This window comes from Enterococcus sp. DIV1304_2 (genome assembly GCF_050555445.1).
GTDB lineage: Bacteria > Bacillota > Bacilli > Lactobacillales > Enterococcaceae > Enterococcus_B > Enterococcus_B pernyi.
The window spans coordinates 1,524,043-1,581,713 of sequence record NZ_CP187851.1 but is presented as its reverse complement, the minus strand read 5'-3'; the positions used below and the strand labels follow the sequence as shown (position 1 = coordinate 1,581,713).

Annotated in this window: 56 protein-coding genes (2 of these 56 only partly in view); 41 read left to right on the top strand and 15 right to left on the bottom strand. The window is 36.9% G+C overall.

Annotated features, from left to right (window positions below; genetic code table 11):
• The 11 genes from IGJ14_RS07360 to IGJ14_RS07310 all read left to right on the top strand — a co-directional run.
• Nucleotides 1-756, top strand: partial view of a N(4)-(beta-N-acetylglucosaminyl)-L-asparaginase gene (locus tag IGJ14_RS07360; RefSeq protein ID WP_019722663.1) — the 3' portion only. Its footprint begins 192 nt before the window's first position; only the last 756 of its 948 coding nucleotides appear in the window; the start codon falls outside the window, past its left edge; it ends in the stop codon at nucleotides 754-756.
• Nucleotides 757-804: 48 nt separating this feature from the next.
• Nucleotides 805-1,140 carry a PTS sugar transporter subunit IIB gene (locus IGJ14_RS07355; protein ID WP_019724643.1) on the top strand — a complete coding sequence of 112 codons (336 nt, stop codon included), beginning with the start codon at nucleotides 805-807 and terminating at the stop codon, nucleotides 1,138-1,140.
• A gap of 76 nt (nucleotides 1,141-1,216) precedes the next feature.
• Entirely contained in the window at nucleotides 1,217-2,569 is a 1,353-nt protein-coding gene (gene celB, locus IGJ14_RS07350; protein ID WP_430607352.1) for a PTS cellobiose transporter subunit IIC, read from the top strand.
• A 17-nt stretch (nucleotides 2,570-2,586) separates the two neighbouring features.
• Nucleotides 2,587-3,081, top strand: coding sequence for a GrdB-related putative oxidoreductase (locus IGJ14_RS07345; RefSeq protein ID WP_019724506.1), 495 nt, complete (start codon nucleotides 2,587-2,589; stop codon nucleotides 3,079-3,081).
• 381 nt (nucleotides 3,082-3,462) lie between these two features.
• On the top strand, nucleotides 3,463-6,072 hold the full coding sequence (gene clpB, locus IGJ14_RS07340) for an ATP-dependent chaperone ClpB (RefSeq protein WP_195339439.1): 2,610 nt from the start codon (nucleotides 3,463-3,465) through the stop codon (nucleotides 6,070-6,072).
• A gap of 283 nt (nucleotides 6,073-6,355) precedes the next feature.
• Nucleotides 6,356-8,263, top strand: coding sequence for a BglG family transcription antiterminator (locus IGJ14_RS07335; RefSeq protein ID WP_430607349.1), 1,908 nt, complete (start codon nucleotides 6,356-6,358; stop codon nucleotides 8,261-8,263).
• Nucleotide 8,264: 1 nt separating this feature from the next.
• Nucleotides 8,265-8,714 carry a PTS sugar transporter subunit IIA gene (locus IGJ14_RS07330; RefSeq protein WP_019723577.1) on the top strand — a complete coding sequence of 150 codons (450 nt, stop codon included), beginning with the start codon at nucleotides 8,265-8,267 and terminating at the stop codon, nucleotides 8,712-8,714.
• A gap of 23 nt (nucleotides 8,715-8,737) precedes the next feature.
• Nucleotides 8,738-9,052, top strand: a complete 315-nt coding sequence (locus IGJ14_RS07325) for a PTS fructose transporter subunit IIB (protein WP_019723576.1) — start codon at nucleotides 8,738-8,740, stop codon at nucleotides 9,050-9,052.
• A gap of 27 nt (nucleotides 9,053-9,079) precedes the next feature.
• Nucleotides 9,080-10,189 (top strand): PTS fructose transporter subunit IIC, encoded by a 1,110-nt coding sequence (locus tag IGJ14_RS07320; protein WP_065095936.1) that lies wholly within the window; start codon nucleotides 9,080-9,082, stop codon nucleotides 10,187-10,189.
• A gap of 2 nt (nucleotides 10,190-10,191) precedes the next feature.
• Complete coding sequence (locus IGJ14_RS07315; protein ID WP_065095935.1) at nucleotides 10,192-12,774, top strand: glycosyl hydrolase; 2,583 nt, start codon at nucleotides 10,192-10,194, stop codon at nucleotides 12,772-12,774.
• A gap of 125 nt (nucleotides 12,775-12,899) precedes the next feature.
• On the top strand, nucleotides 12,900-13,754 hold the full coding sequence (locus IGJ14_RS07310; protein WP_065095934.1) for a GRP family sugar transporter: 855 nt from the start codon (nucleotides 12,900-12,902) through the stop codon (nucleotides 13,752-13,754).
• An 81-nt stretch (nucleotides 13,755-13,835) separates the two neighbouring features.
• Here IGJ14_RS07310 and IGJ14_RS07305 read toward each other — a convergent pair whose 3' ends face one another.
• Genes IGJ14_RS07305 through IGJ14_RS07295 form a run of 3 tightly spaced genes read right to left on the bottom strand, consistent with a single transcriptional unit; the run spans nucleotide 13,836 to nucleotide 16,229 of the window.
• Nucleotides 13,836-14,504, bottom strand: a complete 669-nt coding sequence (locus tag IGJ14_RS07305) for a hypothetical protein (RefSeq protein ID WP_019723399.1) — start codon at nucleotides 14,502-14,504, stop codon at nucleotides 13,836-13,838.
• Nucleotides 14,497-14,991: a nucleoside 2-deoxyribosyltransferase gene (locus tag IGJ14_RS07300; RefSeq protein WP_029594057.1), complete on the bottom strand. Its 495-nt coding sequence runs from the start codon at nucleotides 14,989-14,991 to the stop codon at nucleotides 14,497-14,499. The genes IGJ14_RS07305 and IGJ14_RS07300 overlap by 8 nt, the downstream gene beginning before the upstream one ends.
• Before the next feature lie 20 nt (nucleotides 14,992-15,011).
• On the bottom strand, nucleotides 15,012-16,229 hold the full coding sequence (locus IGJ14_RS07295) for a GNAT family N-acetyltransferase (RefSeq protein WP_019723397.1): 1,218 nt from the start codon (nucleotides 16,227-16,229) through the stop codon (nucleotides 15,012-15,014).
• Between the two features lie 148 nt (nucleotides 16,230-16,377).
• Between IGJ14_RS07295 and lepA the strand changes: the two genes are divergently transcribed.
• Entirely contained in the window at nucleotides 16,378-18,213 is a 1,836-nt protein-coding gene (lepA, locus tag IGJ14_RS07290) for a translation elongation factor 4 (RefSeq protein WP_065095933.1), read from the top strand.
• A 781-nt stretch (nucleotides 18,214-18,994) separates the two neighbouring features.
• Complete coding sequence (locus IGJ14_RS07285; RefSeq protein ID WP_002305693.1) at nucleotides 18,995-19,426, top strand: DUF4231 domain-containing protein; 432 nt, start codon at nucleotides 18,995-18,997, stop codon at nucleotides 19,424-19,426.
• A 231-nt stretch (nucleotides 19,427-19,657) separates the two neighbouring features.
• Here IGJ14_RS07285 and IGJ14_RS07280 read toward each other — a convergent pair whose 3' ends face one another.
• Entirely contained in the window at nucleotides 19,658-19,915 is a 258-nt protein-coding gene (locus IGJ14_RS07280) for a hypothetical protein (protein ID WP_019723395.1), read from the bottom strand.
• 162 nt (nucleotides 19,916-20,077) lie between these two features.
• Here IGJ14_RS07280 and bsh point away from each other — a divergent pair, with 162 nt between their 5' ends.
• Entirely contained in the window at nucleotides 20,078-21,052 is a 975-nt protein-coding gene (gene bsh, locus IGJ14_RS07275) for a choloylglycine hydrolase (protein ID WP_019723394.1), read from the top strand.
• Nucleotides 21,053-21,589: 537 nt separating this feature from the next.
• On the opposite strand, the gene IGJ14_RS07270 is transcribed toward bsh, so the two are convergent.
• Nucleotides 21,590-21,892, bottom strand: coding sequence for a DUF5960 family protein (locus IGJ14_RS07270; RefSeq protein ID WP_019723393.1), 303 nt, complete (start codon nucleotides 21,890-21,892; stop codon nucleotides 21,590-21,592).
• Nucleotides 21,893-22,480: 588 nt separating this feature from the next.
• Here IGJ14_RS07270 and IGJ14_RS07265 point away from each other — a divergent pair.
• The 10 genes from IGJ14_RS07265 (at nucleotide 22,481) to IGJ14_RS07220 (ending at nucleotide 29,452) form a co-directional block, all read left to right on the top strand.
• On the top strand, nucleotides 22,481-23,857 hold the full coding sequence (locus tag IGJ14_RS07265; protein WP_065095747.1) for an FtsX-like permease family protein: 1,377 nt from the start codon (nucleotides 22,481-22,483) through the stop codon (nucleotides 23,855-23,857).
• Nucleotides 23,858-24,050: 193 nt separating this feature from the next.
• Nucleotides 24,051-24,758: an ABC transporter ATP-binding protein gene (locus IGJ14_RS07260; protein WP_065095746.1), complete on the top strand. Its 708-nt coding sequence runs from the start codon at nucleotides 24,051-24,053 to the stop codon at nucleotides 24,756-24,758.
• Between the two features lie 225 nt (nucleotides 24,759-24,983).
• Nucleotides 24,984-26,372 (top strand): C39 family peptidase, encoded by a 1,389-nt coding sequence (locus tag IGJ14_RS07255; RefSeq protein WP_104776749.1) that lies wholly within the window; start codon nucleotides 24,984-24,986, stop codon nucleotides 26,370-26,372.
• 244 nt (nucleotides 26,373-26,616) lie between these two features.
• The gene (locus IGJ14_RS07250) at nucleotides 26,617-26,976 is read left to right on the top strand and encodes a YxeA family protein (protein ID WP_195339395.1); all 360 of its coding nucleotides are present in this window, start codon (nucleotides 26,617-26,619) and stop codon (nucleotides 26,974-26,976) included.
• Between the two features lie 250 nt (nucleotides 26,977-27,226).
• A complete protein-coding gene (gene rpsN / locus IGJ14_RS07245; RefSeq protein WP_019724116.1) occupies nucleotides 27,227-27,496 on the top strand; it encodes a 30S ribosomal protein S14 in 270 nt (89 codons plus the stop codon).
• 17 nt (nucleotides 27,497-27,513) lie between these two features.
• A complete protein-coding gene (rpmF, locus tag IGJ14_RS07240) occupies nucleotides 27,514-27,681 on the top strand; it encodes a 50S ribosomal protein L32 (RefSeq protein WP_019724115.1) in 168 nt (55 codons plus the stop codon).
• A gap of 31 nt (nucleotides 27,682-27,712) precedes the next feature.
• Entirely contained in the window at nucleotides 27,713-28,090 is a 378-nt protein-coding gene (locus IGJ14_RS07235; protein ID WP_065095742.1) for a hypothetical protein, read from the top strand.
• 36 nt (nucleotides 28,091-28,126) lie between these two features.
• Nucleotides 28,127-28,534: a NusG domain II-containing protein gene (locus tag IGJ14_RS07230; RefSeq protein ID WP_019724113.1), complete on the top strand. Its 408-nt coding sequence runs from the start codon at nucleotides 28,127-28,129 to the stop codon at nucleotides 28,532-28,534.
• 263 nt (nucleotides 28,535-28,797) lie between these two features.
• A complete protein-coding gene (locus tag IGJ14_RS07225; protein WP_029594205.1) occupies nucleotides 28,798-28,983 on the top strand; it encodes a type II toxin-antitoxin system HicA family toxin in 186 nt (61 codons plus the stop codon).
• A 34-nt stretch (nucleotides 28,984-29,017) separates the two neighbouring features.
• Nucleotides 29,018-29,452, top strand: coding sequence for a type II toxin-antitoxin system HicB family antitoxin (locus IGJ14_RS07220; protein WP_019724111.1), 435 nt, complete (start codon nucleotides 29,018-29,020; stop codon nucleotides 29,450-29,452).
• Nucleotides 29,453-29,846: 394 nt separating this feature from the next.
• Here the strand turns inward: IGJ14_RS07220 and IGJ14_RS07215 are convergent, their stop codons facing one another.
• The gene (locus IGJ14_RS07215) at nucleotides 29,847-30,863 is read right to left on the bottom strand and encodes a hypothetical protein (RefSeq protein ID WP_019724110.1); all 1,017 of its coding nucleotides are present in this window, start codon (nucleotides 30,861-30,863) and stop codon (nucleotides 29,847-29,849) included.
• 442 nt (nucleotides 30,864-31,305) lie between these two features.
• Between IGJ14_RS07215 and IGJ14_RS07210 the strand changes: the two genes are divergently transcribed.
• Nucleotides 31,306-32,085 carry a MerR family transcriptional regulator gene (locus IGJ14_RS07210; RefSeq protein WP_195273233.1) on the top strand — a complete coding sequence of 260 codons (780 nt, stop codon included), beginning with the start codon at nucleotides 31,306-31,308 and terminating at the stop codon, nucleotides 32,083-32,085.
• 337 nt (nucleotides 32,086-32,422) lie between these two features.
• Nucleotides 32,423-35,278, top strand: a complete 2,856-nt coding sequence (locus tag IGJ14_RS07205) for an endo-beta-N-acetylglucosaminidase (protein WP_430607337.1) — start codon at nucleotides 32,423-32,425, stop codon at nucleotides 35,276-35,278.
• Nucleotides 35,279-36,013: 735 nt separating this feature from the next.
• Here IGJ14_RS07205 and IGJ14_RS07200 read toward each other — a convergent pair.
• Both IGJ14_RS07200 and IGJ14_RS07195 read right to left on the bottom strand, forming a co-directional pair.
• Nucleotides 36,014-36,163 carry a hypothetical protein gene (locus tag IGJ14_RS07200; RefSeq protein WP_010735353.1) on the bottom strand — a complete coding sequence of 50 codons (150 nt, stop codon included), beginning with the start codon at nucleotides 36,161-36,163 and terminating at the stop codon, nucleotides 36,014-36,016.
• A gap of 271 nt (nucleotides 36,164-36,434) precedes the next feature.
• On the bottom strand, nucleotides 36,435-37,193 hold the full coding sequence (locus tag IGJ14_RS07195; protein ID WP_430607334.1) for a hypothetical protein: 759 nt from the start codon (nucleotides 37,191-37,193) through the stop codon (nucleotides 36,435-36,437).
• 419 nt (nucleotides 37,194-37,612) lie between these two features.
• Between IGJ14_RS07195 and IGJ14_RS07190 the strand changes: the two genes are divergently transcribed.
• A complete protein-coding gene (locus IGJ14_RS07190) occupies nucleotides 37,613-38,089 on the top strand; it encodes a flavodoxin family protein (RefSeq protein WP_066025064.1) in 477 nt (158 codons plus the stop codon).
• A gap of 184 nt (nucleotides 38,090-38,273) precedes the next feature.
• Nucleotides 38,274-38,474 (top strand): cold-shock protein, encoded by a 201-nt coding sequence (locus IGJ14_RS07185; protein ID WP_010735357.1) that lies wholly within the window; start codon nucleotides 38,274-38,276, stop codon nucleotides 38,472-38,474.
• Between the two features lie 122 nt (nucleotides 38,475-38,596).
• Here the strand turns inward: IGJ14_RS07185 and IGJ14_RS07180 are convergent, their stop codons facing one another.
• From IGJ14_RS07180 to IGJ14_RS07160, 5 genes are all read right to left on the bottom strand, one after another.
• On the bottom strand, nucleotides 38,597-38,959 hold the full coding sequence (locus IGJ14_RS07180) for a TIGR02328 family protein (protein ID WP_195339392.1): 363 nt from the start codon (nucleotides 38,957-38,959) through the stop codon (nucleotides 38,597-38,599).
• A gap of 38 nt (nucleotides 38,960-38,997) precedes the next feature.
• Entirely contained in the window at nucleotides 38,998-39,231 is a 234-nt protein-coding gene (locus tag IGJ14_RS07175) for a helix-turn-helix domain-containing protein (RefSeq protein ID WP_010735359.1), read from the bottom strand.
• A gap of 37 nt (nucleotides 39,232-39,268) precedes the next feature.
• On the bottom strand, nucleotides 39,269-39,529 hold the full coding sequence (locus tag IGJ14_RS07170; protein ID WP_195339391.1) for a hypothetical protein: 261 nt from the start codon (nucleotides 39,527-39,529) through the stop codon (nucleotides 39,269-39,271).
• 238 nt (nucleotides 39,530-39,767) lie between these two features.
• Nucleotides 39,768-40,259 carry an isochorismatase family cysteine hydrolase gene (locus tag IGJ14_RS07165; protein WP_065096357.1) on the bottom strand — a complete coding sequence of 164 codons (492 nt, stop codon included), beginning with the start codon at nucleotides 40,257-40,259 and terminating at the stop codon, nucleotides 39,768-39,770.
• A gap of 13 nt (nucleotides 40,260-40,272) precedes the next feature.
• A complete protein-coding gene (locus IGJ14_RS07160; protein WP_195273091.1) occupies nucleotides 40,273-41,085 on the bottom strand; it encodes a Cof-type HAD-IIB family hydrolase in 813 nt (270 codons plus the stop codon).
• A 325-nt stretch (nucleotides 41,086-41,410) separates the two neighbouring features.
• Here IGJ14_RS07160 and IGJ14_RS07155 point away from each other — a divergent pair, with 325 nt between their 5' ends.
• From IGJ14_RS07155 to IGJ14_RS07105, 11 genes are all read left to right on the top strand, one after another.
• On the top strand, nucleotides 41,411-42,268 hold the full coding sequence (locus tag IGJ14_RS07155) for a glycosyltransferase family 8 protein (RefSeq protein WP_195339389.1): 858 nt from the start codon (nucleotides 41,411-41,413) through the stop codon (nucleotides 42,266-42,268).
• On the top strand, nucleotides 42,261-43,163 hold the full coding sequence (locus tag IGJ14_RS07150; RefSeq protein ID WP_010735364.1) for a glycosyltransferase family 8 protein: 903 nt from the start codon (nucleotides 42,261-42,263) through the stop codon (nucleotides 43,161-43,163). The genes IGJ14_RS07155 and IGJ14_RS07150 overlap by 8 nt, the downstream gene beginning before the upstream one ends.
• A 45-nt stretch (nucleotides 43,164-43,208) precedes the next feature.
• Entirely contained in the window at nucleotides 43,209-43,559 is a 351-nt protein-coding gene (locus IGJ14_RS07145; protein WP_195339388.1) for an iron-sulfur cluster biosynthesis family protein, read from the top strand.
• A gap of 26 nt (nucleotides 43,560-43,585) precedes the next feature.
• On the top strand, nucleotides 43,586-44,527 hold the full coding sequence (locus IGJ14_RS07140; protein WP_023519735.1) for a magnesium transporter CorA family protein: 942 nt from the start codon (nucleotides 43,586-43,588) through the stop codon (nucleotides 44,525-44,527).
• A 64-nt stretch (nucleotides 44,528-44,591) separates the two neighbouring features.
• Entirely contained in the window at nucleotides 44,592-45,485 is an 894-nt protein-coding gene (locus IGJ14_RS07135) for an SDR family oxidoreductase (RefSeq protein ID WP_023519734.1), read from the top strand.
• A 30-nt stretch (nucleotides 45,486-45,515) separates the two neighbouring features.
• Nucleotides 45,516-46,079 (top strand): alkaline shock response membrane anchor protein AmaP, encoded by a 564-nt coding sequence (amaP, locus tag IGJ14_RS07130; RefSeq protein ID WP_010735368.1) that lies wholly within the window; start codon nucleotides 45,516-45,518, stop codon nucleotides 46,077-46,079.
• A gap of 12 nt (nucleotides 46,080-46,091) precedes the next feature.
• A complete protein-coding gene (locus tag IGJ14_RS07125; RefSeq protein WP_010735369.1) occupies nucleotides 46,092-46,280 on the top strand; it encodes a DUF2273 domain-containing protein in 189 nt (62 codons plus the stop codon).
• A gap of 11 nt (nucleotides 46,281-46,291) precedes the next feature.
• The gene (locus IGJ14_RS07120) at nucleotides 46,292-47,062 is read left to right on the top strand and encodes an Asp23/Gls24 family envelope stress response protein (protein WP_430607325.1); all 771 of its coding nucleotides are present in this window, start codon (nucleotides 46,292-46,294) and stop codon (nucleotides 47,060-47,062) included.
• Nucleotides 47,063-47,149: 87 nt separating this feature from the next.
• Nucleotides 47,150-47,392 (top strand): GlsB/YeaQ/YmgE family stress response membrane protein, encoded by a 243-nt coding sequence (locus IGJ14_RS07115; RefSeq protein WP_010735371.1) that lies wholly within the window; start codon nucleotides 47,150-47,152, stop codon nucleotides 47,390-47,392.
• A gap of 478 nt (nucleotides 47,393-47,870) precedes the next feature.
• Nucleotides 47,871-53,054, top strand: coding sequence for a putative mucin/carbohydrate-binding domain-containing protein (locus tag IGJ14_RS07110; RefSeq protein ID WP_430608464.1), 5,184 nt, complete (start codon nucleotides 47,871-47,873; stop codon nucleotides 53,052-53,054).
• Nucleotides 53,055-53,206: 152 nt separating this feature from the next.
• Nucleotides 53,207-54,643: a helix-turn-helix domain-containing protein gene (locus tag IGJ14_RS07105; protein WP_066025055.1), complete on the top strand. Its 1,437-nt coding sequence runs from the start codon at nucleotides 53,207-53,209 to the stop codon at nucleotides 54,641-54,643.
• A 73-nt stretch (nucleotides 54,644-54,716) separates the two neighbouring features.
• Here the strand turns inward: IGJ14_RS07105 and IGJ14_RS07100 are convergent, their stop codons facing one another.
• Nucleotides 54,717-54,932: a helix-turn-helix domain-containing protein gene (locus IGJ14_RS07100; RefSeq protein ID WP_010735376.1), complete on the bottom strand. Its 216-nt coding sequence runs from the start codon at nucleotides 54,930-54,932 to the stop codon at nucleotides 54,717-54,719.
• An 8-nt stretch (nucleotides 54,933-54,940) separates the two neighbouring features.
• Nucleotides 54,941-55,414, bottom strand: a complete 474-nt coding sequence (locus IGJ14_RS07095) for a DUF2975 domain-containing protein (RefSeq protein ID WP_066025054.1) — start codon at nucleotides 55,412-55,414, stop codon at nucleotides 54,941-54,943.
• A gap of 587 nt (nucleotides 55,415-56,001) precedes the next feature.
• Between IGJ14_RS07095 and IGJ14_RS07090 the strand changes: the two genes are divergently transcribed.
• The gene (locus IGJ14_RS07090; RefSeq protein ID WP_066025053.1) at nucleotides 56,002-57,285 is read left to right on the top strand and encodes a sensor histidine kinase; all 1,284 of its coding nucleotides are present in this window, start codon (nucleotides 56,002-56,004) and stop codon (nucleotides 57,283-57,285) included.
• 2 nt (nucleotides 57,286-57,287) lie between these two features.
• Nucleotides 57,288-57,671, top strand: the 5' portion of a protein-coding gene (locus tag IGJ14_RS07085) for a LytR/AlgR family response regulator transcription factor (RefSeq protein WP_066025052.1). 369 nt of this gene lie beyond the right edge of the window; only the first 384 of its 753 coding nucleotides appear in the window; the start codon lies at nucleotides 57,288-57,290; the stop codon falls past the right edge of the window.

Here is a 57,671-nt window from a genome sequence, read left to right as displayed (position 1 = left end):
GCTTTTATGGATGGGGAAACATTTAAGATTGGTGCAGTAGCCGGAATTACTGATGTAGCCAATCCGATTTCTGTTGCTCGGCAGTTGAGTGATGAAAAATTCAATAGTTTTCGGGTAGGACAAGGAGCAACAGAGTATGCGATGCTCTCTGGTTTTGAACGAAAGAATATGTTGACCCCACGTGCAAAAAAAATCTGGGAACAACGAGTAAAAGAAATCGCCACGTTGAATTTAGATCCTTACGATGGCCATGATACGGTCGGAGTTGTCGCGCTCGATACGCAACAACAGATGGCAGTAGGAACATCCAGTTCCGGTTTGTTTATGAAAAAACATGGACGTGTAGGAGATTCGCCATTATCTGGTTCGGGATTTTATGTGGATAGTACGATTGGCGGTGCAGCAGCCACAGGCTTAGGGGAAGATCTTATGAAGGGCTGTCTCTCTTATGAAATCGTTCGATTGATGGGGAATGGATGTACGCCACAAGTGGCTTGTGATCGAGCCGTTTATGGATTTGATGAGCGATTGCGCAAACGTTATGGCAAAGCGGGGGCGTTCTCTTTAATAGCATTAGATAAATATGGCGAATGGGGGGTAGCGACGAACGTTGAATTTACATTTAGTGTGGCAACGATGACCCAAGAACCAGCAATTTTCATGGCAAATCCTGGTCCGGATCAGTCGACAGTGATCACACCAATCACGCAAGAATGGCTTGATGCCTATGAAGCACGTATCAAAGCACCCATCTAAAGGTGCAATCGAACAAACGGTTAACAAGAATAAAATGGAGGAATAGATATGGCAACTAAAAAAATTTATTTGTTTTGTGAAGCAGGAATGTCAACCAGTATTATGGTCAATAAAATGATGGACGTCGTCAGAAAACACAAAATGCCATTAGAAATTGCCGCTTTTCCTGCAATTCATGCGGAAGAAAAAGTCGCACAAGAAAAACCTGTGGCTATTTTATTAGGGCCTCAAGTCCGTCATTTAGCGAGTAAAATGAAAGAAACGTTTGACCCAATGGGGATTCCTGTTGGCACGATTGCTCCAGAAACATATGGCATGATGGACGGGGAAAAAGCGTTGAAAGATGTCTTGGGTTTGATCAAAAAATCAAAAGCGACAAAGTAGAGTGACAAAATGAGATTTTCGATCGAAGAATTATGTCCTCAAACAAAAATAAAGCAGCTGGATGGGAGGAAGAAACATGCAAAAATTTTTGGATTGGTTAGAACGTGTGTTAACACCAATGGCGAAAACAATCGGTGAAAATAAGTATTTGATTGCGATTCGTGATGGTTTTTTGCTATCAACACCCTTATTGATCGTAGGATCGCTCTTTTTAGTTTTGACTAATTTTCCAATTCCTAATTGGAATGAAACGATGAGCCGTATTCTCGGAGATAACTGGGCAACGATGTTGAATATGCCTGCCACGGCAAGTTTTGATATTATGACGATTTTAGCGGTTGGGGGTATTGGCTATAGTCTGGCAAAACAATTTAAAGTAGATGCCATGCAAGCGGCAATTATTTCATTGGTCGCTTTTTTTATCGTGACCCCTTTTACAACCCTGTTTACACCAGAAGGCTCCACTGAAGTCTATGAAGTAGGAAGCTTGCCCTTACGTTGGATGGGCTCTAGTGGCCTGTTCTTAGGGATGGTCGTGGCTTTGGTTGCTACCCGATTGTTTGTCGCTTTATTACGTAAAGGTTGGACGATCAAAATGCCAGAAGGTGTGCCACCAACCGTCGTACAATCCTTTGAAGCGTTGATCCCAAGTTTTGTGATTGTTACTCTTTTTATGATTGTCAATTGGTTAGCCAATCTAACCTCATATGGTAATTTACAAGAAATACTATTTAAGTTCCTACAAACTCCTTTACTTAGCTTAGGAAATACTCTAGGCGCGATGATCATAGCCTACTTATTCTTGCACTTTTTTTGGTTTTTCGGTATCAACGGTTCGAGTGTGGTTGGAGCAGTATTCAATCCGATTTTACGAGCACTATCCGTTGAAAATTTAGATGCCTTCAAAAATGGCGTAGATATACCAAATATCATCACAGGTCAATTCCAAGATATGTTTGCTACTTTTGGTGGTGGGGGATCTACGCTTTCATTGATTCTAGTCATGATTCTAGTATGCAAAAGCCAACGAGTGAAAAAACTGTCGCAATTGTCACTAGTACCAGGGATTTTTGGAATCAATGAACCGATTATTTTTGGTTTACCAATTGTTTTAAATCCAGTCTTACTGATTCCATTTGCACTTGTACCCACGATCAATATCATCATTTCCTATTTTTGTATGGATTTAGGATTAGTAAATTATACGAATGGTATTCAACTACCATGGACAACGCCACCGATCATTTCTGGTTTCTTAGTTAGTGGTTGGCAGGCATCTATTTTGCAAGCCCTCTTGATCCTACTAGGGATGGCTATTTATTATCCTTTTATCAAAGTGCTAGATAATCAGTACTTAAAAGAAGAAGCAGAGGCGGTACAGGAAGAAGAAGAAATCGATTTTGACGAATTCGACTTTGATGATTTATAAGAAAAGAGGTCGTAGCAATGAAAAAAATAGTCTTGATTCTCAATCATTTGACTGCAGGCTTGGGCAGTGATGAAAATGCCCAGCTATCTCCTGGTGGCAAAAAAACAGCTCTTGGACCTGGGCGTACCTTAAATCCACTTTTTCAAGAACACGATACAGAAATCGTTGCTACATTATATTGTGGTGATCAGTATTATCTTGATCACCAAGAAGAGGTGAATAAAAAATTTGTAGGATTTGCCAAAAAATTTGGTGCAGATGCTGTTCTCTGTGGACCCGCGATGCATTATGCTAATTTTGGCATGATGGTAGCCCAATTAGCCTTGGCCTTCAGCGAACAAGGAATTCCCAGTGTTGCAGCGATGTCTGAAGAAAATCCTGCCTTTGCCATTTACACTGAAAAGATCAACATAATCAAAATGCCTAAAAAAGGCGGAATTGGTTTAAATGATTCATATAAAAATATCAGTCACTTTATTTCAGCCCTCGCTCATCAAAAGCAATCATCATGACCAGATTTCGATGAATCAACTAGTTTGTGCTAAGCAATCATCAGAAATAAATACCTCTAGGTCGGAATAGAATCAACCTCTAGAATTAAGGGTAACAACCACGGAATCGTTCTATAAATGTTTGTGGTTGTTGCCCTTATTTTATAGAGGTTTCTTTTTTTTTGCCGTTTATTTGGTAAAGTGTGACAGATAAAATTGAGTGTAACTTCTGTCTCAAATTTTTTTAATAATTGTGAGTATAATCTTTGACCAAAACTGACCAAATGAGTATAATATTCATGTAAAGGTTAAAGAAAACGAGACTTTAGACGGATGTTATAGACGTTAGAGAAAGTTATAGTTGACTTTGACCAAACAACTTCTACTACAGGAGGGAAATATATGAATAGTGAAAAAATGACAACTACGCTCCAAGAAGCGATTGCAGAAGCACAACAAGTAGCGATGACAAGAAAACATCAAGAAATCGACATCGTTCATTTATGGAAGATCTTTTTACAGCCAAATCATTTTGGCCGTAATCTATATACAGATGCAGGTATCGATGCAGATGCGTTTGAACAAGAGATCGATCGTGTGTTAGATGATTACCCAACAGTCTCAGGCAGCAATGTCCAATACGGACAAAATCTTAGTCAAAATCTTTTCCATTTATTGAATGAAGCGGATCAATTGAGAGAAAGTTTTGGTGATGAATTCTTATCCACTGAGATCGTGCTATTAGCTTTAATGAAATTAAAAAATTATCCACTGACTGTTTATTTGACAAAACAGGGACTGAATGAAAAAGAATTGCGTAAAAATATCGAAGACATGCGGGGAGGAGAGCGTGTGACCTCAAAAAATCAAGAAGAACAATATAAAGCGTTAGAAAAATATGGTGTCGATCTCGTCCAACAAGTTCGTAGTGGCAAAATGGACCCGATCATTGGCCGAGATGAAGAGATTCGTGATGTGATCCGGATCTTGTCGCGTAAAACTAAAAACAACCCTGTGTTGATCGGGGAACCTGGTGTTGGTAAAACAGCGATCGTTGAAGGATTAGCGCAACGTATCGTTCGCAAAGATGTACCAGAAAACTTAAAAGATAAAACCATTTTTTCTTTAGATATGGGTGCCTTGATTGCTGGAGCAAAATTCCGTGGAGAGTTTGAAGAACGCTTAAAAGCAGTCTTGAAAGAAGTGAAGAAAAGCGATGGACGGATCATCTTGTTCATCGATGAGATCCACAACATCGTCGGTGCAGGAAAAACGGAAGGTAGTATGGATGCCGGTAACTTGCTTAAACCGATGTTAGCTCGTGGGGAACTTCATTTGATCGGTGCGACTACTTTAGATGAATACCGACAATACATGGAAAAGGACAAAGCGTTAGAGCGCCGTTTCCAAAAAGTATTAGTGAAGGAACCAACTGTTGAAGATACGATCAGTATTCTTCGAGGATTGAAAGAGCGTTTTGAGATCCACCATAGCGTCAATATCCATGACAATGCTTTGGTTGCGGCAGCTACATTATCCGATCGCTATATCACAGACCGCTTTTTACCTGATAAAGCCATTGATTTGATCGATGAAGCAAGTGCTACGATCCGAGTGGAAATGAACTCCATGCCAACGGAATTAGATCAAGTGACTCGTCGCTTGATGCAGTTGGAGATCGAAGAAGCAGCATTAAAGAAAGAATCTGATGATGCAAGTAAAAAACGTTTGAAGAACTTACAAGAAGAACTAGCCGATCTTCGAGAAGAAGCCAATGCGATGAAGATGCAGTGGGAAACTGAAAAAGAAGAAGTAAATACCGTTTCTTCTAAACGTGCAGAAATCGATAAGGCAAAACATGAATTAGAAGACGCAGAAAACAATTATGATCTTGAGCGTGCCGCTGTTTTGCGTCATGGAACGATTCCACAATTAGAGAAAGAATTAGCAGAACTTGAAGCAAAAACAAAAGACAGTGACATCAAGATGGTACAAGAATCTGTCACTGAAAATGAAATTGCTCAAGTTGTTGGCCGTTTAACAGGGATTCCAGTAACGAAACTCGTGGAAGGTGAACGCGAAAAACTAATCAAGTTGAATGAAACGCTTCATAAACGTGTCATTGGGCAAGATGAAGCGGTAGACGCAGTAAGTGATGCGGTCATTCGTTCTCGTGCGGGATTACAAGATCCAAACCGACCATTGGGTTCATTCTTATTCTTAGGACCAACGGGTGTCGGTAAAACCGAACTAGCAAAAGCTTTAGCAGAAAACTTGTTTGATTCTGAAGAGCATATGGTGCGGATCGATATGAGTGAATACATGGAAAAACATGCCGTTTCTCGTTTAGTTGGTGCGCCTCCAGGTTACATTGGCTACGAAGAAGGTGGACAGCTAACAGAGGCTGTGCGACGAAACCCATATACGATCGTTTTGCTCGATGAAATTGAAAAGGCACATCCAGATGTCTTCAATATTTTATTACAAGTATTAGACGATGGCCGTTTGACGGATTCAAAAGGTCGTCTCGTTGACTTTAAAAACACGGTGATGATCATGACAAGCAATATCGGTTCTCAATTATTGTTGGAAGGTGTCACCCCAGAAGGAACGATTCCAGAAGAAGTCGAAGAACAAGTGCGAACGATCCTTCGTGGTCATTTTAAACCAGAATTCTTGAATCGTATTGATGACACGATCCTCTTTACGCCATTAAGTCTAAACAATGTCAAAGGGATCGTTGACAAGATGATTTCTCATTTGGCACATCGTTTAGAAAGTCAAGAAATCATTTTGGAAATCAGTGACGAAGCAAAAACATGGATTGCAGAAAATGCGTACGAGCCTGCATATGGCGCACGCCCATTGAAACGATTCATTACAAAAGAAGTAGAAACGCCATTGGCTAAAGAAATCGTAGCAGGGAAGATCATGCCGAAATCGAAAGTAACAATTACTTTATTCGATCACCACTTAGCATTCGCCACAGAAAGCCTACCCGAAGATGAATAATAGGAAATGCGACTCCAAATCTGATGCATGATTGAGGAAGAAAGCATTACCTGTCAAAGTAAAAGACTATTACTAATAGTCTCTAGCTTTGACAGGTATTTTTTTCGTCTATACTTAATAAACAATTACATGGTTCATCGAAGGACCAGAACTAGAAAATGAATGGTGGTCGTCAAGTTAGCGACTAAACCTATGATTTACTGTATTCAAAACGGTAAAAGTAAGTGTTTTCATAAATCGGTAGACAAGCTAAGATAGGAAATGTAGATGAGGTGATAGTGTGATGATCAAGGAACGAGAAAAAGCAATCATTCAATATATTTTGATGAACGAACATACGACGGTCACAAAAATAGCGAAACACATGAATTTATCGAATAAAACAGTTTCACAATCACTAAAATTGATCGATGAATTCTTTCGTGATACAACGATCGAACTAATCAGAAAACCACGAGTTGGTGTCTCGATCATCGGTGATCCAACAGAGATTTTACGTGAGCTTGATACAACGACTGTGGCAACAGTTCCAGCTTCTAAAAAAGAACGTATCCAATTCCTCTGTTTTGAACTCTTGAAAAAAAAGACCTATTTCACTCGCCAAGAACTACAAGATACACTATTTATTAGCAAATCGACATTAGAAGGTGATATGAACCAAGTCCATGAGATTTTCCGCCATTTCAACGTTAGCATCGATCGCCTGCCTGGTAAAGGTTCATTTCTAAACTTATCAGAGCAAGAAAAAAGAGGCTTAGCATTTGATCTGATCTACTATTTTTGGGGTAGTAATTGGAAAATCACCAAAAAGAACCAGCTATATCTACACTCGATCCAAGGCATTCCTCCTTTTGTCAATGAGTTCATCGACATGAAGAACATCACATTAGTTGATACATTATTGCAGGAATACCTAAAAGAGGCACAAATAAGGTTGAATGATACGACCTACCATTCATTATTGCTCCATCTGTTGATCATGATTGATCGCGTAAGAGAAGATAACTATTTAGAAAGCGAAGAAGTCTACGGAAAAGTCAGAGAAAATAAACCATTTGATTTATTCATTCTAAAATTAGAAAAAACTTTCTCATTGACATTACCTTCTTCTGAAGTCCGTTATATTCTCTTACACTTAGAAGGTGATACATTGCTTGAACAAATGAAGCAAATGCATGAAGTGACAGATGAACACATACGACAATTGATTCACGAAAATGTAACCCTTTACAACGAAAGTATCATTTTAGGGTTAGTTACGCACATCAAAGAAGCAGTCTTGCGTATCAAAAAAGGGTTGTTGATCCATAATCCTTTTTTACAAGATGTGAAGAAAAGCTTTCCTGTGGCTTTTACAGAAGCCATCCAATTAGCAAATGCCTTAAGCCAAGATTTTGTGACCAACGTCCCAGAAGATGAAGTCGCTTTTCTTGCTGTCCATATCCAAGCAATGAAAGAGCAAAAAGAAGAAAAACATCAAAAGAAAGTCAGTGTCTTACTTGTTTGTAGTAGTGGCAAAGGCACCTCACAACTCTTGGCTGCCCGACTTCGTAGAAATTATGAAAAGATCGAGATTTCTAGGATACTTTCAATCCAAGAGTTGATGCAGACATCGATCGATGAAGATCTGGTGATATCGACTGTCAACTTGAACCTAGAGACGATACCAACGATCAATGTTTCACCGGTTCTCAACAAATTAGAACGTCAGAAAATCGAGCAATTTTTAAAAAATGTCCAAAATAAACCAATCAAATCAACGAATCACTTTGGAAAGTTGATCAAAGATGACTTGATCTTTTTGGATCATTCATTCACAGACTATCAAGAAGTGATCCAATTCGTTGGGCAACAATTGATTGATAATGGATATGCGGAAGAAGAAATCATTCCTTCTTCTTTAGAAAGAGAACAGCTTTCTTTTACCTCTTTTGGAAAATTTGCGACACCACACGGGGCCCCTAAATACGTTAAAAAATCGGCGATCGTCTTTTTACGATTAGCTAATGAATTGATGTGGGGAGAAACGAAAGTCAAATATTTATTTTTCATCTGTATCAAAGATGAAACAGCGCAAGAGCTGGAAGAAATCTATGATACTATGCTAGAGATCATCGAATCTGGTGAAAAAAACTATTTGTTAAAGGGAACAAAAAATGAGATCAAAAACTATTTGAAAGAGGAATTTTAATATGAGCATTGCAACTTTACTACCTTCTGATCATATTTTTTTAGATATGGAAAGTACAACGAAAGAAGAAACGATCCGTCAATTAGCAGAAGTTTTAACGAATAACGGAATAGTCAACGACAAAGAAGCATATATCCAGTCTGTATTAGAAAGAGAAGAACATTCGACGACAGGCATTGGGAACAATATTGCGATTCCCCATGGGAAAAGTGAAGCAGTTAGTGAGCCAGCAATTGTTTTTGCAAGATTGAAACAACCAATCGATTGGCAATCATTAGATGAAGAGCCAGTTTTTGTAGTCATATTATTAGCAATCCCAGAGTCACAAAAAGGGGATACTCATCTAAGGATCTTATCTGAAATTGCGATGAAATTAATGGATGATGACATTACGGCACAACTAAAAACTGAGACAGATAAACAACAAATCGCGAAACTATTAAGCGAATAAACAAACGAAAAGAGGAAAAAGAGATGAAAAGAAAAATTATCGCAGTTACAGCCTGTGCTACAGGGGTCGCTCATACGTATATGGCAGCCCAAGCACTTAAGAAAGCAGCAGCAAAACGTGGTGATTTGATCAAAGTGGAAACACAAGGAGCGACAGGTATCGAAAATGAACTAACTGAAAAAGATTGTAACATTGGCGAAGTCGTTATTTTTGCAGTAGATACAAAAGTTAGAAATGAAAACCGTTTCAAAGGAAAACAGATTTTAAAAGTACCAGTTGCAGCACCAATCAAGAATGCAGAAAAAGTCATCGAAGATGCACTAAAAATGGTCGACTAATCAATTATTCGTGGGGGAGAGAAAGTAATGAAAAAAATTGCAAGTGAAATCAAAAATCATGTTTTAACAGGAATTTCTTATATGATACCGTTAGTGATCGCTGGAGCGGTCATCATGGCCATCTCTCGTGTGGGTGGTTCTTTTTACGGGATTGTTGATATTTGGGACGGTTCACATGGTGAGAGTGCCAACGCAATCATTCGTTTATTGCATAGTTTAGATGGCTTCGGTGGCACAGCCCTTGGTTTGATGTTCCCAGTGATTTCCGCATTTATTGCCTATTCGATCTCAGACAAATTAGGGATTGCTCCTGGTTTAGTTGGTGGGATGTTAGTGAAAGATATCAATGCAGGCTTTTTAGGCGCCATCGTTTCTGGTCTGATTGCGGGTTATGCGTGCTTGTTGATCAAAAACAAAATCAAATTACCAAAATCAATGGCATCCGTTGTACCAGTATTTTTAGTACCAGTATTAGGTACATTGATCACCGTTCTATTGGTCAATTATGTGATTGGGACGCCATTTGCAGCATTGAACGTTGGTTTAGAATCATGGTTGAACGGTTTAAGTGGTGGAAATGCCATCGTTATGGCAGCAGTCGTTGGCGCAATGGTTGGTTTTGACTTAGGTGGACCAGTCAATAAAGCGGCAGTGACCACAGCAATGGCACTATTGACTAGTAATGTTTATGCACCGAATACTGCGGCACAAGTGGCGATCATCATTCCACCAATCGGGTTAGGATTAGCCACGATCTTTGCGAAAAACAAATACAACAATGAATTAAAAGAAGCTGGGAAATCAGCAGTGATCATGGGACTTGTTGGTATTTCTGAAGGAGCGATCCCGTTTGCCGTTGAAAATCCATTGAAAGTTATCCCGATCAATATGATTGGTTCTGCCTTAGGTTCAGCGATGGCAGTTGGTTTAGGGGCAGTGAACACTGCACCGATTTCAGGATTCTATGGCTGGTTCACCGTAGAAAAATGGCCGATCTATGTACTTTCGATCGCTACAGGTGCATTGTTCATCGCGATCTTAACTAGCGTGCTACGTTCAAAAGATGCTGGACAAGAAGTAGAATCAGCAGTTGAAGAATTTGATGAAGCTGCTTGGGAAGAACAATGGGAAGCGTAACTATGACAAATATACACATTGTAAATCACACACATTGGGATAGAGAATGGTACTTTACTTCAATGGATTGCATCGTTTTAAGTGATCAGTTGTTTACAGATGTTTTGGAAGAGTTGAAAAGACAACCTAATGCTACTTTTGTTTTAGATGGACAGCTTTCGATCTTAGATGATTACTTGGAACTATATCCAGAAAAATTATCAGAGATCAAAGAATTAGTTGCGAAGGGTCAATTATTTATTGGCCCTTGGTTTACACAAACTGATGCGTTTTTTGCCTCGGGTGAGTCTATTTTAAGAAATGCAATGGTGGGCGTCTTTGAAAGTAAAAAATATGGGGAGTATCTACCTATTGGTTATCTTCCAGATACATTTGGATTCAACGCACAAATGCCGACGATTTTAAACGAAGCTGGGTTTGACAATATCATTTTTTGGCGTGGGATCGACTTAGGTGAACATGTCCACTCGCCATATTTCAAATGGAAAAGTTTGAGTGGAGAGAATGAATTGTATGCGGTGAACTTTCCTCAGGGCTATGGTGCGCAACAACAACTAGAACCAACGAAGAGTTATGTGGAAGGACGATTAGACAAAGGCATTGATTTCATCAAGAGCTACGCAGATGAAACAGAAATTTTGATCCCAACAGGAAACGATCAATTAGGGATCATCTCGTCTTTAGAAGAAAAAATCGCTAAAATCAATCAAATCGGTAAATATAACTATCAAACAAGCACGTATCAAGCGTTCATGGATTTGATCCGTCAAAAGGATCTGGAAGAGTATCAAGGAGAGTTTCGCGCACCTGTTTTTGCCCGTGTGCATAAGACGATTGGTTCTGTCCGTATGGATCTAAAACGTGAGATTTTCAGATTAGAGAATAAACTGACACTTGAAATCGAACCAATGGTCGTGATTGCGAAGGAGCTAGGCATCGTTTTGAGCAATCGCTTAGTCATGAAGGCATGGAAAAAATTATTTGAGTGCCAAGCACATGACAGTTTAGCCGGCTGTGTGTCAGATAGTGTCGCGCAAGACATCGCCCATCGTTTGAAAGAAGTATCAGAAATCTGTGACAGTATCGAAAACTTGGTATTGAAAAGAGTTTCTGAAGGACTACAGCTGACAGATCAACAATTCTTGATTTTGAATACTTCAGTTACACCTTTCAAAGGAAAAAAAGTGGTAAAACTTATCTCAAAAGTCAATCAAATCGAAGTATTGGGCCATGATTCTGCCGTCATCTCGATGGATTATGTGCCTAGCCGCCAAAATATCATGGAAGAAACACCTGCTGGCAATCGTTTTATCGAAGAACCAGGGTACTATATTTTACAAGTAGCAGTTGATTGTTCCTTTGATGGACTAGGTTATCAAGTCTTCGATTTCGTTGAACACACTACAGCTGAGCTACCTGATATGACGCCACGAACGATGATCTCAAAAGGGAACTATTCATTGACTTTTGAAGAGGGACAACTTGTCTTTTCAGATGGTGACCAAACGATCAGAGACTTCTTGACGATCGTGGATGATAGCAATGCCGGCGATACTTACGATTATTCGCCGATACCAAATGATCACCCAGTCTCTTTGACATTTGATTCATGTAAAGGCAACGAAGAAACCTTGATCTTGGAAGGAAAACTAGAGCTTCCTTATACATTGGCAGAACGTATCGCCGGTCAAACAACGAAAGTCTTTGCTTACCAGCTGACATTGAAGTTAACGGAACGAGGAGAGGTCCAAGGTTGTCTTTCTTTTAGAAATTCTGTGTTAAATCACCGTATCCGTATCAAAACAAAGTTGAATCAATCAATTGAAAAAGTTGTTTCTGCGATCCAATTTGGTTACTTGGAAAAAACAAACCAGTCAATGAACGATTGGGAACAAAAATACTCTGAGATGCCAGTAAATATCGAGCCCTTTGAAAAACAAGTGATCGCGTATAGCGCCGAAGAGGCATTAGTGTTTTATACCGAACAAAGTAAGGAATACGAATATATCAATGACTCCTTATATGTCACAGTATTAGCCACGACAGATTCGTTAGGGAAACCAGATTTGCTGTATCGTCCAGGACGTGCTTCAGGAGATACGACGAAAAAAGGGCATATCATGATGGAGACACCGCTTGCTCAAATGGAAAATCAACGGATCGATTTTGACTTTTCAGTGCGCGTGGCGCCAACTGATATTTCAGAACACACATTAGTGACATGGAAATCAGACAAAGAACAACCGTCGATTTCGTATCAATTGCAAGATTTGAATTATTTTGTTTATCGAATCGACAATAAGATCCAAAGTAGAATCCAACCACTTTCTTTGAGTGAAACGACATATACGCAGATCTCGTTAGATTTGGAAGAAGGATTGGCTGTCAGTGCGATCCATAATGCTTATTATTCAGAAGGTGTAGTGATTCGATTAGTCAATGGAACCTCAGAAAAGCGTAACCTTGAGCCAGAGAAGCTTTTTTCAGGGTTCAAATACACACGTATCAATGCCTTGGAAGAAGAAGTGACAGAGACAAAAACGATCAGCGGCTATGGCTTAGCCACCTATTTATTAACAAAATAAAAAAACGTTGAGGCACAAGTTGATTCTCAAGGAGTTGCTTCTGGAACACCGTTTAGCGGGTTTTAGGAACAGCAAGTTGACTACTTGTGTCTCCCTTTAGTTGTGAAATTGAAAGAGGAGAAATTATGGCGATACACCTTTTATTTTTAGCTTTGATCCCAGCATTAGGGTGGGGCATGATGCCAATATTATCTAAGATCATGGGGGGCAAGTCAGAAGAACAATTGATTGGCACCACCATTGCAGCCTTACTATTTGGCTTGATATTTAGTTTGTCTCAGCAAGTAACATACCAAACGGTTTCATTCATTGTTTGTTTTTTGTCCGGAGTATTCTGGGCGGTGGGGCAATATTTTCAGTTCCGCGCATTAGAAAAGGCTGAAGTGTCAAAAGCGATGCCCATATCTGTCGGGACACAATTAGCCTTTGTCACGCTTATTTCAGGAATTTTTTTATTGGAATGGACGAGTTTCTTTGTCGCTATGATGTCGATCGTGGCGTTGGCGGTCATTTTAGTCGGTGTGCTATTGGTGACTAAGACAAGCAATGGAAACAGCGCAGTGGCGAAACAAGTGATTGTCTTTTTGTGCATTTCATCTGCGTTTTTGATGCTATATGTAACGATCACTAGTTATTTTGATATTCATGGACCGCAAGTGTTTCTACCTCAATCCATCGGCATGTTTGTTGGAGGGATGATCCTCTCAATGAACAAGATCAGACAATTGAAAGTCAACGCTATCGCTCGAAATATCCTCACTGGTAGTTCCTGGGTGATCGCTAACACGACGTTATTTGCTGTGTCTGCGTCTTTAGGTGTGGGTATTACTTATGCCTTTTCGCAAATGAGTTTACTTGTCGCAACTTACGGAAGCATCATTCTTTTGAGAGAGAAGAAGACATCATTAGAAAAACACTCAATCTATTTGGGTACATTGGTGTATGTAGTGGGTGTGGTTGGAATGAGTCTTTTAAAATAAAGAATTGAAAAAAATTGACAAAGGATCAAACAAAATCCCTTGCCAATTTTTTTATTTATCTATCATACTTGCTACGATTGATCAGTGATCTAATTTTTGTAGTCGGTAACTCTCAAAATGTGCTGGGTCTTTTTTCACTTGGACCCACGCATAAACACCCATGATAAAGGCGCCGACTGTATTTGTTAGTAAATCTCCCATTGTATCCATCAATGCTTCGCGTCCGACGAAGAGCGTACCATCAGATGCAGCAAACCGTTGCAAGTTCATTCCTAAGAATTGGTCGCATAAAAACTCCCAGAATTCCCAGAAAACACCGCATAACCCAGCAAAAGCAAATCCGAATAAGAGAAATAGCCAAGGACTTGTTTTCTCGATTGGTGCGTCTTTCAGCAAGAAGCCGATCAAACCGTAACCTAAGGCAGTCAGAACCATCGGGCTAACGGCATGTAAGATTTTATCCCAAAATGAAATAATACTGATCAAGTGCATACCTGTTCCTAAAAAGACAGAAATGAACAAGAAAAACCAATAAAATAAAACAATGGCATCAGGAACATGGATCTTGAATAATCGGCGAACGATCTGTGGCAAATAAATCAATAGGATACCTGCCAGTGATTCGACGATAAAGGTGATTCCTTGTGTGGTCGAATATTTGTTTGTTACAAATTCGAAAATGTTATAACCAACAACAAATAGACCGAAAATCGTTAATGCAATCTGAACTTTTTTTACTGTCTTACTCACTAATTTTTCCCCCAGCTAGATATGATTTCAATGCTTCGAACAATGCTTCTTCAGAAGACACGATCGTTCCGTTCAACTTGATCAAGCCGACCGTATAAAGATTTAAATAATGGAACTGATTTTCACCAGCCTGTTGCAAGGCAGCGACTTTTTTTGGATGAGTCGCTCCTTGTTGGCGGCTGTCTGTGTATAAACCAATGATCGGGATGCCTTTAGCATAGGCGACTCCGATCTCAGAAGCAACTCCGGCATCGATCGTTAATCCGTCTAAAAGAGCGATCATCAAGTCACTTTCTAGTACTTTTTCTGTATCAGCCAAGGCAATCATTTTGCTGTCTGCATATGCAGTCTTATCATTGATGGCTTCGTTTTCTTGTGGCAGATAGATCGACAAATCAGAAGAAATCTCTCTGATTTTTTTGACAAGAGATTCGTTATAAAGCAAATCTCCCTTTGCAAAAAGTGGTGCTGCAAAATAAATATTCATTCGTTTCAACATCCTTTGTATTAGAAATAGTCACTAAAATAAGCTTCCATGTTGGGGATGATCCGCTCTAATGTCTTGACCATCTCCTCATCTGTGGTTATGCGCTCGATTCGAGCAAGGTAAGAAGCACGACGATAATTCATCATTAGACACGTCAATGTTTGGATATCTAAACGAACCATTTTACCAATCGGTTCGTTAACGATCGACAAGTGGCCATCTCGCCACGTCAAGCCAAATACGCCATTATTCCAAGGTGCCACGGAATCTTCCACGATGAAATGGAAGTCTTCTGCTGTACCAGAAAAAGGGAAGCGCTGGATAAATTCTTTGACGTCAACGATCCTTGCCATAAAGTAAGGTTCGATCTGTTCTTTGATTTGACTATCTTCTAATAAAAAAGCAAGGGGTTCATTTTTGTAGATATCGCCATGTACCCAGTAAACCATTGAAAAATGTGCAGAGATGAAGTTCCACAATCCGTTACGCGCCTCTTGGTTCAAATAAAACATCTCTTTGACATGGAAGACTTCTTCGGCGACCCAATAAAAAAGCACTCCGGTTGGCTCATTGTCACTATTGTAATAAATCGCCGCAGTCCGTTCTTCTTCATTTTCAAAACGCCAATATTCTTCCCAGTGAAAGGCACTACGAAACAGCGCACCATGATTCTTTCCCGCAAACTGTTGATAGACACGGAAAACATCTTCGTGATCGACAGGCAGTCGTTCCACGATACCAGAAACAGGTACTTGTTTAGGTAGTTGCGTATCACGTATTTTAAAGGATAACTTATCTGACATGATTTCCCAACCTTTACGCCTGTAATAAGGGATATTGTAAGGATAAAGATAAGAGATCCACTGTTTATTTTTGCGCATGTTGTCTAATGCGACGATGATCAAGTCTTGCATCAATCCATGGTTGGCATATTCAGGATAGGTTCCAACACCAGTCACTCCGCCCATTTGGTACCGTGTACCGTGGATATTGACCTCGCAAGGATAGATCGCGATTTGAGAAATCAATTTTTCTTTATGAAACCAGCCGAATACATTTGATAATTCTAGAATCGGTCGCTTGGAACGTACAAATTCCCGTTTGTTTTCAAATCCACTTTCTTCAATATCAGAGTCAGTGACTTGAAAAACGTAGGAAAGTAACTCGTTGAACTGGTCAACATGTTCCTCCGTGACAGGCTTCAACTCAAAATTTTCTCTAAAATCTGTTTGGTCCATTTTTTCAACTCCAATTTAGTTACTTGTTCACAGTATAACAAAAGTTTCTAAAAAAAACTTCTAAAGTCCTTAGAAGGAAAAAGTCTTTAAATTCCTCCTTTTCGTTGGTATAATGAAAAGTGCTGATTATATGAAAAGAGGAGACGCTATGGATATAAAGAAAATGAAACAACGCCAAGAGCAAATTCGAAATTTTTCGATCATTGCTCATATCGACCATGGGAAATCAACTTTGGCCGATCGGATTTTGGAAAAGACGAACACTGTGACGTCTCGCGAAATGCAAGATCAGTTATTAGACTCCATGGATCTAGAACGTGAACGTGGGATCACGATCAAACTTAATGCCGTAGAATTGAACTATACGGCTAAAAACGGGGAGACATATATCTTCCATTTGATCGATACCCCAGGGCACGTCGATTTTACCTATGAAGTATCTCGAAGTTTAGCTGCCTGTGAAGGAGCAGTCTTAGTCGTGGATGCCGCTCAAGGGATTGAAGCACAAACATTAGCCAATGTTTATTTGGCATTAGATAATGACCTAGAGATTTTACCAGTCATCAATAAGATCGATTTACCAGCCGCAGATCCAGAGCGTGTGCGTAATGAAATCGAAGAAGTGATCGGCATCGATGCCAGTGAAGCGGTGTTAGCAAGTGCGAAGTCTGGGATTGGTATCGAAGAAATACTAGAACAAGTAGTGGAATATGTCCCAGCACCGTCAGGCGATATCGAAGCTCCTTTGAAAGCATTGATTTTTGATTCGATCTATGACAGTTACCGCGGAGTTATTTTAAATGTACGTATCACCGATGGTGTTGTCAAAGCAGGGGATAAAATCAAATTGATGAGTAACGGTAAGACCTTCGATGTGACCGAAGTCGGCGTTTTCTCACCAAAAACGATTGCGCGTGACTTTCTGATGGTCGGTGATGTCGGTTATATCACCGCAAGCATCAAGACAGTTCAAGACACAAGTGTTGGGGATACAGTGACACTTGCGGATAATCCAGCTACAGAAGCATTACCAGGTTATCGTAAAATGAACCCAATGGTCTATTGTGGCTTATACCCGATCGACACATCACGATATAATGATCTACGTGAAGCATTGGAAAAACTTCAACTGAATGATGCTGCTTTGCAGTTTGAACCAGAAACATCACAAGCACTCGGCTTTGGTTTCCGTTGTGGCTTCTTGGGATTACTTCACATGGATGTCGTCCAAGAACGTTTAGAGCGTGAGTTCAATCTTGAATTGATCACGACAGCACCTTCTGTAATCTATCATGTCAACAAGACAGACGGTTCGATGGTCGTTGTTGATAATCCTGCTGATTTTCCTGAACCAGTCACGATCCAAGATGTCGAAGAACCTTTTGTGAAAGCACAGATCATGGTACCTAATGAGTACGTTGGTGCAGTCATGGAACTTTCGCAACGTAAACGTGGCGATTTTATTACGATGGATTATTTAGATGACTATCGTGTCAATGTTGTTTATAATCTTCCATTGTCCGAGATCGTCTTTGATTTCTTTGACAAACTTAAATCAAGCACGAAAGGCTACGCTTCACTTGACTATGAAATGTCGGGTTATCAAAAGAGCAAGCTAGTGAAAATGGACATCTTGCTGAATGCTGAAAAAGTCGACGCATTAAGCTTCATCGTTCACCGTGATTTTGCCTATGAACGCGGAAAAGCCATCGTTGAAAAACTGAAAAAATTGATCCCTCGTCAACAATTCGAGGTACCGATCCAAGCGGCGATCGGACAAAAAATCGTTGCCCGTTCAGACATCAAAGCGTTACGTAAAAACGTGTTGGCTAAATGTTACGGTGGTGACGTTTCCCGTAAACGTAAACTTCTTGAAAAACAAAAAGAAGGTAAAAAACGAATGAAACAAATCGGTAACGTCGAAGTCCCTCAAGAAGCCTTTATGGCCGTTCTGAAAATGGATGAGGATGAACCGAAGAAATAGTAAGGGGTCTAGCCGTTGGGCTAGACCTTTTTTGTTGCTTTTTCCCACGGATTTCCCACGGTTGTATGGGAAATTTAAATCATACTGTCTTTTAACATTCTTTCAAATATATCTAGTTGACGGAACAAATCACGTTTTTGCGAGTAGCTGCAAGTGCGCCAGTTCGGCAAAGAAATGCGAATGCCAAGCTTGATAAATTCACTGTATTTGAAAAAGTCACAGCTCGCGTTGCTGGATGATTAGTACCTAGCACTCCGCAAGGATCTATTCGTGCAAGAGCATTCGTTTTGATTATGGAGCATGGCACCATAAAGAATTTAATCGCATTGAATCTAAAGGTATCTTATGCCCAGATGTCAAAAAAGCATATGGTTATCAAGGTGGAGATACACTTGGTTTTGATGTAACTTTTGATACTGATTTGCTGAAAGGGAAGAAGATTGATATTGTTTTACGCCGATGCAATCAGTCTAATGGTTAAGGTGCAGTAAATGATGTGCGGATTTCTGATATTTATTTAACGCTATAAATAAAAATAATCCCTCTTTGAGGGGCGGTACATAAAAATTTATTATTTAGATTCTATAAACATGTGCAACTTATCTAACAACAAAGTATATATTCTACAGAAGTAAACAAATAGCTTATATTTTAGGATGTACACAAATTGACAAGTATAATAAAACTTTGATAAAATACAAATGTTTTTTTATTTTTATGTGTGATTAGTTAGAACTTACTTAAATCCTATTATAATATTTTTGTTAATGATTTTAATAAAATGATTGGAGAGAAAATGATGGATCAAAAAGCGTTTATCGAATCTATTGATTCTACAATCGATAGATTAAAAAAAGAAATTCGATTTTATAATAGAGTAATTGGTATCGGAAATATTATAAAAATAGTCTTATCAGCTAGTATCCCAATATTAATTGATCAGGCTTCCGAACACAGGTCTTTACTATTGATTGTTTCAATTGCTTCAGCAATAATTACAATTATACAAAGTGGGATGTCTGCATTTAATTATCAAGATAAAGTACAGACTTCGACAGAGTTATTAATGAAAATTGAAAAAGAAAAGTTGTTATATATAACGAAAACATCCCCATATAATAAAACAGATGAAGAAAATTTCCATTTAATCGTTACAACCCTTCAAACTGAATTAAATGATATTATCTCTGATTTTAATCAAGTTAATAACTAAAAATTTATTTAATTAGAAAGTAGTGCAGATAATACTAATTGTACAATTAAGAAAAGAGATAAGACTTTACATTTTTTTAGGAATGTAAAGTCTTATCTCTTTTCTTAATGCTATAAATTCATAATAACATTATGGACAATAAATTTAAAATTTATTCAGACTGTAGACAAACTCCTAAATTTAGAGTGTTGTTTGCAGTCTGACGACTCAAAAATGAGTCGTATAAATCAATTATAGTAATAAGTCATTGATTTCTTTAAATTCTTTATCAAGTTCTTTTTCATCATATTTTTCATATTTATCAGCTTCATGAAGAACTTTTTTAATTTCATGAATAGCCTTTCGTTCAACTAACCATTTTTTTAGGTTATGTTTTTTTTCTGGATTTTCAGATAACGTATCAAGTTCGTCTAACTCTTTATCCAGTTTATTGACAACAGAAACAATTCTGTTTACAACTTTTTCTTCTTTGTTTTCTAAATTTGACATTTATCTTCACGTCCTTTTTATTTGATAATTTAAGTATAGAACTTTGATATAGTTTATACAAATAGAAACGCTTCTTCGTGTATTCTGTGATTTTCTTTTGAAATGAGGAAAACTTTGGAGTAAAATGAACGTGGACAGAACAATATTTAGGAGGAATAAACTATGTGTACGTCTATTACTTATGTAACAAGTGATCATTATTTTGGAAGGAATTTTGATTATGAAATATCTTACAATGAAGTAGTCACTGTTACTCCAAGAAATTATAAGTTGAATTTTCGAAAGGTAAATGATTTGGATACTCATTATGCAATGATTGGTATTGCCGCTGGTATAGCTGACTACCCTCTTTATTACGATGCGACAAATGAAAAAGGATTGAGTATGGCTGGGCTAAATTTTTCTGGGTATGCTGATTATAAAGAAATACAAGAAGGGAAAGACAATGTATCTCCTTTTGAATTTATTCCTTGGATTTTAGGACAATGCTCAACAGTAGGAGAAGCTAAAAAATTGTTAAAAAATATCAATTTAGCAAATATAAATTATAGTGATGAACTTCCTTTATCCCCTTTACATTGGCTATTAGCTGATAAAGAAAAGTCAATTGTCATTGAAAGTATGAAAGATGGACTTCATATATATGATAACCCTGTGGGCGTTCTTACCAATAATCCTTCATTTGACTATCAATTATTTAATTTAAACAATTATCGTGTCTTATCGAGTGGAACTCCTAAAAATAATTTTTCAAATCAAATAAGTTTGAATGCCTATAGCCGCGGTATGGGAGGGATAGGCTTGCCTGGAGATTTATCCTCAGTATCTCGTTTTGTTAAAGCGACTTTTACGAAGCTGAATTCTGTATCTGGAGATTCAGAGTCAGAAAGTATTAGTCAATTTTTCCATATCTTAGGTTCAGTAGAACAACAAAAAGGTTTGTGTGATGTTGGTGATGGAAAATATGAATATACAATTTATTCTTCTTGTTGCAATGTTGACAAAGGAATCTATTATTATCGAACATATGAAGACAGTCAAATTACTGCAATTGATATGAATAAAGAAGACTTAGATAGTCATAAGTTAATTAGTTATCCAATTATAGAAAAACAACAAATTAAATATATAAATTAGTTAATGTGTTGTGATTGATTATTTAATATAGATATAATACAAAAAGGCAAAGATATTTTCAAAACATTTTTTCTTGATGTGATATCCTTGTCTTTTTTGTAATGTTTTTAACTTATTACTTTTGCAAAATTTATTTACCTGTTTTCTGGATCAACGATAGTGTATATTATGCTATCCTTGTTTGATTTTAGGACGTTTAAAGAGGCACTTTTTTACATAACTTAATCCATAGACCTTTTAAGCATGCTGTGAGATAATAATAAAAAAGAGTTTAAAGCGCACCCCAAACCACTTCCCCATAAGTGTATTACGCTTTAAACTCTTTTATATTTGAATTCACTAAGAAGCATAACATATTTTTGAAAAAAAGTGAGAAAAAAGGCTTATAATTAGGATTTAGAGTAATTAATTAGATGTTTATTTTATAGGACTGATATTATAGATTACAAATAGTATCGTATTTCGCAATCTTAAAATTATCTTCTTACTATGAATAAGATAATAAAATTTGTATCTGTCCTTTTTAGGTAACTTATTTTAATCTATATACCTTTCTGGATCAACGAAAGTATACTTTATATAGTCATAACGTCGATGATCGCTCCGTGTGTCTGGCACGTCAGTCACGATATCAAACAAAAAATATACATCCTTCTTCATTCTCGTTTTCGCAGCAGGGATTTTAAAGTAGTTCTTATTTGAATAGTAGAGATTGATTAATAAGCTTTCTTCGATTGCTAAAAAGAAAACTTCTGAATCCCATACTTTATAAAAATATTTGATAAATCTATTCGAAGGATCAAATTTAAACCACAATAGTGTTTTTACTTCCATTAACATATAAAGTTCACCTTAAAAATACTAACAAAAGTTTTTTTGTAAACCTTAAATAAAGATAATATCTCCCACATTTCTCCCACGTAGTCTATATAAAACCACAAAAAAATTTGAAGTGATACGAAGAAGAGTGAAAAAATAATAGAATATACAGCAATTGAAAACACTTCTACATGAAGCAAATTAAAACTTATTGAAAATGTACGTAATGCTTTTAGAATACAAGACTATAAGAAGCCTTCATGGCCGTTCTGAAAATGGATGAGGATAAGACGAAGAAATAGCTATTTCAAAATGAGAATACTAAATGATTTTGATTCTTTGTCAAAATGATGTTGGCAAAGAGAAATCTTAGAATAATTTGGACAGTAAGAAGGAGTTAACTTCTTTCTGCTCTTTTTATTTGGACAGAAAGAATCCATTGTCGAGTCATAATCCTTAATGGTTAATTTTACTAACAAAAATATAGTCGTATTTATTACTTTGTAATTAGAGTAATACCTTTCAGAATAAGGCTAAAGTCTAATTGTTACTACAATTTTCTTATGCTACCTTAAATTTAGAAATACTAAATGAGGAGGCAACAAATAAATGTTTAAGTTGATTTTAAAGCAATTTTTACAACACTGGAAAATTTGGCTATCCATCCTGCCTATTTTTATTGTTTCTGGATTAATATTTAGCACTGCTTTTGTGATATTAAATGCTTTAAGTAGGGCTGGTCTTAACAGTTCAGTTGATTATGGTGTTTTTATGCAGTTACCAATAGTAATAGGGATAGTAGTGTTGTTTTTATTGACTACCAATGCAATGAAACAGTGTATAGATTTTTTTGATGAAACAAATGACATATTGCTTCTTTTAGGGGCTTCTCCTGCTCAAATTAGTTTGGTAATGACCGGTCAAATGTTAATAATTGGGATGATTGGAGCCTTTTTTGGAAGCTGCTTCTCCTTAAAATCTTCACAGCTTTTTTTATCCACATTACCTTCGAGTGCTGCTAAAGAATCTCTTGTACATATCCCTCTTCAGTTCTCATGGAATATCGTTTTTGCTGTGATAATGATTCAACTAGCAATTATTCTATATACATGTATGCGCTATTGTCTTAAAAATTATAAGAAAAGAAAGGGAAGCCTTTCTTCTCATAGAGCATCTAATAAAACGAAGAACAGTGGTAAATTTTTGGGAATAATTGCGTTACTCATAAGCGTAGGTGCGACATTATATTTATATTTCAAAAATATTCCTGATCCAACTTTAATAAAAGAATATACTCAAAGTATGAGTAACTCAATGAATTTATTGCTCCTTCTGTGGCTTTCTATACTTATGACTATGAATTTTTTGATTCGTCCCATATTTCGAGGGATCGTACATATAATTGTTGGATTACCAAAAATGACAAAGAATCCAATGGTCCGCACTGCATTTTACAATATGCAATACAATATAGAAGAATTAGTAAAATTAATTCGTCCTGTCAGCATCATTACCTTATTAGTTGGGAATTTTATAGCTTTGTTTCTCAACACTAAACTACTGATTGATGGTACAAATGATAACTCTTATATTTCAGATTTGATCATCAACCTTATTTTTGTATTTGGCGCTCCAATATTAATCAGCTTGGCGAACGTAATTGTGTCAATTTGCCTTTTTAGAATAAAAACAAAAGTTGAATCTAAAAATTATTTTTATACTGGATGTACACCAGATTGGATTTTTAAAATGAGAATCATTGAAATCAGTATAGTTTCACTTATCTCAATAGTAGTTACTCTCATTGGAATGATAATGTTTGCGATTCCTTTATTAAGAGTGACATATCTGGGTGGTGGCAATATTTTTAAGGCAAATTGGTCGGTTAATCTCTTATTATCGTTAGGCGCTTTTCTAATATTCGGTTTATGTTTTATTGCAATATATTGGTTTGAGCGCTACACGTTAAAAAAGTATGTCGAGTAGATTTATTAATATACTAAAAGAATAGATTGTTTTAATTGAATCAAACACAAGAAAGTAATTAATTCAAATTGAAAGAAGGAAAGAAATTGCTGAATTGGGAGATCCTTCTACTATCAATGAGTAGTTTGCGCCCTACAGTTTTGTATGAGAATTTGATTTATAAACTAGAATGATTTTATGGAGGTTAATATCGATGAGAGAGATAGTTATTTCAATAAACGAATTAAAAAAAGAAATAGAGCTTGCGAAAGGAAATCTTTTACAAGTGCTTACTGATATTTCTTTTGATGTAAAGCAACAAGAGTTTGTATCGATCGTAGGACCTTCTGGTTCAGGAAAAACAACGTTGCTTCATTGTATCTCTAGCTTATTACCTCCTACAGAGGGAGAGGTGATGATCGATGGCGAATCACCATATGGATGGAGTGCAGCGAAATTAGCAAAGTTTCGTCGTAAAAAAATTGGTTTTATTTTTCAAGATTTTCAACTCATACCTTCATTGTCAGCCTACGATAATATGGTACTCCCAGGAACATTGAATGGGCACAAAATAAAAAGGGAAAATATCGATACTTTGGCAAAACGATTGGAATTAAAAGCGGATTTACATCAGCCTATTGATGCTCTTTCGGGTGGTGAACAACAAAAAGTTGCAATTGGGCGCACAATATTAGCAGATCCAGAAATATTATTTTTAGATGAACCTACTAGCGCATTAGATACTCACTCACGTGTCCTTATTATGGAAGTACTGAAAGAATTAGTAAGCAAAGGAAAGACAATCGTTATGGTGACTCATGATCTAGAGCTTGCCAGTCAATCTTCCAGAGCAATTGTTTTAAAGGATGGGCGCATTCATAATAATATAAGTTCGCCAACATTGGAAACCCTCATATTCTAAAAGATACGATTCATTCATATCTACCTTAGCTCCATCTACTTTTACTCAATGAAATTAGCGTATGCTTTCTTTGGTTCTCAAATGGATTAAACAAATCATTCGGACAAAAAAATAGATTCATGTATAATTTAATCAGAGTTTATATTACTATCGTTATAATATTTTTAGGAAACATCTTATGTAAAATCTATTGCTATTTTTTGTTCATTTATGAGGAGGAAAAAGATGAAAAGGGGATTTATTTCTAAGGGGATTTGTGGGTTCACGATACTTGCGATATTAACGAGTTCGTTTGGTGTGAGTCAAGTTTTTGCAGAGGATTCGTCTACAATGGATACCTCGACTGAATCGACTCAAACGTCAGCAGCTCCACAGATAAATAGTACAGAAACGAATGAAGTCAGTCAGCAGACAGAAACGACAGAAACAGAGATACCAGCGCAAGAGTCACAACAAACGCCACCAGTACAAGCGAGTAAAGAAACAGAAGTTCAACCAGAGCAACCACAAACTGCAATCGTCGATGGAGTAGAAGTCGCTTTGGAAGCGCCAGAAAAAGCTGGTAAAAACGAAGCGGATATCACACAAGCGCCAAAAGAGGAATTGATCGAAGGCTCTCCAAGACTATTTCGAGCAGCTGTGCAAACGATTCCAATGTATCGTTTATTCAATCCACATAGTGGGGAGCATTTTTACACGAGAGACACTGGTGAACGAGATAATTTAAGAAGGATTGGTTGGAATTACGAAGGTGTTGGTTGGCAGGCACCGACAAGTGGTGATCCAGTCTATCGTTTGTACAATCGCTATAATGGAGAACATTTTTATACGTTGAACGCAAAAGAAAGAGATAGTATCACGAAACAAGGCTGGAAGTATGAAGGAATCGGTTGGTATTCCTACAAAGGGGCGAATGCCATTCCTGTCAGTCGTTTATATAGTAAACGCGTGAACTGGCACCATTACACATTAGATGAAAACGAGAAAAAAGTAATCACGAAACAAGGGTGGGTCTATGAAGGTGTTGGTTGGTACGCAGTTGGCAGTGGTCAACAAAATCAAGAGGACTATAAACTATTGGGTGTGAAAAATTACAACCAATATGCGTTAGGTGCGCCAAGTGGATGTGAAGGGGCTTCATTATTGCAAGCACTTCAATATAAAGGAAAGATCACCAACTGGAGTTTGACTCAATTCTTGAACACGATTCCTAAATCTCCGAATGGTAATCCAAACAGCGGTTTTGTTGGCAGCCCATTCGTCGAAAATTCATGGACTTATTCTGCAATTTATCCTGCACCTTTGACGACGTGGGGCAAGAAGTATGGAAATGTCCAAAATATTTCAGGTAGCTCGATGAATACGTTGTTAAACGAAGTCAAAAATGGCCATCCGGTGGTTGCTTGGGTTACGATCAACTTCCAACCAATCCGTTGGGGGAATTGGAATTTTGGTGTCGCAGCGAATAATAATCATGCGGTTACTCTTGATGGATATAATAAAGGAAGTAATCAAGTCCATGTATCTGATCCTATCAGTGGTTCTTATTGGATGAATCGGACAACATTTGAAAATATTTATAATGCACGTAAATACGCGGTAGTTGTAAGATAGACTAAAGCTTAACAAAAACAATGGTTGCAGTAATTCTTTTCCCATAACCTGTAAGATCCGAGAATAGTTTGGATTTTATGGGTTATTTTTATTGCATTATTCTATCTAGATCAAAATCAATGGTTAGAAACAAATTCTATTACGTTAATGTAAGTTAAACATAGGAAGAATAGATTTCGGATCATTGCCTTATTTAGTATGATTTAGACAGGAAGTGAAAAAGAATAGGAAAGTGGGAATGATAATGGGAAAACTAGTAAAAGGATTATTAGCAATTACGCTTATTTTAGGAATCGGTGCATTTTTTATTGAATCAAAGTCAGAAGGCTTTCAAGCATTAACGGATAATTTTTTATCTGATAAAGAAGTGAAAGAATATTATGTAAAAACAAGTAGTGGGGATAAAAAAGGGAAGGATTATCTCTACACGTTTGAAGGATACGATGAAGATGGCAATCAACAAACAGTAAAAAAATTAGTGGATCACGAATTAAAGCAAGGTAGATACTTAAAAATCTATGCAAAAGGAATGCAAGGAAAAGGCTGGAGTGAAGTAGCAGAAAACGAAGTGCCTACGAAAGCATTGCAAAAAATCAATATATAATGGCTGAAATGTTTAATTACATTTGAGGTAGTTAATAATAAAAAAAGCTCACCGTGATGGATGTGATACATGTCATGGGGGCTTTTTCAATGTTCTCAAAAACACACGCTCAGTCCAAGCCCGCTCAGCCATATTTTTTATTAGTATTTCTTTTTTGACAAACAAATAAATAAATGGTAATGTTATTCTACTCAAAACGTAATTATTACGATTTGTATAATATAAAGTGAAATAAAGGAGCAGATTATTAGTGGCAAAAAAATCAAAAATTGCAAAAATGAATAAGCAAGTAGCTTTGATCAATAAATATAGTGAACAACGTCAAGAGTTGAAAGCAGCAAAAGATTATGAAGGACTAGCTAAGTTGCCAAAAGAGTCTAATCCTAATCGTTTAAAACTGAGAGATCAGACAGATGGCCGTCCTCGAGGCTACATGAGAAAATTTGGCATGTCTCGAATCACTTTTAGAGAACTGGCACATCAAGGGTTGATCCCAGGAATTAAAAAAGCAAGTTGGTAAAATAGGAGGAAAAAGTCATGGCAGTACCAGCAAGAAAAACATCGAAAGCAAAAAAACGTTTGCGACGAACACACCAAGGTTTGACGAAACCACAGATTTCCTTTGACGAGGTGACTGGTGATTATCGTCGAAGCCATCACGTCTCTTTAAAAGGCTACTATAAAGGACGCAAAGTGACAGAATAACCGATTGGAAGCTGCAAGGGGGGTTCAAGAAATGAAAATTATTTATCCACCATTAGTCGAACAAGGAATCAAATATTATTCGAAAACGGTGAAAGAACCTGTAGACAAAGGGGAATTCTATCGTGCGATGGTCGATAAGAAACTGATCACAGAAACTGGCCTTCCTACAGAACATGCGCTAGAGCAAGGCTTTGTCAAAGACTATTACGAAAAACAAAACTTATCCTTTGAAGAATTTTTGGACATTTATCCTATTTTTCAAAAGCATGATGCCGATTTGTTCAAATCTATTGACGGCTTCTGGGAGATTCCTGTAGACTTGAAAATAGAATTAATGGAAATGCTTGAAACTGATCAACTGGATTATGATGACGAACAACAAATCAACATCTATTTAGAAGATCGATAAAAGGATAGAATAAGAAAATCCAAAAGGACAAACTATATGCACAACTTTCGTAAATCAGGTATAAAACCTTGGGATATCATCATTATTACTGTTCTGGTAGTTGCTTCTTTCGTTCCGACAATTGTCTTTGCTTTGTCATTTGATAACGCAGAAAGCGGTAATAGTGTGAAGTATGCAGTAGTCAAAATTGACGGAAAAGAAGTCGAACGTTTTGATTTAGATGAAATCAGTAGTAAGATGGTGACTTATCATCCTTCTGATACCCAATACAATATTGTCGAAATCCAAGAAGGCAAGATCAGAGTCAAAGAAGATAATAGTCCCGATCAAATCGCTGTCAGAACTGGCTGGATCTCGGAACCTGGACAAACGAGTATCTGTTTGCCGCATCGACTAGTTATTACAATTGAACAAGAAGGACAGTCGGATTATCATATCTATTAAGTAAAAGAAAACTGCTACTATCAGCTAGGATAAAGTTGATAGTAGCAGTTTTTTTGTCTCCAGAGTGATAGGGTACAATCAGATATGATTATACATTAAAAAATATGTATTTAAAAATTGAACAAGGTGGCATGATCTATTTAAATGATTTCAAAATTTAGCATTTCTCAACCAAGAAAAATAGCTCTTTAAAAATATAGTCTCTCCTTTACGTACGTGTTGGTACGTGCTATAGTTGTTTTTGTAAGGAGGTATAGTGAAAAATACCGCTTACAGGAAAAGAAATGCTTCGGTTATTGAAGAAGAATGGCTGGGTTGAGCGAAGGCAGGAAGGCTCTCATCATCACCTTTATAAAGATGGTGTTAGAATTACTGTCCCTGTTCATGCCAATCAAGATCTAGGCCGAGGACTTGAGCAAAAAATTTTGAAGGATGCGGGATTGAAATAATCTCGCATTTGATTACAAGAAGGGATTGACTGAGATGTTAAGCGAACCTTTAGCAAAAACATATCCTGCTATTTTTAAACCCGAAGAAGGTGGCGGTTACTTCATTGAATTTCCTGATATTCAGGGTGCTTATACAGGAATCAATGAAGATGATATATCTTATGGAATTGCCATGGCACAAGAGGTGTTAGGTATGGTTCTAGCGGACTATATTGATCACGGAGAGCCAATACCAGAGCCGACGCCGATCAAAGAAGTCTTTGTTGAAAAAGATTCCTTTACGACATTGATTCGTGTAGATGTTGCTAAATATCTAAAGGATACAGAACTTATCAAAAAGACTTTAACGATTCCACGATGGGCCGATACATTAGGTAAACGTGCGGGGATAAATTTTTCAGTCCTTTTAACAGAATCCATTGCAGATAAAGCGGATGATATTCTTCATTCAGGTAAAAATAATAGATAAAAATGATTTGGAAACTAGTATCTTTTTATGTCTTCCACTAGTAATAATGCTCTCGAAATCTGACAGTAGATGAACATCTTTATGAATAAATTAGTTGAAACTGATTCTAAAAAAATTTAAAAAGCTTTTTAAAATCAGTCTCATAATAAATCAATTGTTGACTTGTATCTTTTATTTACAATTAAAGGAAAAGACCATTTAAAGTTTTCGATGAATGATCATTCTAGAAGTCAGCCAAAGCCCTCATCTAAATCAATACTTAGATGAGGGCTTTTCGCAGATGTGATACAGCATAGTTGATTCTAGGAGGTTAATCCTTATACTACCTTTTGATTGATTATTTGTGTTCGGTGCTTATGATCCTCTAGCACGTTTTATTGCTACTTTTCAAAGGTTACTGTAATTTGAAAAAAATCCTATTTGTAAAATCATTAAATTCAATAAGCGTATCGTCACCAATCGGAACGAGCAATGCGACTTTGCCTTTGTCCGTTCCACCTTCGTACAAATCTTTGTTCCCAAATTCTTCGTTGCCTAAGTAGCTATAACTTTCTTGGTTGACTTCTTCTCCAGTTGAACTAACTGGTATAAAACTAGAAAAAGCACGATATGGCTCATCTTGGCTCCCTTTATTGACAGTTAGCTCTGCATCAAAAACTACCCATTCTTTTCCTTCTGGTGCTGGTTCATTGTACTCATCCATGCTGATCATATAATTATACGCTTCTTCACCACGGACAACGTTACTGATGGTTAAGGAAATATTTGTGTCGATTTCTTCATATTCGTCATCATAATAAACAGTGTCGAACGTGATCGGGTTGTCGAGGGGCACAGGGTTTGAACGTTTGCCAAAAGCAGAATCACCTGATGCGTCATCTGATCCGCTTAGTTCAGTTGAGTTATCAGTGATATCTACGAGAGATGAATCATCTGTTGCGTCTTTATCAGTTGTGGTGCTGTCTGAAGAAGTAGAAGATGTTGCTGTTTTACTTTTATCATATGGCTTCAGAACAAGTTTTTTATCTTCCTCGTTATCTTTGGTAGGTGTGAGAATAATATTTTTATCTTCTTTTGTTACTGTATACTTGCCTGTTTCCCCGTCGTTTTCCCAGGTCATGATATTTCCTTCTAACGTGTATTCAAACTTATATTGAAATTCTTCAAGCATGCTTTTCGCAAATTCTTCACCCAAGGCTTCCCATTCATTGGTAGCGGTCGATTGGTAAGAAGAAGGATCAATGCGAAACGATACGACATGATTTGAGAAAGAGGCAATCATGTCTACTTCCTCTAATTCTTCAATCAGCCAATCATTGGCTTTCAGGTCATCAACACTGACTTGCTTTCCACAGGCGGCTAGAAATAGTAGAACGAACAATAACATGGAACGACTAACGATTTTTTTCATTTTTTTCCCCCAAAAAATTATTTTGACTACTATGTAAATGTAGTAGTTACCAAAAAAGTAGACCTATAACCAAGTGTGAAAGCCTATTCATTTTAAAAAAAACTTATTTGAATTTGGGCGTTTTAACTTCTTCATCGAAAACACATTAATATTATATCTTTATCTAATGAATAATACAAGTTGTGTTAAGAGTACGTTTGTTTTTTTACATAGAACTAAAATAAGGGTGATTTTTTAACGATATAAATATAGCTGTTTATCAAAATTTCTGAGTGGAAAATATTGAATAAAGGAATCTATGTGAATAGTTTTAGATTAAAAAATAACGATAAAATATAATATATAAAGATAGTTTATGATATAATCAGTATCTGAACGCTTGATATTAAAGATTATTATCATGTAGGAGAATTGTAATGAGAGAAACGGACAAAAGAAGTGAATTGTTGAGTATCGGAGAATTGGCGAAATAACCGGTGTCAATATTAAATCGTTAAGATATTATGAACAAGTCGGGGTATTATTGCCGGTATACATCAATCCAGATTCTGGCTATCGCTATTATTCCTTAGCGCAAGTGAGTGCGGTCGAGCTGATTCAAGCATGTGTAGAGATTGGGTTGCCTTTAAAGGAATTGCATCGCTTCAGTGATCCGAATAATTCCATCGATTACCTATCTTTTTTATCATATAGCGAAGAATTAATGAAACAAAAAATCGATTCGCTCCAACAAAATTTAAAAGGAATGCAAGAGGTAAAAGAAGAAATCAATTTGTTAAAAACATATCGACATTCTAAAAAGCAACATATTCGGCAATTGTCAGAAAAGTACTTATATGTTTTTCCTTATCAACCGACTGATAACAAAAAGACACTTTATACAGAAGCAGCCAATTTGTTTGATCGCTCGATGGAAGATGGGTATGAGCCTTTATATGATTTTGGTATTCTTTATGAATTTATTGATAAAAACATGCGACAGTATATGTATATAGAAATCAAGCCTACAAAAAATGTCCGTGAAAATATTAAGGTTTTACCTAGTGGAGAATATGCATGCCGGTTTACTCCTAAAAGTTACGGCGAGCGCCTTCCAGAGTTGTTTCCAGAAATATTTGAAAAAAAGTCGACTATTCTTGCGGTTGAAGCAGAAGCTTCCACTGGAACATTAGAAGAAATCGTTTATGAGATTCGTGTTTTCAACGATGGAATGAATGATTGAGAATCCGTCAACACTGAACAATGACGAAAAGTCAAAATGTTGAGGGAAATTTCTCCATGAATAAAGGAAATTACGTCGAAGGAACTAATCACGCAGACCAACAATTCAAGTTTTATTAGATTTGATTGGTCTCATGAGAGTTACAAATAAAATCAATCGTAAAGCAGCATAATAGCAGATCAACAATACAAAAACTGATTTCGATCGACGATCAAAATCAGTTTTTTTGTTCAAGTTACCTATAATTTGTTGTGAAAGTTCTATGCTTTGTTCATATACCCGCAATTAAGAAAGCGTTATCATTTTTGTGAATCAATTAAATTTAGGAGGAGCGGAGATGAAGGATAAGAAAAAAATGGTAGTCGGACTTTTTTGTGCAGTAGTAATAGCAAGTGCAATTGGTAGTGGGACAACGTATCACGCAGAGTCTAAAACGTTTGATTATAAAGAAACAGAAGCAGCAACTTATCAACGAGGACTGGATAATCAGCCGGAATCGTCTTACTGGTTTCCAGAAGAATTGTTAGAATGGGAATTTTCTAAAGATCCGGATGCACCTTATAATGTCAGCAAAGTGCCTTTGGCAAAACGAATCGATAAAAAGGCATTGACAACTTCAAATGACACGCAAACACCAGAAATGAAAGTAGTCGCTTTATCAATCATGAATAGCAGTACAAGTGGGAATGCGCCAAGGGGTATCAATACTTTTGATGCCAATGTATTTTCCAATTGGCAGTATATCGATCAACTTGTGTATTGGGGTGGTTCGTCTGGTGAAGGGATCATTGTGCCGCCAAGTCCTGATGTTATTGATGCGGCCCATAAAAATGGTGTGCCGGTATTAGGCACGGTCTTCTTTCCTCAAAGCGCTCATGGCGGTAAAATCGAATGGTTGGATACATTCTTGCAAAAAGATGAGGATGGTACCTTTCCTTTAGTCGATCAATTGATCGAAGTAGCTACTCTATATGGGTTTGATGGCTGGTTTATCAATCAAGAAACAGACACCGTAGTCACAAGCTTTGATGATGCGAATGCTCAGAAAAAGGTAGAAGGGGCAAATGCGGCAGAAGGATTGAGTAAAGAACATGCGGATTTGATGCAAGAATTCATCAAACAATTCAAACAAAAAGCAGCAACTTTAGATATCATGTGGTATGATTCGATGACTTCGGAGGGTAAAATGGATTGGCAAAATGCGTTGACGGATAAAAACCAAGCTTTTTTAGTCGATGCGGAGATGAATCCTTTAGCAGATAGCATGTTTTTGAATTTCTGGTGGAACACCGATCGTTTAGCTAGTCAAGAGCTATTGAAAGCTTCTAAAAAGAAAGCAATTGAATTAGGCATTGATCCTTATCAATTATATGCGGGCATCGATGTCCAACAAAATGGCTATGATACACCAGTGAATTGGCGGTTATTCACAGATGAAACGGGAACTCCGTATACTTCGTTAGGTCTGTATGTGCCAAGTTGGACATATTCATCAGCAAGTGATCCTGCTGATTTTCAACGTCGTGAAATGCGTTTTTGGGTCAATGAACAAGGTGATCCAACGAAAGGGAAGGCACCGGTAGAAAAAGAATGGCCTGGGATCTCTACGTATGCAGTAGAGCAGAGCGCTATTACCAGCATGCCTTTTGTGACGAATTTTAGCATGGGGAATGGGTATGGATACTTTATCAATGGAAAAAAAGTATCTGATCTAGAGTGGAATAATCGCAGTATGCAAGACGTGATGCCAACGTATCGTTGGATCTTTGATCATCAAGGAGAAAATCAATTAGCCGTTGAGATGGATTACGATGAGGCGTTTCGTGGTGGAAATTCTTTGCTTCTTAAAGGGAGTATGGTGAACGAGGCAACAAGCACAATCAAACTGTATCGAATGAATGGAATCATTTCCGATAAAACTTCTATCACAACAACGGCAAAAGCAACGAGCATGAGCCAACTTGACTTAGTTTTAGAAATGGCTGACGGACGAAAAGAAATCATCTCAGCAAGTGAACCAATCGGTCGGGATTGGACGACTGTCAGCTATGATGTCAGTCGATTGGCAGGAGAAAAAATCAACACCCTTTCTTATCAGCTTGCTTCTTCAGAAACTCAGTCGGATTATGCGTTACACTTAGGTCAATTAGCTCTGACAGGTGGAAAGGAACCTCAAGCCACAAAAGTGTCAGGACTGACGCTTGAAGATGTTGTGTTTGATGAAGAGGAAGGGCGATACGCTGGCATACGACTGGCTTGGGATGAGACGGAGAGTCAAGCAAGCTACTATGAGATCTACCGGTTGAATCCTGATAACTCAAAATCTTTCTTAGGAGCAACACCAGCTACGAATCATTATATCAATGCCCTTGAACGAACCTTAGACACCACGCAAACCAAATTGATTGTCGTGCCTGTTGATGCGCTGGGTAATCAAGGTGAACCTTCAGAAGCCGTTTCTTTTAATTGGCCGGATAATAAAGTGCCGAGAGCAGATTTTACTGCTTCAAGAACGTTAGCTGCTCCAGGATCAGCGATTACTTTTACAAACACGTCATCCTTAAACACTGAAACGGTTACTTGGGAATTTGAAGGTGGGGATATCACGACAAGTCATGAACATTCGCCAGTTGTCACTTATCGCAAAGAAGGTGTTTATAAAGTCAAATTAACGGCAAGCAATCAAGCAGGGGAGACACCTGTCGAAAAAAACGGTTTGATTACAATTTCTAATAAAGTACCAATGGAGTTACCGCTGTTATCACGAAACGCGAAAGCGACCGCTTCTTCTTATACCAACGAAGCGGAAGCCCCTCATTTAGCAATAGATGGCGACTTGTCGACTAAATGGTGTGCAACGGGTACGCCACCACATGAATTGACACTTGACTTAGGAAGTGTTCAAACCATTAGTGAAATTCGCATAGACCATGCGCAAGCAGGTGGAGAAAGTCCTGATATGAATACAAAAGCATATGCGATCGAAATAAGTGAAGATGGAGAGATATATAAAGAAGTTGCCAAAACTACCAATAATACGGCGAGTAGCTCCGTCGAGACTTTTGCGGTACAATCTGCACGATATGTCCGATTACGTATTGACAAACCAACACAAGGATCAGACACTGCAGCAAGAATCTATGGATTTGAAGTCTTTGGACTGCCAGAATTGTTACACTACTTAGTGGGATAAGAAGTGTATTCGTCATCTCATCAGTTTTATCATTTAATATAATTGATATGTTTAAAATCCACATCATTATAAATAAGCGTCACCCTTTTCGAAATCATGAAAATGATTTTCGAGGGTGGCGCTTATTTAGCAATGCATTTCTAATGAAGGTTTCGTTGCCTTTATATAATCAAAAGAGTTTTACTTATTAAGGTTTGAGCGTCGCTTTTTTTCAAAGAACGTCAATCCCGCAATAATTAATACTACAACAAAGTACGTTGTCCAAGTAATCACATTAAAAAGTAATAAAGCTAGTCCAATGATCAAACATAATAGTAAAGTCCATACGGTTAGATTCTTTTCCATATCCTAATGAAAACATCGAAGCGTCAATTTCTCGTGTTACATAAAGAATGAGCTATCGCTGTTTTCACTTCCAAACCTCCTTTTAAACGGCTTATAAAGACAAAAATATTTTCATCTTGAAAAAGAAATTTTAGCACAAAGTAAAAAAGATTGTAAGGATTAGTTGAAGATTAGTGCAAATCAGGTACTTATTCAAATTGTTAAAAATAGGATCAAATAATTGAAAAAGAGAATATTCCTAAGAACAAGCTAGAATCATTTGATCGTCATATGTAAAAATAAGTGAAGAGTTTCATCACGCATATAAAATTTAAGACACCTACTTTGACCTTTCAAGTAGGTGTCTTATTGTGAACTAGAGTTGCAATCGTCCATTCGAGGTTTTCACTCCTATGCGGATTTTTTAAGTTCTTGCACTGCTTGTTCGATCGTTACACCAGTCGCTACACGATTGCTATCTTCTTTGTCGAATACAACGAAAAGATTTAAATCGGTATTAAGAGTGACACGATATTGTAATTCTTTGTTATAGAATGTCATAGCCATTCTCCTTTCTTATTGTTCTGTTGAAAGGCAACGATACGTTGATAACGAAATTCCATAACTATTATAGCACAGATAGGTGAATTGAATCAACTGTATTTTTATTAAATAATAATGATTATTATTTGAAGGGGGTCATTGACACAAAAAAATTGGATTACATAAGTGAAAAGGAGGGATAAGAAGATGTAGACTAGATTATGAAATTGATAAGAAAAAAGCAGTATACGAGATCAGAGCGATCATTTCGTATACTGCATCAATTATTTTAGTAACATTTTTCGCAAGGGGTCAATCCGCGTGCCAATGCTTCACTCATTGTCGCAGGATAGTAATTACCGTTACCACACTTATGCGTATGGTACTTTGCTCCAGTTCTGGTAACTAAGACTTGTGCTTCATTTGCTTGTGCCTGTTGCGCTTGAGCTGCGGCTGCTTGTTCTTGTGCCACGCGCTGGGCTTCTGCTTGTTCAGCAGCCACACGAGCTTCTTCAGCGATACGCGCTTGTTCCGCTGCCTGTGCTTGTGCTGCCTGTTCTGCTTCGAGACGAGCTTGTTCTTCCTGAGCTTTCTTTTCCGCTTCAAGTCTTGCTTGTTCTTCTTGCGCTTTCTTTTCTGCTTCACGTTTTGCTTGTTCTTCTTGCGCTTTCTTTTCTGCTTCACGTTTTGCTTGTTCTTCTTGCGCTTTCTTTTCTACTTCACGTTTCGCTTGTTCTTCTTGTGCTTTTTTCTCAGCTGCTAATTGTTCTTCTTTCTTTTTCTCTTCTAATTCTTTCTTTTCCGCCGCTTCTCGTTGGGCTTTTTCTTCACTGGATGTTGAAGTTGTTTCCGAAGTAGCGGTATCTGCTTTTGACGCTTGATTGGTACCAGATCCGCAAGCGCTACTGATCAGTAGTAAACCGAATAAAGCACTAAATAAAATGAGATGGCGTTGCCAAGCTTTTCCATTTCTTTTACTTGATCGACTAAATAGATGTAGACCAAGCATCAAACTGATTAATCCTAACAATAACAACAATAAATTCATTTTTTCCTCCTGTTTCTACGAAAAATAGATCGCTTTCATACAAAGCTCCCCCTAATAAAAGCGATTGGTTTTATTTACGGTGATTGACCGTATTCTCTATGTCGGAATCGAACCGACGAAAGCCAGTTAGAGAGTGTAGATAAATCAAAAAAGAATAGTGGTAGAAGAAAGCACAACGTTATAATTATATAAAGAAATAATAACAAACAAACTTTATTTTATCATTAAGATGAACATAATAACAGAGAGTTTTAATGGATGATGATTTTTTTAATATTTGTTTTTTTAATGTAAAAAATGTTATATTTGATGAAGAAAAGTATCGATTTGATATCATAATCGTTCGAATATAAAAATTAACCAAGAGTTCACATGAAAAAGAGAGTCAGGATGAAAAACTGGATAGAGGAGGAGTTAATATGCGCATTTTGTTTATTAATGCAAGCCCGAACAAAGAGGGGATGACCGTTAGATGGGGAGAAAAAATCTTAAAGGATATCGACTATACGGTCCTGCATTTAGTTGATTATTCGATCAATCAGTTAGGACAGATGACCGAAAAGGATGAATTTGACAAAGTCATGGGAGTAATCAAACAAGCTGACGTCTTGGTGATTGGTACGCCCATCTACTGGTGGGATGTGACCGGTTTGTTAAAAACATTTATTGATCGCTGGACGGATCTATTTGAGTATGGGTTAGAGACACCAGATGCTCCCTTGTATCAAAAATCGGTTTTCTGGTTTATTCAAGGATCTGCGCCAGATGAAGCTATCAGCGGAATTAGACGAATGCTGTCTAATGTGAGTGACCGGTTTTTGATGCAGAAGTTAGGAATGATTTATCAGAAGAAAGACATTGCTTCATCTAATGAACAAATCAAACAAATGAGATGAATAGAGAAATTGAAAGTACCGAGGGTTTATAGTTGTGTTTTCTAAAAGGGCATGCTATAGTATAAAAGTAATCTATTTTGAAACGTAATTTGAGCTATAAGTTAAACATTATAAGACTCCTTTTGCCTATCAAATATTTATTGCACTATAAACGTACGTTGATACGTATCAGGAGGAAATATACATGAATAACGGTACAGTAAAATGGTTTAACGCAGACAAAGGTTTTGGATTTATCACTGGTGAAGATGGAAATGACGTATTCGCTCATTTTTCAGCTATCCAAGGTGACGGTTTCAAAACATTAGACGAAGGTCAAGCTGTGACTTTTGATGTTGAAGATGGACAACGTGGCCCTCAAGCAATCAACATCGTTAAAGCATAATCAAACGATTGATATCTGACTGCTCTTTCTTATGAAAGAGCAGTTTTTTTATGTCTAATTTCAATAAAAGCCTCTCGATTCAGCAATCGAGAGGTTTGATAGAGCAATGTATTATTGATTGTTTACAAAATGATCCCTTTCTGTTCTAAATTTGCCACACATTCGGCTAAGTAGATTTGATCATGTTCTGGATAAAGTGGTGAGGTCCATTCAATAGGGGAAAGGGTAGAATAAGGTGCACAAATTTTTCCACGATACAAGGGATCAAACCATTCCTCACCAGGTTTATAATTTTGTTTCTTCATTTCTTCCATTACTAACAAATGATACTGAAATAATTTGTAAGGCGAATGTGTAAAAACGTAATCGACAGTCGCATGTTTTCGTCCCCAACCATTGCCTCTCAGAGCACAACATTCGCGATGTTGTCCTAATAATTGTTGGCGCGGAAGTGATTGCAAGAGGCTTTGATGCCATAAGCGCATATAATATTTCCTTCTTTCTAAAACAGTGAATTAAGTGTTTAGGATGCTTCCGTTCGACCAATCAAATAATCGATGGTCGTGTCGTAAAAATCTGCGATAAAGATCAATTCGATGATACTAGGTATATTTTTTCCATCTTCATAGTTTTTATATGTCTCAATCGGTAAGTTCACTTTTTCAGCAACCTGTGGTGTAGTTAAATGCTTCTTATCTTTGAGGAAGTTTAAACGGCAATGCAGTGTATCCAGTAAAATCGCTTCTTCAATCGTCATTTTACCTCACCTTTCTCTAAATAATTATCTATGAGAGTTAACGTTTATTTTTTCTGTTTAGATAAAATAAATACCCAATGACAAAGAGTATGGAGAGAATGAACCCAACTAAATTAAATGTGAAGATCTGGAAGGGTTCGAAAAACTGATAATTTAATACTTTGTACATAAAATAGATCGCAGGCAAACTACTTAAAGCGATTTTTTTTCGTTCTTTCGTCCATTTGATAAACGAAAAAACGATCGGTACAAATATAAAAACAGGAAAAATAAAAGCAAGTCGGCTCAATTCCAGCATAATAAATAAACTCCCATAGCTATATTTTATTCGTGCATAAATTGTATTTTGAGTTATTCTATTTGAGAATATACTAGATTTATATTCACTAGATAAAAGATAGCATGTTATGCGATTCTGAACAAATATTTCGATAAAAAACATGATTCTTCTGTAGACGTATAATTTGAAAAAAACATAAAAAAAGGTGGAACTTTCATTCCGCCTTTTTTTATGTTTTTAGATTGGTTTCGACCATTTACTCTTTGACATAGACATTAAAGTCTTTTAGAAGTTTAAGTGCTTGTGGCTCGTGAACACGACTGCTGACTAGTGACGAATCAATGATAAAGTCAGCTTCTGGAAAGGCGCTTTGTAAAGCGATCGTGTTGGATAAGACACACAAATTAGTTTCGATCCCAACCACTTCAATCGTTTTCTGTTCTTCTTTACGTTCAAAAAGGGAATGCTTGATCTCTGTTAAGGTTTCTGGCGGCAGAGTAAAGTAATATTTTTTGATTTCCCGCTCATTTGGTAGAGGAGAGAGCGTGGGAATGATTTTAAGATCTTCACTTTCTGCCTCATCTTTCCGTTCGATAGGGATATCACGAGTGAATAGTACGTATTCATTCGCTGCACGTGCTTGGTTTAAACGTGTATTTACTCGCTCAACTAATGCTTCAGCATCTTCTATATAAAATTCACTAGTTGGATCTAAAATATGATTTTGCATATCGATAACGACTAACATCTATCATCTCTCCTTATAAAAAGTGATCATTCAAAAAGTTTGCAACACCGGCTTCATCATTGGTTTCTGTCACCTCATCTGCTAGATCCTTCACATGTTCTTGCGCATTGCCCATAGCCACGCTTAATCCGCTGAACTCAAGCATTGCCAAATCATTTTCTTGATCACCAAACGCCATGACGTCTTCTGAAGATAACCCTAAGTACTCAGTTAGAAATAAGAGTGAGTGGGCCTTTGTAATATTTTTAGGAGTGATTTCTAGGAAATGTGGGTCTGAAAAAACAGAATCAATTCCTTCTTTCTTCAACTCTGCTTGGATTTTTTGTAGTTTTTCCTCATTTTTATCCGTCAGAGCTAATTTCAAATAGCTTAAGGAAGGATCGTCCAACTGTTTTGTGATCTCATCAAAGGAATGATTTTGCAAGTTGAAGTGTTGATAATAAGGATCGTCTTTTACTAAGGCAGTTTCATCAAAAGTGATTTGATCATCTTGTGTTTCTCGGCTGGCGATGATCGATATTTTTGCTTCTTTTGCTAAATAAAAGGCCTTTTTAAGTATAGGTACTTCGATTTTTGAGCGTCTTAATACATGATCGATCTTGCCATCTTTCATTTCGGAAATCAATGCACCGTTAGAAGAAATCAAATAGCCGCTGACGCCTAATTGTGCAAAGACATCCTTGGCAGAAATACTATTTCTTCCTGTTGCAATCGTTACGATTCCTCCATTAGAGGAGAAAGCTTTTAATGCGCGAATATTTTCTTGTGGGACAACTCCTTGGGAATCAAGCAAGGTCCCGTCTAGATCAATAGCTGCTAATTTCATCTTTTTACGCTCCCTTAGTCTTTTTTCTTTCACCAATAGCTTAAATGAGAAACTTCTAAAATAAAAATAAAATGCTTTAACTCTTTGAATTTTTTCAAAAAAGATTTTTCATAAATGGAGAAAAGGATATTAGTAAGGAATTGGTTAAGACCGCTGTATAAAAAAGCATAACAATCTTAATGTTTTCGTTTTCATTTTCATAAAAAAGGGCAAATTTTGGGTAATATTCATAAAAAACAAAGCATATCTTTTGCTTTCAGGAAAAAGTAGGCATATTGTAGATGTAGAACAGGTTAGAAAAAGATTAAAAAAAGGAGTGATTTTGATGGAGATTAAGTATGGGACTGTACCGGTTGTGACTGCTTCAGATGAAAATTATGCTCCTTATCTAAGCGTAATGATTGCAACGGCACTGGAAAATGCGAATAAGATGAGACATATATATTTTTACGTGATTGATGATGGCCTATCAGAATATAGTAAAGAAGGATTGCGTCAGACAGTTGCACAACACTCAGAACATGCAAGCATCCAATTTTTGACAGTGGAGAAAGATGTATATGAAGATTTCTTAGTCAGTGACCACATTACAACAACGGCGTATTTAAGAATTTCTCTACCTAAGATCTTAGCAAAATACAATTATAAAAAAGTGTTGTATCTAGATGCAGACGTTTTAGTGTTAGATGATATCGTTGCATTATATGACGAATCATTGAATGGTAAAACAATTGGGGCAGTAATTGATCCAGGCCAAACGAAAGCGTTGAAGCGCCTAGGGATCGATTCAGAAGAATATTATTTTAACTCAGGTGTCATGGTGATCGATATTGATCAATGGAATGAAAAAGACGTTACAGATAAAACGATCCAATTCCTAAAAGAAAATGGTGAACAGATTATCTATCATGACCAAGACGCATTGAATGGTGTCTTATATGGAGATTGGGAACAACTTCATCCAAAATGGAACATGCAATGTTCATTGATTTTTGAACGCCATCCAGCTCCAGATAAGAAATATGAAGAGTTATATAAGAGTGGGAACGAAGCTCCTTCAATCGTTCATTTCACAGGGCATGATAAACCTTGGAATACATTGGAGGATCATCCTTATACACAAATCTATCTAAAAAATCTAGCGCATAGCGTATTAATGAAAGTAGGCGAGGTAAATGAATAGAAGAAAAGAAGTAGCAGTTGTCTCTAGTTGTAATACAAAATTTGTGCCTCATCTAGCAGCACTGTTTGTGTCGATTTTAGAAAATAGTGACCCGAAAGTGTTTGTACGTTTCTACGTGATTGATGATGATATTGAATTAGAAAGTAAAAATCTTTTACGTTACTCAGTGAAAAATTCACGAATGAATACAGATGTTGAATTTTTGAAAATCAACAAAAAATTCTTCAAAAACTTAGTGACAAGTGATCGTATCCCTGAAACAGCATACTATCGTATTGCGATCCCTGAGTTATTTAGAGGGAAAAATGTCGAACGTATCCTTTATATGGACTGTGACATGATCGCGTTGAATGATATCAGTAAACTATGGGATCTAGAGTTTAATGGCGCAGTGATGGCAGCAGTTGAAGATGCTGGTTTCCACCAACGTCTTGAAAAAATGGAGATTGAAGCAGATTCAATGCGTTACTTTAACTCCGGCTTGATGCTGATCAATGTTGAAAAATGGTTAGAACAAAACATCACGAAAAACGTTCTAAAATTCATCGAAGAAAACCCAGAAAAACTTCGATTCCATGACCAAGATGCTTTGAATGCTATCTTACACGATCGTTGGATTGCTTTGCATCCGAAATGGAATGCACAAGGTTACATCATGGCGAAAGCAAAACAACATCCAACGGCTCAAGGAGAAAAAGAGTACGAAGAAGCACGTCGTAAGCCTTATATCATCCATTACTCTGGGCATATCAAACCATGGAGTGAAGAGTTTAAAGGTGCTAGTAAAAAATACTATGAAAAGTATGCAAATATGACTGCTTTTCGTTGTGTTAAATCATTCCCTAAATATCCATTGTACGCTCGTGTTCAACGAAATACTGAATTGAGTCATTGATCGACAATAGAAAAAACTTACTATTATATAGAGGAGATGATCGATATGGAAATTACGCTGACAAGAAATGCGATGGACATCTTAAAGGAAAAAGCAGGCGAACAATCAAAATTAGCGCTTGCATTGATCAATAGTAAAGATCCTTTCCTTAGAGACAAAGGAGCGTGTGCGAAAGGTAGCTTTTTCCAAATTATCCCTTTTGTTACTGAGTTTGGACTATACGTCACAAAAATCAAACATCCTTCGCTAGAAATCTATACATCACAAAGTGAACAATGCTATTTAGGCAAACATTTGACGATGGATTATGATCATGTATTAAATAGTTTCTCATTGGAAAATGAGATTGCTGTACTAGATCATAACATCAAACTAACTAATTGTTTCTTTAGCTGAGTGCACACTAGAAAGGACGATTCACCATGCTGGAATATTACTTGATTGATGAAAACAAGAAAGTAATAGCCGCAGATGAAGAACATTTTAATTGGCTTGTTATTGATACGAGCGATACTGAGGAAATCGAACAGGTTACTCGAACCTATCAACTCCCTGAAGATATATTTGTCGGTATGACTTATCCAGAAGAGGTCTCCCGCTTAGAACATCTATCAGGAACAAGTTTGAACAACCCGATTTCCTTAGTACTGCTCAACCTTTCAAGTGAAAAAGAAAAAATCGAACGTCGTCTGACACCATTATCTTTCGTCATATCAAATGACTTATTGATTACTTGTCGAGACGAAAAAACCAATTTTATCGATCGGCTGATTGAACATCATGGTAATAAAATCGATTCTTTCGAAAAAGTGATTGTTTATGCGGCATTAGATATTTATACCCATTTTGTCAAAGAACTTCGTGAAATGAAAACGCGTATTGATTCGCTAGATCAAGAAGCACGAAAAACGACAGAAAATGAAGAGTTGTACAAGCAGGCTGATTTAGAAAGAGATATTGTTTACATCGATCATACGTTGCGGGATCAAAAAGAGACAATGGACCTCCTCTGGGAGACTCCTGAATTCAAAGAACGTGTCAATGATGAACAGTTGCTTTATGACGTTCGTTTGAGACAACGTCAAACGGAGAAGATGATTTTGATTTATCGCGATCTGTTAGAAAGTATCGGTGATCTGTTCAACGGAATGATGGACAATAATCTGAATCATCTGATGAAATACTTGGATTCGACCGCATTGATCATTTCTGTGCCTGCGATGATCGCAGGTATTTGGGGAATGAACACAGGCGGTTTACCAGGAGAAGATTCAGCAACTGGGTTCCTCTTAGTATTAGGGGGCTCAATCGTTGCTGCTGCTGCTTTAGGGTATCACTTATTTAGAAAAGATTACACAAAATAACCAATATGGGCTAATACGCCCAAATTTATAACGTCAGTTATGACTAAAAATTAGGAGGATCAACATGACAGAACCAAATTTAATCGACCCAAGAAAACTATATCACACAGAAGAATTTCCAAAACAGGATCAAGAAACTCCGGCTTTGCAAAAGGATATGAAACCTGTACCTGATTGTGGAGAAGAAAGCTATAAAGGCACAGAGCAATTAGCAAATCGCCGTGTCTTGATCACAGGTGCAGACTCTGGTATTGGACGTGCCGCAGCCATTGCCTTTGCACGAGAAGGTGCAGATGTAGCCATTCAATTTTTCCCAGGTGAAGAAGAAGACGCGCAACAAGTGGCCCATTATATCGAAGAAGCTGGACGTAAAGCATTACTATTACCTTATGATTTGCGTGATGAAGCTGCACCAAAAGAAATCATCCAAAAAACAGTGGATGCTTTTGGTGGATTAGACACACTTGTTCTTAATGCGGCGCAACAAATTTCGTCCCCTTCAATTGCAGAAATCCCATTGGAACAAGTAAAAGATACTTTTGCTGTAAATATCATCGCAATGTTTGCACTTGTGAAAGAAGCAATTCCACATATTCCAGCAGGAGGAGCAATCCTTACAACGACTTCAGTCCAAGCATTCAATCCAAGTGAACACTTGTTAGATTATGCAGCGACTAAAGCTTCGATTGCAAACTTCACCATTGGTTTAGCAAAACAATTAGCACCAAAAGGAATTCGTGTCAACGGCGTAGCACCAGGACCAATTTGGACACCATTACAACTAGATGCAGGTCAACCAAAAGAAGATCTACCTGAGTTTGGTCAACAAGCATTGTTGGAACGTGCAGGACAACCAGCTGAGTTAGCGCCTGTTTATGTCTTTCTTGCATCCAACAAAGCAAGCTATGTCACAGCACAGATTTACGGTATCACTGGTGGAGAAGCCATTAATCTATAATCAGTGACAAGAAGCTAGGAGGTCGAGACAATGAACAAAGGAGCCAAAACGATAGGAGCGATCTTACTGATCCTTCTGCTGTCTGTTTTAATATTTGCAATGTTGCTAAGCTCAGTTTATCCATTGCCGTTTAAGTTAGAAGAATTTCGCTTTTTATCATTAACTAACTTTTACGTACAACAATATGTCTTTTGGGTAACCGCAGCTTTTGCTGTGTTGACACTTATATTGATTCTAGTCTTATTATTCTACCCAAAAACTTACCGTTCATTCTTACTAAAAAAAGGTGATGGCGAGTTAACATTAGACAAAAAAGCAATCGAAGGAATGGTTCGTTCACGATTGACGAAAGAAGAGTTTGTTTCTTCCCCAAAAGTAACGATCAAAGCAACAAAAAATAAAATTGACGTAAAAGTAAAAGGCGAGTTGAAACGTACGTCATCATTAATCGGTAAAACAGGAGCACTGATGACAGACATTGAGCGTGATGTAAAACAAATCATCGGTACAGATGAACCAGTGAATGTCCTGATCAATTATACCGGTTTTGACTCACCACAATCAAAAAGAGTCGAACACTCACGAGTACAGTAAGGGGGAGAGAAAATGAACGAGATCTTTTCGACATACAAGCTCCCAATTATTTGTGGCGCGCTTGGATTGATATTAGCTATTTTACTAGTAGCCGTCGGATTTTTTAAAACATTGCTGATCGTGATTATGGTTGCGCTTGGTGTAGCCATCGGCATGTATTTAAAAAGAACCGGAATTTTAGAACATTACTTTAAATCTTAGGAGGCTTTACCATGGAAAACAATCATTCAAATCAAAACGGAAATACACCGAAATCAGCACATCCAGATCCAACAACACCGAATCAAGCACAAGGGATCAAAGATGAAAAAAATAAAACTGCGCCAGTGTCTGCACATCCAGATCCAGTGGTGCCACATGTAGAAGAAAAAGTAGCGCATGATCAAAAAGAACACCACGATCATCCACATCATGAAGCGAAAACTCCTGGTGTGCATACGCCAACTCATGAGGCAAACAAACAGACAAATGAAGTGAAGGGCAGTGAAGAATCGATGAACGGTGAAGTAACTTATGATGACAAAGTCATTCAAAAAATTATTGCGATCGCATCAGAACGTATCGACGGACTATTGACAGTAGACGGAGGATTTTTCTCTAATGTAGCTGGAAAATTAGTCAATACGGACAACGAAACAGCTGGGATCGAAACAGAAGTAGGTAAGAAACAAGTTGCTGTTGATATGTCGATCGTCGTTGAATACGGCAAAGACATTGAAGATATCTTTAAACAAATGAAAGAGATCATCAGTGAAGAAGTAGCGAATATGACACACTTAGATATCATCGAAGTGAATGTCAATGTAACAGATATCAAATCAAAAGAAGAATTTGAACAAGATCAAGTCACTGTCCAAGATAAAGTGACGGATGCTGCAAAAGCAACTGGAGAATTTGCGTCAGAACAAACAGACAAAGCAAAACATGCAGCAAGCAAAGGAACGGAAAAAGTAAAAGAAAATAACGAGCCAAGAGTACAATAAAATATCTTGGTGAGTCAAAACTTTTAATTAAAATAAATGAGATGTCGCATTGAAAAAATCGGCTAGACACTATAGGAGGAAATACAGATGGGTTTTATTTGGTCATTAATCGTAGGTGGAGTTATCGGAGCAATTGCAGGAGCAATCACAAACAAGGGATCTTCAATGGGGATCATTGCAAACGTCATTGCAGGACTTGTTGGTTCAGCAATCGGACAAGCAATATTAGGATCATGGGGACCAGTCATTGGTGGTATGGCAATCGTGCCTTCATTGATCGGTGCGATCATTTTAGTTTTGATCGTGTCATTCTTTGCGCGTAAATTATAAGAATAAAGAAGAAATTTGCGATAGATGCAAAAATTCTTTTACTTTGAAATAATCGGTAACATTCAATTATCTTGAATTTGATTGAAGGATCTTTACAAGTTGACTTGTTCAACGAAGTGAAGATCCTTCTTTTTTGTTGTCCTTTCGGCGTTTTTGCAAGTAGATGATTAATAAATTATTTTCTCACAAAAAATCTTCTTTCAATTACTCCCAATCAAAAGGGAAAAAATGACGTTACACAAGACGTTGATGACCGATAAACTTGAAGAAGTAAAGCTTTTCAATGCTTTTCTAAATGATTTGAAAAAGGAGTGAATAGTAAAAAGACGATTAAGAAACGCAAAATACATAACGTTTTTATAAAAGAGTCATTTGAATTACTACGAACATCCTTTAAAAAAAAAGAAACGACTATCGACAGAGAATGAACCAAACAAAAAAGTTTTTCTCTGATTGTTTGATAAAGGGAGGAAATAATTTGAGAACAAGAAGAAAACTGTTGAACAGTGCTTTGATCCTAAGTTTGACTTTAGGCAATCTCAATGGCACAGTTGTTCAGGCAGTAACGGTATTAAATAATTTAGGAATGACTCAAAACAGACCAGTCAGTAATAAGCAAAAAAAAGATGAAGCTAAAAGTGTCATAGAAAACACCAAAAATAGTAAAGAGGAAAATAAAAATTCCAGTAAAACATCAGATAGTGCTACGAAGAAAGAAGAAACGAATTCACGCTCTCTATCATCAGAAGAAGAAAAAGAAGAGCAAGAAAAAATTTTGGAACGATTGTTAAATCCTAGGTATGCGCTAGACATCCCAGATAGTATCCCAGTTGCTCCTACTATTAATGCGATTCGTTTAGGTCAGTTTTTAGTTGATGAGATGCAAAAAGGTATCGATGCACAATTTAATACAGAAAATGATAATTTAAGCGTTAACGACACCATGATATTTAGAAACGTGTCACCCATTTTTTATTATTCTCCTAGTGTCAATGTACCTGGGACAACTATAAATAATCTGAGCCCGTTAAGAGCGAATGGGGATTCTGCACCAAGAAGAGTTTTCAGGATCAACGCTATTTCACGTAGTGGAAATTGGCGAATGGAAATCACACCTACAGAAAGTTCTACAGCTCAAAATTTAGAAATTGGGGAAATAAATGTCGTATTCACTCGTTTAAGAGTGGCCCCTCCCCAAGAAGAAATATTTGAAATACCAAGTTTTTTATATTCTTATTATTGGTATATTGAACCTTGGAATGAAGGTTGGAGTACGGTGAGAATGGCAACGGAATTTAAATTTGATTTTTCAACTACCAACATCGGTGATTTGCAGGCTAATATTAAATCAGGTAGACATACTCTTGGATATCAGGACACCGTACCAGATCCTGAAAGTTATGTTGATGTACAAAATTCTCGTGGTGATGTCAGCTACCGATGGTTAACAGAACCAGATACAAACAAGATAGGTAAGCAACAAGTACAAGTAGAAGTAAGTGATCAAACAGGCAGATCTCCAGTAATCGTGACTTTCGATATAGAAGTCCTACCTTTGATTACTACAAAAGAAGATAAAATACAAGTTTATCAAAATGATCCAGTACCAGCTTTGAATGAACTTTTTGATGTCAATTATCAAGGTTCCTATCAATTGTCATGGATTACTCCAACGAGCACAGCGACGCCAGGTTCGTTTGTATGGCAAGCACGAGTTCGTACACAAGATGGCAGAGAAGCAACAGCTTCTGTGAATGCTGAAGTAATACCAGACCAAGGAATAATGATTGAGTTACATCCAATCAGAGCTATACAGCTAGGTAATACAAGTTCTTTATTGAATAATAATGCATTCAGAGATTTAATCAAATCGGCAACTTTTAGAGGAACACCACTAGATATCGATTCTCTTAGATTGGTTGCTTCAGAATCATCTGAGCCAGATTATCAAACAGTCGGTGAACATCAATTAAGATTAACTGTTGAAGGACAACGACCAGACGTGAACGTGAGAACCACAGGAACAATTGCAACGACTGTTAACGTGCGTTGGGATAACACTATTTTGATGAAATCGATCAACGGTCAATCAGCTGGGGCATTTTCATTATTATTAAGTAATACAGATTCTAATAATATTCCCCTAAGAATTACTAATGGCTTAGCAACAGACATGGACGCTTCTGTAGGAAGGTTAACTTCGCCTTTTTCTACATACTATTCGATCCAAATTATGCGTAATAACAATGTAATCTACAATCAAGAGATGTCGAATCGTACGACCCTACAACAAATCATCGATCAATTTGGAAATACGGATAATATTTTTAATGTTCAATTGGGCGATGTAATTCGTATCCATCATCCAGAGCGATCAGCCAATAGTTCAGTCTTGATGATGAATGAAGAAGAGCATGATTTTACCTATGGTACAGAATATGCATATTATGAAGTTACCTCTTCTGGATTTAGACCCGCTCCTGTTATGGAAGCGCAAGCCTCACAAAAGAATTTTGCATTAGGCGAAAACACATCCAACATTGATCCCGGCTCATTGATTGACAATGTGACGATCAATGGACGAAGAATCGATAACAGTCAGTACACAGTAGAATCACTAATTGATTTTGATACGAGTACGATCGGCACACGTAATATGCGTCTAAGATTAAAAATGAATGATGGTCTTGCCTCGAATGAAATGGAAGTAGAATACGGTGTGAATTGGGGCCAAACTTTTGTGTTAAGGGGACTAAATGAAGCAACAGTTGGTGCGTTTAGTTTGCTTAAGGAAGACGGACAATTGGCACTCCATGCTTCTCAAGGAGTAAATGGTACGAATCTCGCGAATCCAGTCAACAACCACTTTGGTCGTGATACCTATTATTCCATCGAGATCATGGGAGGAACTAGCTCGAATTATACATATGAAGTAGCCGGTAATTCCACGATCAGAGACGCAATCAATGGCTTCAATAATGGGCAACCACTACCAGTTGAAAAAGGGAATGTGATCAAGGTCTACCATGCAGATCCACAAGGTGCTTCGCAAGGGCGAAACTTGCTCATGCAAGACGAATTAGTTCGTGATTACACGATTGGTTCAAACTATGCCTATTACGAAGTGACAGATAATGGGTTAGAACCAATTATTACCGTAGCTGCAGAATCTTCACCACAAGAGTTTACTTTAGGGGATAGTACAGCAGGTATCAATGGAGCAAATCTGATCGATCATATCACAGTCAATGGGGTCGAATTAGCACCGAGTCAATATACAGTGACTCAATTAGAAGAATTTGATACCTCCACTGCTGGGAAGAAAGATCTACGCATCCAATTTGAAACAAGAGATGGGGTAGTTTCAAAAGAAATCACTGTCCCTTATGAAGTCAAGTGGGGAAATACGATTGTAATGCGTTCAGCGAATGGGGGAGCGGCAGGTGCGTTCTCATTAAGACCAGGAAGTAATAATTCAGTACGTCAGTTAACGATGTTCCCAGGGATTGATTCACCACTAGATGAGCAGTTAAGTCCGAATTCTTCCTTGTACTATTCAATGGAAATCATTCGTGGGGATCGAAGCATTTACTCTCAAGAGATGCCGGGACGAGCAACGTTGCAACAAGTGATGGATAATTTTGGAAATAATCGTGCAGTCACCGTTCAGTTTGGGGATGTCATCAAAATCTATCATCCGCAACGTTCAGAAGGAAGTTCAGTGTTATTCGTTAACGAGGAAGAAAAAGACTTCACTTATAATTCTTCTTATGCATACTATGAGGTAACCGCATACGGATTTGAACCAATGGCAGTGATGGATGCTCATACAGCAAACAAGGAACTTGTTTTAGCGCAAGATACAACCAACTTTGAATTGGAAGAATTATTAGATAGCGTGACGATCAATGGAGAACCTGTGGCAGAAGATACGTATACGATCGAGCGTTTATCTGATTTCGATACTACAACTATTGGTGAACGAGAAGTTCGTTTGAGAATGGCAATGAAAGATGGCTTGGCCTCCGTTGAATTGGAGATTCCTTATGAGGTGAAGTGGGGAAGTACGTTCTTACTGAAAGGTTTAGAAAATGCGACTGTTGGTGCATTCAGTATCATCGAACAAGACGGGGGATCAAAGATCCATGCGACACAAGGAGAACAAGAAACGATTTTAAACAATGCGGTGAATAATGTTTTTGGTCGTGATACGTATTATCGAATCGAAATTTTAGCTGATCCAGAGCAACCAGAAAGTCGCCTGTTTCCAGATAATATTAAATACAGCTATGAAGTGACAGGACACATGACGATCCGACAAGCAATTCAAGGTTTTAATAATGGGCAACCGTTAGAAGTTAATGAAGGGGATATTTTCAAAGTTTATCATGCGGAAACAGAAAATCGTAACTTATTGATGCGCGATAACTTGGTCAGAAACTTTACAGCAGGATCTAATTATGCCCATTACCGAATCCAAAATGGTGAGTTTGAACCAATCACTATGATCCATGCAGAAAAACAAAATCAAAGCTTAGTTTTAGGTGAAGATGCAAGTGAATTGGATGCAACAAAGCTGATCAATGAAGTTCGCTTTAACGGACACCAATTATCTAGTTCGTTATATAATGTGGAACAAATCGATGCGTTCGACACACAAACAGCTGGCCAAAAATCAGTGACTGTTCGCGTATCTACAGCAGATGGTGTCACCGCTACAGACATTCAAGTACCATATGAAGTCAAATGGGGCAGCACGATCCATTTGAAGAATCGCCAAAATGAGACAGTAGGTTCATTTGGTTTAGTGAAAAGTGGTCGTCAAATCGAAATCCAATCAATACAAGGATCTGATCGCACGATTTTAAATAATCGTGTGACACAAGTGGATGACAATAATGTGTATTATGGAATCGAGATCCTCGGTCAAGATGGACGATCGAAATATCAATATGAAGTTCGCGGCACACAAACGATCCAACAAGCAATCTCGCGTTTCAATAGCGGAAATGCCTTGCCAGTAGTTGAAGGAGATGTTGTAAAGGTCTTCCACCAAGATGCGAACAACAATATCTTGATGCATGAAGAACAAGAAAGAAACTTCACTTATGGAGGACAGTTTGCTGTTTATAATGTGACAGAATACGGGTTTGAGCCTACAGGGGAGTTAGATGTTAGAACACGAGTAGCTTCTATTGCGATTGGCACAGAAAGAGTCGATCCGAAATCTATGGTTGAAACAGTAAGAGTAAATGGTCGCGAAATTCCAGCCAATTCTTATACGGTTCAGTTACAAGAAGATTCGCAAATCGATACCTCTGCACTTGGAAGTAACAATATCGTTGGTTTAGATATCCAAGTCAATGAAGCACATGGTGGTTTTACAACAAGCGCTGAAGGAAGATACTCCGTGGTTGAACAAGGTGCAGAAGATACACCAGGTGCTAGTGAAGAGGGTGCTGGAAGTGAGACCGGTGAAAATGGAGAAGGTGGACAAGATGATGGAAGTGATCTTGAAGCAACAGGCAACTTGCCACAAACAAATGCCACTCGAAACACAGTTCTCTCAGTACTAGGAACTATGTTACTTGCCTTGGTTGGCGGTATCTTCTTCTGGAAAAAACGATCTACTGAAAAGTTGGAAGAAGAGTCCGATAAATAAAATAAAGACATTTTTTATCCACTTTTTTATTCATAGTAGAAAAAATAGTTTTTAGAGAAGAAAAAAGACCTCTAAAATTAAATATGGGAAACACTCAAAGGAGGGGAAACCCAAATTTGAGTGTTTTTTATTTGTTTGTGAGGTGAATAGAAATGTTGAAGATTTTGTCAAAAAAATTAAAAAGACAATTGAAGTTACTGGAATACTTATTTGAAGGCGATACCTATCGCTTTAACGACTTAGAAAATTTACTTGGTTGTTCAGCCAAAACGTTAAGAAATGACTTACTTGATATTCATTCTTATGCCAGCGATATCAAAATCCAAATGACTCGAGAAGAGGGAGTGAAAGCAACAATTCTACCTCATGTCACGGAAGATTATATCTATCAAGTGATCAAGCAAGAGTCGATTGAATATCGCTACTTGGAAGCTATTTTATTACATAAATTCAAGAATTATCTTGAATTAGCAGACTATTTATTTATTTCTGAAAGTACCTTGCGGCGAATCGTCGATAAAATCAATCCAATGTTACAGAGTTATGATCTGAAAGTACAAGCACTGATCAAACTTGTTGGAAATGATCAAGTCATTACTGAAATGACCGTTCAGTTCTTAATGGAAAAATATCATTATTTTGAAGATGCATTTCCTGCATCCTTTCGGTTGCTAGTGACTCAACTTGCGCAGGATTTTGTTGAAGAAAACAACTTGCAACAAGCACTGATTAGTTTGGAACCGCAAGAAGAAAAAATATTTCATTTTTGGATTGCTGCTCGGATACTATTGCTACAAAATGATAATGGGGTAGTTACGGTTAGTAGAAAACAAAAAAAATTCAAGTACGAAATACTATCAAATAAACGTTTGCGTTTACCAAAGACCAACGAATTGATTAATGAGCACTTGGCAAGTTTTATATTCGATCAACCACTTGTTTTCCAATTATTCGTCAGAGATTCTTTAAATCAAAAAAATCCAATTCTATTTGCAATTGATAGTTTTATCAAAGAAGTGGAAGAAAAATATGGAATTGTGTGCGAAGATAAAAAAAAGATCTTTCGTAAAGCAACTATTTTATTACAACAAAGCGCGGTACCTTTCTCTATAAGTTATCAAAAAAAATCACTTTTTTTTAAAAATAGTCACTCAGAAATGAATAAAATCCAGCTTCGATTATGGAATAAGTTAAAACATTGTGTACATACACATCATATCTTACTAAATGATTTCGAAGAATTTGCGACAACTATGTTTACAGAAATATTATTGTATTGGCCAGATTTAATAAAGAACTTCGAAGATAATAAGCAAGTTCGCGCGTTAGTCATCACCAACTCTACACTAAAATATGACGCCTATTTACTCAGTGAATTAGACCAACAATTGGGTAATCATTTTGAATTTGTTGCTAGAAATAATAAAACATTGTCCCAAGATTTAATCAATTATGAGAATTTTGATTGTATTATTTCAAATATTACGATTGATAAAACCTATAATATCCCTATATTCGGTATATCCGTCTTTCCAAAAGCAAGAGAGATACATAATCTGATCAACTTTTATCAAGAATTACTGGCTTGATAACGAATAAAAAAATGCAAGTCCTCCAAATCTTGAGATTATGGAACTTGCATTTTTATAACACCAAAACTATTTAGATTTCTTGATCTTTTTCAAAGACAAGAAGGTCTCCTGGCTGACAATTCAAAACTTCACAGATTTTATCTAATGTGGTGAAGCGAATCGCTTTCGCTTTTCCAGTTTTTAAAATTGAAAGATTAGCCATGGTAATACCAACTTTTTCACTTAGTTCTGTTACTGACATTTTCCGCTTTGCTAACATTACGTCTAAATTAACAATGATCGCCATCTCACACCTCACACGGTCAATTCGTCATTTTTCTTCAAACGAATTGCTTCTTCCAATATTTTGATCAAGACATTCATTAATACTAACCCCGCAAAAGGTAAGAAAACCAGTGCAAAACCTAATAGCATCAATCCAGGAGCATCATCCGCATCTGCCATTTGATAGAATTTTGGTAAAATACCAAAAGCACTGAGTGATATCAGAATCATTACTTTCCGGATATAGCTAACTAAACGGTGTGAATGATCTGAGAAGGTCTGGTCATTAGAGATGATTGTCAATAATTTAAAAATGATACCGCCAATGATGATACCAGATAGTAGAGTGGTGAAAATGACTAAAATCAATAGAGTGGTTTGCCAATCTAAGGGGGCATTTGATTCATTGGTCAGTAACTGAGTAGCGAACAACAGACCAAAAAGACCGAAAACAACACATATTCCGATAGTCGTTGTTTTTAAAAAGAGTGAATGTTTTTTCATTAATTTGACCTCCTAAAAAATGTATATATTGATATTCAACTATAATTTATCGTTTTTCGATAAATTGATGGTTGAACGATTGCCTTTTCCGAAGAAAAGGCAATCTAACGAAGCATTGGTGTTACTTAAAACCTCTAAAGAGGCGATTACTCTATATTAACTCTTTCTCATTTAAACAATGTATTCCCTAACCACTAATACATCCTTGTAACCCTTTAGTTACGCCAGTGGGATTAAATTTCATAAAAACAAATTAAGATGTCGTATAACATATGATTCGCAATATATCTATTATAGCACAACGAACAATGGATGTAAATAGACTATTAATTTCAGAAAAAATCCTTGGCTGTACCGAAAAAATGAAAAGTTCTACGCAGTTTATTAATCAACATGTAATCCAAATGACTAGTGAAATGTGCTACAATCTTTTTTGGTGAAAAGGATTAAAATTTTTTTGTTATCGAAAGGTACATAAAATGAAAAAATGAGGCTTTGTTTTAAGAAAAATAGGTTAATGAAGCAATACTTTGTTGTTTTTGGTTTGTTGTGTACGTGAGGACTTACTTAAATTAGGGGGACATTTTGTGAATTTAGACACGCTGGAAAGCTTGTTGATTGTCATCGTTCAAACGGCTTGCATCTTTTGGGTGACTAGCTATTTGGATACGCATTTAAAAAATCGGTATTACGTCATTTTGTCGATCATTGGAATCATTTGCTATATGGCACTTTATTTTGTGATCAATGTTTTTGCAACTGCAGTTTTATGGGCTAGTTTATGTGCCATAACTTATTACTTCCGGCGAAATATTTATATTGCGCTATTTATCCCTTCTGTCACATTCTGTTTATATATTTTTTCCGATTATATCATCAATTTTAGTTATACGATTCTTCATTTGGTTCTAAATATAAGATTAACTGTGATTTTAGGAACCCTTCTTTTTTTCTTCTTTGCATATATTTTCAAAACATGGTTATTAGAAAAGTGCTACAAAGATCTCTTGACGATGAAAATCAGCGGAATCATCGCAACAGCGACGATTTGTGTCTATTTTTGTCTAGTGGTCATAGAAAGATTTCCGAATTTGCGAATTTATTTGATCGATGCACATGAGCTATTCATGATATTGTATGGGCTATTGTCAGCGATTATTTGTTTTTCGTTTATTTTCATAAAAAGAACGGAATATGAAAATAGAGAGCAAAAACGTCAAATGAGTTACTTGATCGAATACAGTGAACAAGCTGAAAAAAATTATTTAGAGATTCTAAAATTTAAACACGATTACAAAAATATTCTAATTTCATTGGAAGAGTATATCGAAACTGAAGATTTAACAGGTCTAAAGGATTATTTTAGAAATAGTATCAAAGCGACAGGATCGATTTTTGACCAAGAAATTTTTAGGATGTCTTCGATTTCAAATATAAAAATTCGAGAAATCAAAAGTGTGATCATGAGTAAGTTATATATGGCACACCAGAAAGGAATCCATGTGAGCATTTCTGTGCCTGAAGTGGTCAATCATGTGGAAGTGTCTACGATGGTACTCGTAAGAATGCTGGGGATCATTTTGGACAATGCAATTGAAGCCTCAGAAGAACTTGAACATCCAGAAATTGAACTAGCAATCGTGGCAGACCATAATGACTGTACATTTATGTTGATCAATAACTGTCCACGTGATTTGCCTAAATTACATGATTTAAAGAAAGCAAGTTTTACGACAAAACCCGGTAATTCTGGGATAGGTTTGACAAATCTGGATGAGCTAGTCCAGTTGAATGCAAATGTATTTTTAGATACAAAGATCCAAGATGATAAGTTTATACAAATCATAACTATATGTGAGGTAGAGGGGTAACTATGTTAAAAATTTTTATTTGTGATGATGAAGAGATCCATCGTAACCGCATCACCAACATTATAAAAAATTACGTGATGATGATGGACTATGATGTGGAGTTCCAACTAGCTGCAGATAACCCGTATGATATTTTATCCTACGTATCAACTAACAAAACAGAGGGTATCTATTTTTTAGATATCGATTTAAATTCAGATATCAATGGTGTGGAACTAGGAAAGCAGATTCGACAGTATGATCCAACAGCCAAAATCATTTTTGTTACGACTTATACCGATTTTGTTTATCTTACTTTTCTTTATAAGGTAGAGGCGTTGGATTATATCATCAAAGATAATGAAGAACAATTGCAACAAAAAATCATCAGTTGTATTGATATTGCG

Bases quoted from the DNA above. Each gene is read 5' to 3' on its own strand.
- IGJ14_RS07335 (WP_430607349.1), top strand. From the start codon at position 6,356: ATGATCAAGGAACGAGAAAAAGCAATCATTCAATATATTTTGATGAAC.
- IGJ14_RS07190 (WP_066025064.1), top strand. From the start codon at position 37,613: ATGCGCATTTTGTTTATTAATGCAAGCCCGAACAAAGAGGGGATGACC.
- IGJ14_RS07170 (WP_195339391.1), bottom strand. From the start codon at position 39,529: ATGCTGGAATTGAGCCGACTTGCTTTTATTTTTCCTGTTTTTATATTT.
- IGJ14_RS07160 (WP_195273091.1), bottom strand. From the start codon at position 41,085: ATGAAATTAGCAGCTATTGATCTAGACGGGACCTTGCTTGATTCCCAA.
- IGJ14_RS07125 (WP_010735369.1), top strand. From the start codon at position 46,092: ATGAACGAGATCTTTTCGACATACAAGCTCCCAATTATTTGTGGCGCG.
- IGJ14_RS07235 (WP_065095742.1), top strand. From the start codon at position 27,713: ATGAAAATTATTTATCCACCATTAGTCGAACAAGGAATCAAATATTAT.
- IGJ14_RS07220 (WP_019724111.1), top strand. From the start codon at position 29,018: ATGTTAAGCGAACCTTTAGCAAAAACATATCCTGCTATTTTTAAACCC.
- IGJ14_RS07180 (WP_195339392.1), bottom strand. From the start codon at position 38,959: ATGCGCTTATGGCATCAAAGCCTCTTGCAATCACTTCCGCGCCAACAA.
- IGJ14_RS07330 (WP_019723577.1), top strand. From the start codon at position 8,265: ATGAGCATTGCAACTTTACTACCTTCTGATCATATTTTTTTAGATATG.
- IGJ14_RS07255 (WP_104776749.1), top strand. From the start codon at position 24,984: ATGAAAAGGGGATTTATTTCTAAGGGGATTTGTGGGTTCACGATACTT.
- IGJ14_RS07280 (WP_019723395.1), bottom strand. From the start codon at position 19,915: ATGTCAAATTTAGAAAACAAAGAAGAAAAAGTTGTAAACAGAATTGTT.
- IGJ14_RS07300 (WP_029594057.1), bottom strand. From the start codon at position 14,991: ATGAATATTTATTTTGCAGCACCACTTTTTGCAAAGGGAGATTTGCTT.
- IGJ14_RS07165 (WP_065096357.1), bottom strand. From the start codon at position 40,259: ATGTTAGTCGTTATCGATATGCAAAATCATATTTTAGATCCAACTAGT.
- bsh (WP_019723394.1), top strand. From the start codon at position 20,078: ATGTGTACGTCTATTACTTATGTAACAAGTGATCATTATTTTGGAAGG.
- IGJ14_RS07140 (WP_023519735.1), top strand. From the start codon at position 43,586: ATGCTGGAATATTACTTGATTGATGAAAACAAGAAAGTAATAGCCGCA.
- IGJ14_RS07115 (WP_010735371.1), top strand. From the start codon at position 47,150: ATGGGTTTTATTTGGTCATTAATCGTAGGTGGAGTTATCGGAGCAATT.
- IGJ14_RS07250 (WP_195339395.1), top strand. From the start codon at position 26,617: ATGGGAAAACTAGTAAAAGGATTATTAGCAATTACGCTTATTTTAGGA.
- rpmF (WP_019724115.1), top strand. From the start codon at position 27,514: ATGGCAGTACCAGCAAGAAAAACATCGAAAGCAAAAAAACGTTTGCGA.
- lepA (WP_065095933.1), top strand. From the start codon at position 16,378: ATGGATATAAAGAAAATGAAACAACGCCAAGAGCAAATTCGAAATTTT.
- IGJ14_RS07265 (WP_065095747.1), top strand. From the start codon at position 22,481: ATGTTTAAGTTGATTTTAAAGCAATTTTTACAACACTGGAAAATTTGG.
- IGJ14_RS07100 (WP_010735376.1), bottom strand. From the start codon at position 54,932: ATGGCGATCATTGTTAATTTAGACGTAATGTTAGCAAAGCGGAAAATG.
- IGJ14_RS07215 (WP_019724110.1), bottom strand. From the start codon at position 30,863: ATGAAAAAAATCGTTAGTCGTTCCATGTTATTGTTCGTTCTACTATTT.
- IGJ14_RS07205 (WP_430607337.1), top strand. From the start codon at position 32,423: ATGAAGGATAAGAAAAAAATGGTAGTCGGACTTTTTTGTGCAGTAGTA.
- IGJ14_RS07310 (WP_065095934.1), top strand. From the start codon at position 12,900: ATGGCGATACACCTTTTATTTTTAGCTTTGATCCCAGCATTAGGGTGG.
- IGJ14_RS07320 (WP_065095936.1), top strand. From the start codon at position 9,080: ATGAAAAAAATTGCAAGTGAAATCAAAAATCATGTTTTAACAGGAATT.
- IGJ14_RS07150 (WP_010735364.1), top strand. From the start codon at position 42,261: ATGAATAGAAGAAAAGAAGTAGCAGTTGTCTCTAGTTGTAATACAAAA.
- IGJ14_RS07295 (WP_019723397.1), bottom strand. From the start codon at position 16,229: ATGGACCAAACAGATTTTAGAGAAAATTTTGAGTTGAAGCCTGTCACG.
- IGJ14_RS07175 (WP_010735359.1), bottom strand. From the start codon at position 39,231: ATGACGATTGAAGAAGCGATTTTACTGGATACACTGCATTGCCGTTTA.
- IGJ14_RS07230 (WP_019724113.1), top strand. From the start codon at position 28,127: ATGCACAACTTTCGTAAATCAGGTATAAAACCTTGGGATATCATCATT.
- IGJ14_RS07200 (WP_010735353.1), bottom strand. From the start codon at position 36,163: ATGACATTCTATAACAAAGAATTACAATATCGTGTCACTCTTAATACC.
- IGJ14_RS07325 (WP_019723576.1), top strand. From the start codon at position 8,738: ATGAAAAGAAAAATTATCGCAGTTACAGCCTGTGCTACAGGGGTCGCT.
- IGJ14_RS07105 (WP_066025055.1), top strand. From the start codon at position 53,207: ATGTTGAAGATTTTGTCAAAAAAATTAAAAAGACAATTGAAGTTACTG.
- IGJ14_RS07260 (WP_065095746.1), top strand. From the start codon at position 24,051: ATGAGAGAGATAGTTATTTCAATAAACGAATTAAAAAAAGAAATAGAG.
- IGJ14_RS07345 (WP_019724506.1), top strand. From the start codon at position 2,587: ATGAAAAAAATAGTCTTGATTCTCAATCATTTGACTGCAGGCTTGGGC.
- IGJ14_RS07145 (WP_195339388.1), top strand. From the start codon at position 43,209: ATGGAAATTACGCTGACAAGAAATGCGATGGACATCTTAAAGGAAAAA.
- IGJ14_RS07185 (WP_010735357.1), top strand. From the start codon at position 38,274: ATGAATAACGGTACAGTAAAATGGTTTAACGCAGACAAAGGTTTTGGA.
- clpB (WP_195339439.1), top strand. From the start codon at position 3,463: ATGAATAGTGAAAAAATGACAACTACGCTCCAAGAAGCGATTGCAGAA.
- IGJ14_RS07135 (WP_023519734.1), top strand. From the start codon at position 44,592: ATGACAGAACCAAATTTAATCGACCCAAGAAAACTATATCACACAGAA.
- IGJ14_RS07355 (WP_019724643.1), top strand. From the start codon at position 805: ATGGCAACTAAAAAAATTTATTTGTTTTGTGAAGCAGGAATGTCAACC.
- IGJ14_RS07120 (WP_430607325.1), top strand. From the start codon at position 46,292: ATGGAAAACAATCATTCAAATCAAAACGGAAATACACCGAAATCAGCA.
- IGJ14_RS07270 (WP_019723393.1), bottom strand. From the start codon at position 21,892: ATGTTAATGGAAGTAAAAACACTATTGTGGTTTAAATTTGATCCTTCG.
- celB (WP_430607352.1), top strand. From the start codon at position 1,217: ATGCAAAAATTTTTGGATTGGTTAGAACGTGTGTTAACACCAATGGCG.
- IGJ14_RS07195 (WP_430607334.1), bottom strand. From the start codon at position 37,193: ATGAATTTATTGTTGTTATTGTTAGGATTAATCAGTTTGATGCTTGGT.
- IGJ14_RS07155 (WP_195339389.1), top strand. From the start codon at position 41,411: ATGGAGATTAAGTATGGGACTGTACCGGTTGTGACTGCTTCAGATGAA.
- amaP (WP_010735368.1), top strand. From the start codon at position 45,516: ATGAACAAAGGAGCCAAAACGATAGGAGCGATCTTACTGATCCTTCTG.
- IGJ14_RS07285 (WP_002305693.1), top strand. From the start codon at position 18,995: ATGATTGGAGAGAAAATGATGGATCAAAAAGCGTTTATCGAATCTATT.
- IGJ14_RS07315 (WP_065095935.1), top strand. From the start codon at position 10,192: ATGACAAATATACACATTGTAAATCACACACATTGGGATAGAGAATGG.
- IGJ14_RS07095 (WP_066025054.1), bottom strand. From the start codon at position 55,414: ATGAAAAAACATTCACTCTTTTTAAAAACAACGACTATCGGAATATGT.